The 57671-nt window shown below is 57.6% G+C and carries 45 protein-coding genes (2 of these 45 running past the window's edge); 16 read left to right on the plus strand and 29 right to left on the minus strand.

Annotated elements, in window-relative coordinates:
* On the minus strand, positions 1-168 hold the 5' end (the start) of the coding sequence (locus FHG12_RS14135; RefSeq protein WP_139516344.1) for a metal-dependent hydrolase. 513 nt of this gene lie to the left of the window's left edge; 168 of the gene's 681 nt are visible here — the first part of the coding sequence; it begins with the start codon at positions 166-168; the stop codon falls past the left edge of the window.
* Positions 169-305: 137 nt separating this feature from the next.
* Between FHG12_RS14135 and FHG12_RS14140 the strand changes: the two genes are divergently transcribed.
* Positions 306-1973: an ABC transporter substrate-binding protein gene (locus FHG12_RS14140; protein ID WP_139516345.1), complete on the plus strand. Its 1668-nt coding sequence runs from the start codon at positions 306-308 to the stop codon at positions 1971-1973.
* Between the two features lie 116 nt (positions 1974-2089).
* Here the strand turns inward: FHG12_RS14140 and yidC are convergent, their stop codons facing one another.
* Both yidC and FHG12_RS14150 read right to left on the minus strand, forming a co-directional pair.
* Positions 2090-3940, minus strand: coding sequence for a membrane protein insertase YidC (gene yidC / locus FHG12_RS14145; protein ID WP_139516346.1), 1851 nt, complete (start codon positions 3938-3940; stop codon positions 2090-2092).
* Between the two features lie 208 nt (positions 3941-4148).
* On the minus strand, positions 4149-5771 hold the full coding sequence (locus FHG12_RS14150) for a CTP synthase (RefSeq protein ID WP_139517824.1): 1623 nt from the start codon (positions 5769-5771) through the stop codon (positions 4149-4151).
* A gap of 312 nt (positions 5772-6083) precedes the next feature.
* Between FHG12_RS14150 and FHG12_RS14155 the strand changes: the two genes are divergently transcribed.
* Positions 6084-7433 carry a D-alanyl-D-alanine carboxypeptidase/D-alanyl-D-alanine-endopeptidase gene (locus FHG12_RS14155; protein WP_139516347.1) on the plus strand — a complete coding sequence of 450 codons (1350 nt, stop codon included), beginning with the start codon at positions 6084-6086 and terminating at the stop codon, positions 7431-7433.
* A gap of 15 nt (positions 7434-7448) precedes the next feature.
* Here FHG12_RS14155 and FHG12_RS14160 read toward each other — a convergent pair whose 3' ends face one another.
* The 6 genes from FHG12_RS14160 to serA all read right to left on the minus strand — a co-directional run bounded on the left by FHG12_RS14160 (position 7449) and on the right by serA (position 15011).
* Positions 7449-8360 (minus strand): hypothetical protein, encoded by a 912-nt coding sequence (locus tag FHG12_RS14160; RefSeq protein WP_139516348.1) that lies wholly within the window; start codon positions 8358-8360, stop codon positions 7449-7451.
* Between the two features lie 166 nt (positions 8361-8526).
* Positions 8527-8850, minus strand: a complete 324-nt coding sequence (locus FHG12_RS14165) for a hypothetical protein (RefSeq protein WP_139516349.1) — start codon at positions 8848-8850, stop codon at positions 8527-8529.
* Positions 8813-9772, minus strand: a complete 960-nt coding sequence (locus FHG12_RS14170; protein ID WP_165699405.1) for an ATP-grasp domain-containing protein — start codon at positions 9770-9772, stop codon at positions 8813-8815. The genes FHG12_RS14165 and FHG12_RS14170 overlap by 38 nt, the downstream gene beginning before the upstream one ends.
* A complete protein-coding gene (locus FHG12_RS14175) occupies positions 9769-10590 on the minus strand; it encodes a hypothetical protein (RefSeq protein WP_139516351.1) in 822 nt (273 codons plus the stop codon). Before FHG12_RS14175 ends, FHG12_RS14170 begins: the two co-directional genes overlap by 4 nt.
* A gap of 81 nt (positions 10591-10671) precedes the next feature.
* On the minus strand, positions 10672-12567 hold the full coding sequence (locus tag FHG12_RS14180) for a M6 family metalloprotease domain-containing protein (RefSeq protein ID WP_139516352.1): 1896 nt from the start codon (positions 12565-12567) through the stop codon (positions 10672-10674).
* Between the two features lie 548 nt (positions 12568-13115).
* On the minus strand, positions 13116-15011 hold the full coding sequence (serA, locus tag FHG12_RS14185; protein ID WP_139516353.1) for a phosphoglycerate dehydrogenase: 1896 nt from the start codon (positions 15009-15011) through the stop codon (positions 13116-13118).
* A 274-nt stretch (positions 15012-15285) separates the two neighbouring features.
* Between serA and FHG12_RS14190 the strand changes: the two genes are divergently transcribed.
* Positions 15286-15654, plus strand: a complete 369-nt coding sequence (locus FHG12_RS14190; RefSeq protein WP_139516354.1) for an SPW repeat domain-containing protein — start codon at positions 15286-15288, stop codon at positions 15652-15654.
* 262 nt (positions 15655-15916) lie between these two features.
* Here the strand turns inward: FHG12_RS14190 and FHG12_RS14195 are convergent, their stop codons facing one another.
* Together FHG12_RS14195 and FHG12_RS14200 are read right to left on the minus strand one after the other, a co-directional pair.
* Complete coding sequence (locus FHG12_RS14195; RefSeq protein WP_139516355.1) at positions 15917-16630, minus strand: DUF421 domain-containing protein; 714 nt, start codon at positions 16628-16630, stop codon at positions 15917-15919.
* Positions 16631-16919: 289 nt separating this feature from the next.
* Positions 16920-17870: an aldo/keto reductase gene (locus FHG12_RS14200; protein WP_139516356.1), complete on the minus strand. Its 951-nt coding sequence runs from the start codon at positions 17868-17870 to the stop codon at positions 16920-16922.
* Positions 17871-18112: 242 nt separating this feature from the next.
* On the opposite strand from FHG12_RS14200, the gene FHG12_RS21350 reads away from it, so the two are divergent.
* The gene (locus FHG12_RS21350) at positions 18113-18460 is read left to right on the plus strand and encodes a Sec-independent protein translocase subunit TatA/TatB (RefSeq protein ID WP_139516357.1); all 348 of its coding nucleotides are present in this window, start codon (positions 18113-18115) and stop codon (positions 18458-18460) included.
* Positions 18461-18557: 97 nt separating this feature from the next.
* Here the strand turns inward: FHG12_RS21350 and FHG12_RS14210 are convergent, their stop codons facing one another.
* Both FHG12_RS14210 and FHG12_RS14215 read right to left on the minus strand, forming a co-directional pair.
* Positions 18558-19316, minus strand: coding sequence for a LytR/AlgR family response regulator transcription factor (locus FHG12_RS14210; protein ID WP_139516358.1), 759 nt, complete (start codon positions 19314-19316; stop codon positions 18558-18560).
* A complete protein-coding gene (locus tag FHG12_RS14215) occupies positions 19313-20389 on the minus strand; it encodes a sensor histidine kinase (RefSeq protein ID WP_139516359.1) in 1077 nt (358 codons plus the stop codon). Before FHG12_RS14215 ends, FHG12_RS14210 begins: the two co-directional genes overlap by 4 nt.
* A gap of 402 nt (positions 20390-20791) precedes the next feature.
* Here FHG12_RS14215 and FHG12_RS14220 point away from each other — a divergent pair, with 402 nt between their 5' ends.
* Positions 20792-23809: a TonB-dependent receptor domain-containing protein gene (locus FHG12_RS14220; RefSeq protein ID WP_230471129.1), complete on the plus strand. Its 3018-nt coding sequence runs from the start codon at positions 20792-20794 to the stop codon at positions 23807-23809.
* Positions 23810-23952: 143 nt separating this feature from the next.
* Here FHG12_RS14220 and FHG12_RS14225 read toward each other — a convergent pair whose 3' ends face one another.
* The 4 genes from FHG12_RS14225 to FHG12_RS14240 form a co-directional block, all read right to left on the minus strand.
* Complete coding sequence (locus FHG12_RS14225) at positions 23953-24363, minus strand: DUF983 domain-containing protein (RefSeq protein WP_230471130.1); 411 nt, start codon at positions 24361-24363, stop codon at positions 23953-23955.
* Between the two features lie 186 nt (positions 24364-24549).
* Positions 24550-25413, minus strand: a complete 864-nt coding sequence (locus tag FHG12_RS14230) for a helix-turn-helix transcriptional regulator (RefSeq protein ID WP_139516360.1) — start codon at positions 25411-25413, stop codon at positions 24550-24552.
* 50 nt (positions 25414-25463) lie between these two features.
* Positions 25464-26819, minus strand: a complete 1356-nt coding sequence (locus FHG12_RS14235) for an alpha-amylase family glycosyl hydrolase (protein WP_139516361.1) — start codon at positions 26817-26819, stop codon at positions 25464-25466.
* 247 nt (positions 26820-27066) lie between these two features.
* Positions 27067-28512, minus strand: coding sequence for an alpha-amylase family glycosyl hydrolase (locus tag FHG12_RS14240; RefSeq protein WP_139516362.1), 1446 nt, complete (start codon positions 28510-28512; stop codon positions 27067-27069).
* A gap of 156 nt (positions 28513-28668) precedes the next feature.
* On the opposite strand from FHG12_RS14240, the gene FHG12_RS14245 reads away from it, so the two are divergent.
* The gene (locus FHG12_RS14245) at positions 28669-30681 is read left to right on the plus strand and encodes a M1 family metallopeptidase (protein WP_139516363.1); all 2013 of its coding nucleotides are present in this window, start codon (positions 28669-28671) and stop codon (positions 30679-30681) included.
* An 86-nt stretch (positions 30682-30767) separates the two neighbouring features.
* Here the strand turns inward: FHG12_RS14245 and FHG12_RS14250 are convergent, their stop codons facing one another.
* On the minus strand, positions 30768-31223 hold the full coding sequence (locus FHG12_RS14250) for a hypothetical protein (protein WP_139516364.1): 456 nt from the start codon (positions 31221-31223) through the stop codon (positions 30768-30770).
* A gap of 147 nt (positions 31224-31370) precedes the next feature.
* Between FHG12_RS14250 and FHG12_RS14255 the strand changes: the two genes are divergently transcribed.
* Together FHG12_RS14255 and FHG12_RS14260 are read left to right on the plus strand one after the other, a co-directional pair.
* Positions 31371-31754, plus strand: coding sequence for a hypothetical protein (locus FHG12_RS14255; protein ID WP_139516365.1), 384 nt, complete (start codon positions 31371-31373; stop codon positions 31752-31754).
* A gap of 221 nt (positions 31755-31975) precedes the next feature.
* Positions 31976-32317, plus strand: coding sequence for a hypothetical protein (locus FHG12_RS14260; RefSeq protein ID WP_139516366.1), 342 nt, complete (start codon positions 31976-31978; stop codon positions 32315-32317).
* Positions 32318-32446: 129 nt separating this feature from the next.
* Here the strand turns inward: FHG12_RS14260 and FHG12_RS14265 are convergent, their stop codons facing one another.
* Together FHG12_RS14265 and ggt are read right to left on the minus strand one after the other, a co-directional pair.
* Entirely contained in the window at positions 32447-32746 is a 300-nt protein-coding gene (locus FHG12_RS14265) for a putative quinol monooxygenase (RefSeq protein WP_139516367.1), read from the minus strand.
* A gap of 199 nt (positions 32747-32945) precedes the next feature.
* On the minus strand, positions 32946-34697 hold the full coding sequence (gene ggt, locus FHG12_RS14270) for a gamma-glutamyltransferase (RefSeq protein WP_139516368.1): 1752 nt from the start codon (positions 34695-34697) through the stop codon (positions 32946-32948).
* A 130-nt stretch (positions 34698-34827) separates the two neighbouring features.
* On the opposite strand from ggt, the gene FHG12_RS14275 reads away from it, so the two are divergent.
* Entirely contained in the window at positions 34828-36864 is a 2037-nt protein-coding gene (locus FHG12_RS14275; RefSeq protein WP_139516369.1) for an alpha amylase C-terminal domain-containing protein, read from the plus strand.
* A gap of 101 nt (positions 36865-36965) precedes the next feature.
* On the opposite strand, the gene FHG12_RS14280 is transcribed toward FHG12_RS14275, so the two are convergent.
* Entirely contained in the window at positions 36966-37439 is a 474-nt protein-coding gene (locus tag FHG12_RS14280) for a YdeI/OmpD-associated family protein (protein ID WP_139516370.1), read from the minus strand.
* Positions 37440-37573: 134 nt separating this feature from the next.
* Positions 37574-38545 (minus strand): glycosyltransferase, encoded by a 972-nt coding sequence (locus tag FHG12_RS14285; protein ID WP_230471131.1) that lies wholly within the window; start codon positions 38543-38545, stop codon positions 37574-37576.
* Positions 38546-38748: 203 nt separating this feature from the next.
* On the opposite strand from FHG12_RS14285, the gene FHG12_RS14290 reads away from it, so the two are divergent.
* Positions 38749-41178: a glycoside hydrolase family 31 protein gene (locus FHG12_RS14290; RefSeq protein ID WP_230471132.1), complete on the plus strand. Its 2430-nt coding sequence runs from the start codon at positions 38749-38751 to the stop codon at positions 41176-41178.
* Between the two features lie 96 nt (positions 41179-41274).
* Here FHG12_RS14290 and FHG12_RS14295 read toward each other — a convergent pair whose 3' ends face one another.
* The 4 genes from FHG12_RS14295 to FHG12_RS14310 form a co-directional block, all read right to left on the minus strand.
* Positions 41275-42369, minus strand: a complete 1095-nt coding sequence (locus FHG12_RS14295; protein WP_139516372.1) for an esterase/lipase family protein — start codon at positions 42367-42369, stop codon at positions 41275-41277.
* Positions 42366-43340 (minus strand): T9SS type A sorting domain-containing protein, encoded by a 975-nt coding sequence (locus FHG12_RS14300; RefSeq protein ID WP_139516373.1) that lies wholly within the window; start codon positions 43338-43340, stop codon positions 42366-42368. The genes FHG12_RS14295 and FHG12_RS14300 overlap by 4 nt, the downstream gene beginning before the upstream one ends.
* 114 nt (positions 43341-43454) lie before the next feature.
* Complete coding sequence (locus FHG12_RS14305; protein WP_139516374.1) at positions 43455-44315, minus strand: rhomboid family intramembrane serine protease; 861 nt, start codon at positions 44313-44315, stop codon at positions 43455-43457.
* Positions 44316-44339: 24 nt separating this feature from the next.
* On the minus strand, positions 44340-45155 hold the full coding sequence (locus FHG12_RS14310; RefSeq protein ID WP_139516375.1) for a hypothetical protein: 816 nt from the start codon (positions 45153-45155) through the stop codon (positions 44340-44342).
* Positions 45156-45309: 154 nt separating this feature from the next.
* Between FHG12_RS14310 and FHG12_RS14315 the strand changes: the two genes are divergently transcribed.
* From FHG12_RS14315 to FHG12_RS14335, 5 genes are all read left to right on the plus strand, one after another.
* Positions 45310-45633, plus strand: a complete 324-nt coding sequence (locus tag FHG12_RS14315; protein WP_139516376.1) for a hypothetical protein — start codon at positions 45310-45312, stop codon at positions 45631-45633.
* Positions 45634-45703: 70 nt separating this feature from the next.
* The gene (locus FHG12_RS14320; protein WP_139516377.1) at positions 45704-45985 is read left to right on the plus strand and encodes a hypothetical protein; all 282 of its coding nucleotides are present in this window, start codon (positions 45704-45706) and stop codon (positions 45983-45985) included.
* A 66-nt stretch (positions 45986-46051) separates the two neighbouring features.
* Entirely contained in the window at positions 46052-47338 is a 1287-nt protein-coding gene (locus FHG12_RS14325; RefSeq protein ID WP_139516378.1) for a serine hydrolase, read from the plus strand.
* 40 nt (positions 47339-47378) lie between these two features.
* Positions 47379-48002, plus strand: a complete 624-nt coding sequence (locus tag FHG12_RS14330; RefSeq protein ID WP_165699406.1) for a M15 family metallopeptidase — start codon at positions 47379-47381, stop codon at positions 48000-48002.
* 110 nt (positions 48003-48112) lie between these two features.
* A complete protein-coding gene (locus FHG12_RS14335; protein ID WP_230471133.1) occupies positions 48113-49876 on the plus strand; it encodes a glycoside hydrolase family 10 protein in 1764 nt (587 codons plus the stop codon).
* Positions 49877-49959: 83 nt separating this feature from the next.
* On the opposite strand, the gene FHG12_RS14340 is transcribed toward FHG12_RS14335, so the two are convergent.
* The 3 genes from FHG12_RS14340 to FHG12_RS14350 form a co-directional block, all read right to left on the minus strand.
* The gene (locus FHG12_RS14340) at positions 49960-51219 is read right to left on the minus strand and encodes a hypothetical protein (RefSeq protein WP_139516380.1); all 1260 of its coding nucleotides are present in this window, start codon (positions 51217-51219) and stop codon (positions 49960-49962) included.
* A 40-nt stretch (positions 51220-51259) separates the two neighbouring features.
* Positions 51260-52810 carry a SusD/RagB family nutrient-binding outer membrane lipoprotein gene (locus FHG12_RS14345; RefSeq protein WP_165699407.1) on the minus strand — a complete coding sequence of 517 codons (1551 nt, stop codon included), beginning with the start codon at positions 52808-52810 and terminating at the stop codon, positions 51260-51262.
* Positions 52811-52936: 126 nt separating this feature from the next.
* Positions 52937-56092: a SusC/RagA family TonB-linked outer membrane protein gene (locus FHG12_RS14350; RefSeq protein WP_139516382.1), complete on the minus strand. Its 3156-nt coding sequence runs from the start codon at positions 56090-56092 to the stop codon at positions 52937-52939.
* Positions 56093-56523: 431 nt separating this feature from the next.
* Here FHG12_RS14350 and FHG12_RS14355 point away from each other — a divergent pair, with 431 nt between their 5' ends.
* Positions 56524-57671, plus strand: partial view of an acyltransferase family protein gene (locus FHG12_RS14355; protein ID WP_139516383.1) — the 5' portion only. The gene runs 34 nt beyond the window's last position; 1148 of the gene's 1182 nt are visible here — the first part of the coding sequence; the start codon lies at positions 56524-56526; its stop codon lies beyond the right edge, outside the window.

Here is a 57671-nt window from a genome sequence, read left to right on the forward strand (position 1 = left end):
GGCAACGTGGTCGCCGTGGCCGTGGCTGAGCAGGATGAAATCAGCCTCAATTTTGTCCACGTCCACGTCTTTGGCTAACGCATTGGGACGAATAAAAGGATCGAAAAGCACTTTAGCGCCTCCGATTTCCGCCAGGAAGCAGGAGTGCCCGTAGTAGGTCAGTTTCATGGGTGAGTTGTGCGCGGTGGCCGGCGGGCTGTTCGGTTCAGGAAAGCTAGGCTTGCAATGGCAAAGACAAAGCGGATAGCTAAAAGCTAATTGCGATTAGCTTATTTCGTACAAATATACACTGTTTCGTCTTTCTCATGTTTTCGTTTTCACGTCGTTTTGCAGGTTTGGTTGTGCCAATGCTCATAAGCTTGGCAAGTTGCAGCAGCCCTACCCAGTCGACCGACGACCGGCGGGTTTTTCGCTACAACCAGCCCGAATCCCTGACTTCCCTCGACCCGGCTTTTGCCCGCAATCAAGCCAATACCTGGGCGACCACGCAGCTATACAACGGGTTGGTCGAGCTCGACGATCAGCTTAAGCCCGGGCCGTCGATAGCACGTCGTTACGCTATTTCGCCTGATGGTTTGCGCTACACCTTCACGCTCCGGCCCAACGTTCGTTTCCACGACAGCGAAGTTTTTCCGGGCGGCAAAGGCCGGCCCGTGACGGCGCAGGATTTTGTGTACAGCTTCAAACGCCTGCTCGACCCTGCTACCGCCAGTACCGGCGGCTGGATTTTTCGGGGCAAAGTGCTGGAAAATGCTGCTGGTGAGCCAGTAGATACTTGTTTTAAAGCTCTGAACGACAGCACATTGCGCGTTTATCTAAAAGAGCCTTTTATTCCGTTTTTGGGCATCCTGACCATGCCGTACGCGTACGTGGTACCGCGCGAGGCAGTGCAGCGCTACGGCAAGGATTTTCGGGAGCACCCCGTAGGCACGGGGCCGTTTGTGTTTAAGCTCTGGGACGAGGGCAACGCCATCATTTATCACCGCAACCCGCACTACTGGAAAAAAGATGCGCAGGGCCGGCAGCTGCCGTACCTGGATGCCGTGCAGATCAGCTTCATTCAGGATCGCAAAACCGAATTTCTCACTTTTCAGCAGGGCAAGCTGGATTTTCTGTCGGGTATTCGGGCCGGTTCCCGCGATATGATTATGTATCCAGATGGTACTGTGCGTGAGGACTTTAAGGGCAAATTTCGATTGCAGAAGGTTCCGTATCTCAACACCGAATACCTTGGTATTCAGCAAGATCCCACCAACCTGCGCGGCGACAATAACAATCCGGCCTTGCGCGATAAGCGCGTGCGCCAAGCGCTCAATTATGCCCTAAACAAACCCGAACTTATCGCCTATTTCCTAAACAACGTAGGCCGTCCGGGCAATTCGGGTTTTGTGCCGGCGTCTCTGCCTTCGTTCAGCGAAAAGCTGGTGCCCGGCTACACCTATCAGCCCGATAAAGCGCGCCAGCTGCTGCGGGCGGCGGGTTATGGTCCGGGCCATCCGTTGCATTTGCGGTTGAACACCGTAGCCGAGACCAAGGAATACTGCGAGTATTACCAGAAAAAGTGGGCGGAAGTAGGCGTACAGGTCGATATCGATGTAAACCAGGGCGCGGCCCACGGCGAAATGATCGACAACGGCCGGGCTGGCTTTTTTACCCGTTCGTGGCTCGGCGATTATCCGGATGCGGAGAACTATCTGGCCCTGTTCTACAGCAAAAACTTTGCGCCCGCTGGCCCCAACAAAACGCACTTCAAAAACGCCGCCTACGATCGACTGTACGAGCAAGCCAAGCTAGAGCAGAACACCGAGAAGCGCTACGATCTCTACCGCCAGATGGACCGCATCATCGTGGAAGAATGCCCCGTTATTGCCGCCTACTACGATGAGGTTGTGCGTCTCACGCAAAACAACGTGCAAGGTCTCACGCCCAACCCGATGAATCAACTGGTACTGGAACGGGTACGAAAGGAGTAAAATGTTCTTTTGAATAAACCAAAAGCGAACGGCGCTCCAACGAAATGTTGAAGCGCCGTTCGCTTTTGATAAGGAAGGATAAATGATTAGATTTATTGTAATCGGCTGATAGTCAATTACTTGCCTTTTGCCTTCGAAGGGCCTTGCTTTTTGGCTTCGGCTTCACGTTCCTGAGCCGTTTTCATGGCTTCGGCGAGGCGGGCCTGGAAGCCGCCGGGCTTTTTGTCTTTGTTCTTTTCCTTGTTGGCTTCGAGTTGCGCGCGGATCTTGGTGTCGTCGACGAAGCGACGAGTGAGCGCCTGCTGCGCCAGCGTCACGATGTTCGACACGAAGTAATACCACGTCAGGCCGGCCGCAAAGCTGTTGAGCACGAACAGGAAGATGATCGGCATCAAGTAGCTATAGAACTTCATCGGGCCCTGCATGGCCGTGTTGAGCTGGTTGCTCTGCCACGTCATGAGCAGCGTCGAAGCGGTCATGAGCAGCGTGAACAGGCTGACGTGGTCGCCGTACCACTTCACGTAGAAGGGCAGTTTGATGAACACGTCGTACGTGCTTAAGTCTTTGGCCCACAGGAAGTGCTCTTGCCGCAACTCGATGGCGTTGGGGAAGAACTGGTACATCGCGAACAGAATCGGGATGGTGAGCAGCGTCGGCACGCAACCACTCAACGGACTTACGCCCATCGAGGAGTACAGCTTCATGGTCTCGCTCTGCACCTTGGTCTGGTCGTCGCCGTACTTTTCCTTGATCTGGTCAAGCTCCGGCTTTAGCACTTTCATGCGTGCCTGCGACACGTAGGTTTTGTAGGTCAAAGGCCACGTAACCAACTTGATAAGCACCACCAGCAGCGCGATGATCAGGCCGTAGGAGCTGATAAATTTCTCCAAAACGTGGAACACCGGAATCACCACAAACTGGTTGACCCAGCGGAACAGACCCCAGCCCAGGTACACGTTGCGGTCAAAGCCCGGCGCTACGCCTTGCAGAATATTGAGCGTGTTAGGGCCGAAATAGAAGCGGAATTTGGCACCGCCATTTTCCGCATCGGCCACCGGAATGCCCAGCGTCGTGCTCAGCGACTTGATGTAGGTCGAATCTTCCAGATCGACAGTGGAGTTGAACTTGCCGGTGCTGAACTGCTTGTCGGCAATGATGCCGGCCACGAAGAAATCGTGCTTGTGGGCAGCCCACTTCAGCGGCTCCGCGACTTTAACCTCTTCCGGCTTCTCCGAAGCCTCCGCCAGCGCGCCGTGGTCGTCGTTGGCGAGGTAGTGGTTGATGGTAGTGTGGTTGCGGTTTTGCTTCAGGTCCTGTTCCGTTTGGCGCACATTGTCCAGAAAGCTGAACGTGATGGGCTCCTGGGCAACAATGCTATTCAAGCCGGTAAAGCGCAGAGTATAAGCCAGTTCGTAGGAGTCGTTGAACAGCGTATAGTCTTGCTCGATGCGGCCGCCCGCAGCCTCGGCCGCAAACGTAAGGCGCTGGCCCTGGCGCTCGCCTTCCGTTACGGATTGTGGCGCGCCGGTAGGCTGGAAATACAAATCGGAGAAGCGAACGGTCTGGCCAGCAGTAGTGCGGAATTGCAAGTCAAGCTTGGCGCTTTTGGCGTCAAACAGGTCGAGCGGCTGGCCGAAAAATGTCTTGTAACCATTCAGGCGAACGGCTTCGATGCGGCCGCCCTTGCTGGAAAACGTAACCGAAATCTTGCCGTTCTGTAATTGTGCCTGCTCAGCCGTGCCTTGAGCCGCCGAAGCGAAGGAGCCCAGCGTGCGTGCAGCGGCTGCCGAATCCAGCGGAGCGGCGGAAGCTACCGCGGTATCGGTTCGGGCGGCGGTGCTGGCGGCAGTCGTAGGCTTCTTGGCAGCGTCTGGGTTTTCTTTGGGAGGTTTCGGCTGAAAGAAAAACAGGTAGACGAGAAGCAAGGCCGAAATGATAAAGAGGCCTGTTGCTGAGTTTTTGTCCATTTAAAGAACTGGCTGGAAAGTAGAGAGGCGCAGGGCGCCGCGGAAAACAAATGGGAAAGATCGCCCTTCAAAAATCCGGCGAACTTCAGTAAAGTTCGTTGGTGGCAGGCTTTTTCGTTGAGTACCAGATATTTTGTCAGGGGAAGAGCAGAGAACGTCGGCTGCGCGCACGTCAAAAGGCGCTGCCAGACGTGCAAGTGCGCTTCTTCTAAATCTCGTTTTTATGATGCTGGATGGCCGCCTTCACGAAGCGCACAAACAGCGGATGCGGGGTTTGCACGGTGCTCTTGAGCTCGGGGTGAAACTGGCCGGCTACGAACCACGGATGGCCTTGCAGCTCAATGACTTCCACCAAACCCGTTGCCGGGTTGATGCCCGAAGCCACCATGCCCGCCTCTTCGAACTGCTTGAGATAGTCGTTGTTGAACTCGTAGCGGTGGCGATGGCGCTCGCTGATGTGGTTGCGGCCGTAAGCTTTGGCGGCCTTCGAACCTTTGCGCAGCTCGCAGTCGTAGGCACCTAGGCGCATGGTGCCGCCCTTCTGTGTGATGTTTTTCTGCTCCTCCATCATCGCAATGACGGGGTCGGGTGTGAGCGCGTCCATCTCCGTGGAGCTGGCTTGGGGCAAGCCCAACACGTTGCGGGCAAACTCTACGGCGGCGCATTGCATGCCCAGACAAATGCCGAAGAACGGGATGCCGTTTTCGCGCACGTACCGGATGGCCGTCACTTTGCCCTCAAAGCCACGCTCGCCAAAACCGGGGGCCACCAACACGCCATCAACGCCGTGCAGCAGCTGGGTGATGTTTTCCGGCGTGATATGGTCCGATTGGATGCTGCGCACCGTCACCTTGCACTCGTTTTGAGCGCCAGCGTGCACAAACGACTCATTGATAGACTTATACGCGTCGGGTAGCTCTACGTACTTGCCTACCAGCGCGATGGTCACTTCCTCAGTTGGGTTCTTCAGCTTGCCCAGGAAGTCCTTCCACGCTTCAAGGTCGGGTATGGAGGCGCCGCCTACTAGCTTAAGCTTTTTGATAACCCGTTCGTCGAGGTGCTCTTTGAGCATCAGCAACGGCACCGAATAGATGCTGTCGGCATCCAGCGACTCGATAACGGAGTTGATTTTGACGTTGCAAAACAGCGCGATTTTCTTGCGCATCTCCAACGGGATCGGGTACTCGGAGCGGCACACCAGAATGTCGGGTTGCAGACCGGCACTGCGCAAATCGCGCACGGAGTGCTGCGTAGGCTTGGTTTTCAGCTCGCCAGCCGCTTTCAAATAAGGCAGCAGCGTGAGGTGAATTACCAGCGAGTCGTAAGGGGGCAATTCCCAACGCAGTTGGCGCACGGCCTCCACAAACGGCAGCGATTCGATGTCGCCGATGGAGCCGCCAATTTCGGTGATTACCACGTCGAACTCATCGCCTTGGCCGAGCAGCAACATGCGCCGCTTGATCTCGTCGGTGATGTGCGGCACGACCTGTACCGTCTTGCCGAGGTACGCGCCTTCGCGCTCCTTGCGGATGACGTGGTCGTAGATGCGGCCGGTCGTGACGTTGTTGGCCTGCGACGTGGGCGTGTTCAGAAAACGCTCATAATGACCCAGATCCAGATCGGTCTCGGCGCCGTCGTCGGTCACGAAGCACTCCCCGTGTTCGTACGGGTTCAGCGTACCGGGGTCAATGTTGATGTACGGGTCGAACTTTTGGATGGTGACGCGGAAGCCGCGGGCTTGCAGCAGCTTGGCCAGGGAAGCGGATATGATTCCTTTTCCCAGGGAGGAGGTCACCCCGCCCGTTACGAAGATGAACTTGGCGGTATTCACGGTTTGAGGAGCGCGGTCTGGCATAACAAATCGCGCGCAAAGGTAGAGGATTAAGTTGGAGAGGCCGCGGGTCGGCCGGTGATAAGCCGAAATGCCAGCCTTCGCCAGCACCCCCGTGGGCTGAAATGTAAAGGTACGACTTATAAACGTAACTACTTGATAATAAATATATTATAAATATTCGATTTCTCTTAACTCCGCGTTATCACCCGACAACTCACGGCTTTGAATTACCTGTCCGGTGTATGGTTTAGCTACTATTTTATTCTACGCTTCCGCTTGCGCATCTTGCAAAGCCAAGCGCTACCCTAGATGTCCCTTCGTTTTCTTGTTCTGTTCTTTCTGGCTCTGTTGCCTTTGATGGGCGCAGCTGCACATTCCGATGAAGAAGCGGCCATCGACCGGGGCCACCGCGGCAAAGGTCCCAACTGGCTGGAGCGCATGATGGACAAGTCGGAAGTGCTGGCCAAACACAACGTAGGCGTGTGCATCACCGACGTCGCGACGGGCGAACAACTATACGGGCTGAATGCCGAGCGCTACTTCACGCCGGCCAGCAACATGAAGCTGTTTAGTTTGTATGCCGGGTTGCATTTGTTGGGCGACTCGCTGCCGAGCCTGCGCTACGTGGTGCGCCACGATTCGCTGGTCTTCTGGGGTACCGGCGACCCTACGTTGCTGCACGGCGACGTACCCAGCCGGCGGCAATTCGATTTCCTGGAAAACCGGCCTGAAAAGCTGTTTTATTGTCAAATACCTTGTGTTGAACCCTTTGCGCCCGGCTGGACCTGGGACGACTACAACTATTATTACCAGCCCGAGCGCGGTCCGTTTCCCATTTATGGGCACACGGTGCGCTTTTACGCCAAAGCCGGGCAGGCCAAGCCGCGCATCGCGCCCCGCGACTTTGCCGCATCTGTGGAGCCGGCGCCGCCGGGCTACCGAAGCAGCGACCATGTGCGCCGGGCCGTGCTCGAAAATCGGTTTTTCGTGTTGCCGTTTACCAAAAACTGGATCGACGAAACGCCTTTTCGTACCAGCCCGGAGTTGCTCCTGAAGCTCCTGCAAGACACGCTGCATCGGTCGGTCGGCACGGCGCCGTGGCGCCTGCGTCCGCAGGATTCGGTGCGCACGCTGGCGGGCTTGCCAGTCGATTCGCTGTATCGCCGGATGCTGCAAGTGAGCGACAACTTCCTGGCCGAACAGCTGGTGCTGATGTGCTCCACGAAACTCGGCCGCGACTCGCTCGATACCAACCGCGTGATTCGGCTGGTAACGAAGCAGTATCTGCAAGACATGCCCGACGCCCCGCAGTGGGTCGATGGCTCCGGGCTTTCGCGCCTCAACCTCGTGACGCCGCGCACGCTGGTCGCCTTGCTGCTCAAGCTACACCGAGAAGTGCCCGAGCCGCGCCTGCTGAGCTTATTGGCAGCAGGCGGCGGCCACGGTACGCTGCGCCGCGTGTACCACGATGCCAGCGGCCCGTGGTTTTGGGGCAAAACCGGTACGCTCACCAACAACCACAATGTGTGCGGCTATCTGCGTACTAAAAAAGGTAATCTCTTGGCAGTCAGCTTCATGAACAATAACTTCTTGCAGGATACCGGCGACATCCGCAAAGAGATGGAGCGTATTCTAAAGGAAGTGCGCGAGCGAATGTAGTCGCTGGCGCGTGCGCTATTCCGCGCTGGCCGAAGTAGCCTTTTTCCTCTTAAACGTGGCCAGTAGCCACGTAATGAGGCCGCCCAACGCGCCGCCGGTCGTGATGATCCAGCCCTGATTTTCTTTCCAATACGAAAGCACTCGTTCCGGCTTGGGCACTACTACGGCCTTCACCGGCACCACGCCGTTGTACACCTCCAAATCAATCCATTCGGCCACGTCGCCGTCGTAAACCCGCGCGCTGGCCTTGATGATCAGGTTTTGATTGCCGGCTTTCAGCGGGACAACCGACCATTCCCATTTCGTTTCCGTTGTGTCCTGCAGGTCAACGTATTGCTGGGCGTGCGACAACGGCTCAATGCGGAAGGCTGTGCTGTCCATGGCGTACAGTTTGGCCACCATTTGCTTGGAAACCTTGATGCGGTCCAGCGTAATCCGCGAGGTGTCGGGCCGGGCCTCGTGCGCGATCGATGACTCCAGCGATCTTTTAAGCGCGGCAGCAGGCTTGTTTTTGGAAATCACCAGCGACACCCGGCTCGGCACGTTCACTTTCATCGAGTCGGGTACATAATACCCTAAATTTCCCTTTTTCAAATAGTTATCCACTAAGTCGTGGGGTGTCTGTGGAGGTGGCGGCCCATCGGCTGAAGTAGGGGGAGGTGGCGGTGGGGGCGGAACTGCGGCCGTATCCTCCGAGTCGCTGCCAGTAGGCGGAGTGGCCCCGACAACTTCCATGGTATCTCGGCTGCCAGTCCCATCCATCATCGCTGTGTCTTGCGAGGCGGTTGCGGGGTAGTCGGTAGCCGGATCTTCGGTTTTGGCAGAGTCGTTATTACAGCCGAACAGAGTCACAGCCAGCAAGACCAGCACAGCCAGCTTCTGAAACACCCCCAAAATGTTTTGCCCGCTATTCATCTCGATCAGCACGTTCGTAGCCTTCGTATGAATATATTAAATTATATTTATAATTAAAATAATTATAATGAGTTAGGTTCTTGCTGTGCGCACTTTGCAAAACCAGAGAACGTAGTAAACCGCGCTTAGTAAAGCTTATTTATTTATAATAAACTGATAGACAACTTTTTATAAATTACTAACGGGCCGGCGCATCTAGGAAGCGTATTGAGTCGTCCTGCAAAAACAGCTTAGCCATAGGGGCCATCCGAACTGTCATTTCGACTCGCTTACCCGACAGGCCAGCCGGTAAGCTGCTCCGACGGGCTAGCACTTCTGCGGTGGCAGGACTCTGTCTGGAAAGCAGATCAGCGAATCCGGTAACGGGTTGCACGGTGGCAACTTGCACGGTAAGCCGCACAAAATCAGGCAATTCGGTTTGCTCCTGAATGTCTTGCACAATGCCCGTCACACGGGAGCGGTTTTCAATTATTTGCACCATTTGGGGCTTGGGCGGTTCCATATTCCAAATAACGGACGATGGCATCGGAGATGGGCAGGCCGGCTTCGTTCTGGAAGTAGCTGTAACCGGGGCAGGGGTTGGCTTCGAAGCAGAAAAAATCGCCGCCTTCGGTTTCAAACAGGTCGATGCCACACAGCGGCAGCCGCAGCGCGCGGGCCAGCCGGGAGCACTTTTCGGCCACGTCCTGGGGTAAGTCTACGGGCTGCATGGTGGTGCGGTTGCCGTCGTGGCTGGCGTAGCGGTAGTCCACCGATTCACTGCTGATTCGGGCTGCAAACAGCGCATCGCCCACCACGTGCACCCGCACGTTATGCCCCTGCAAACACTCCTGAAACTGCGTAGGCAAGCTCCGCAAGTGGTGCAAACGACTTTTTTCGTCGATGGTCAGGGGCTTAACGATGGAGCGCACGCCGCTAATGGATTTGTAAATCAACGGACCGTGAACGTCCTCAAAATCCGCCACCGCTTCTGGCTCGTTGGTCAGCAGGGAAGCCGGAACTTCCAGGCCCGCTTCGCGAATGAACGCCAACTGATAAAGCTTGGAAAAGTTGGAGCCCATGTGGTGCGGGCGATTGAGCACGCGGCACGGCAGCACGTCGGCTAGTTGGGCAAACAGATCATTGACGAAGCGCAGCCGTTGCAGCTTGGGTGCCGGCAGCCCAAACGGAGCGACCGCGCGATTTTCAGGCAGCGAGGCCGAGTCCATCATGCGAAAATACACGCCCTGAAGCTGCATCAAATCGATGCGTTGGCCCCCTAGGCGCAGCTCAGCGCGAAGCTGCTGCCCCGAAAAATCGACTTGCAATTCGTAATGCAGGGCGTCGCGCTGGCTGAATACGACGTGCGCAATGCCCAGATTTTCAGCGCTTTCTATTACCCGCGCCACCGGCTCTTCCGACGGGATTCCAGCAATCAGGATCATGCTACAGGCTGTAAGTAAGAAGCCGAAACGGACTGGCGCAAGCGACTTTTGGCGAATTCCACAAAGGCAGCGCATTCTTCGTCGGTAGCCCAGTTGAGCAAGAAATGATAGCCCACGGCTCGCCACGCGCCACTCGTGTTGCGGGCAAACGGCACCGCTACAAAAGGTGCGTCCAACGACTCCTGTAGGCACTGCAATGGCGCAATCAACTCTGGGTCAGGAGCGTGAAAAATGGCCTTGTCCACTGCTACCGCCGTCGTGACGTCGGGCAAAAGCGGTTCTTGCAGCCAAGTGCCGGTGCGGTTGGGCCACTCCGGGTGCAGGGCCGAAAACGGAATGTCAGGCAGGCCGGCCCACTGCTGCGGGGCGGTGAGGCAGGCGGTAGCGGGCACCGGCAAGCCCGCGGCGGCCATTTGCTGGAGCCGCAGCCAGCCGTTGGTGGGCGGTTGCGCCAACTGTACCGGCGATACTGGCCCCAGCAACGGCACTTCCGCGTTACGTAGCCAGCCCGTTATCAAGGCTTGCAGCTCCGACGCGGCGTAATTGGTGTCCTCGGGGGCCGCGAAGGCGTAGGGGCTCCACACGCCCAGCAACCGACAGTATATGCCGGCCACCGTGAGCGGCGACAACACCGTGCCGTCGGCGAGGCCGATGCGCCACATGGTGCCCGCCGTGCCCGTTTGCACGTGCCAGGCAGGTGCGGCGGCCAACTCAACACCCGTTACGACAATAGTAGGTAAGTCGCGCCGACGGCAGAATTCCGCTAGGCGGAAAGCCGCTACGTCGTCGGGCTGACATAGGATAAGCAGAGATTTCATAGGACTGGACGGACGAAAAAGCCGGTGGAAGATGCACGCCGAAAACGGCGGGGCTGTCACTCAAGCAGCCCCGCCGCCGGGCTACTGCGGCATATCCGGCGCCTTCGTATCCATGCTGCGCTTGGCGTGCGGGCCCAGCTCAGGGTTTTGGGCCGCGGCATCATCTTCCTGTGAATAAGCGCCCGTGCTCAGGTCGGGGCGCAGGGAGCGGCCGATGAAGGGCTCCAGCGTGTTCAGGCGGTGCTCCAGCTGATTGAGCCGGCCTTCGACGCTGGGGTGGAGGCCCCCGCCGCCTTCGCCTAATTTATTGTCACCCAGCTTGTTATCGCCAAGCTTGTGCTCGACTAGCCCTTTCTCACCGGCAACACCCTTCTCATGCACGAGGGATTTGTCGGAAATGACGGTTTTATCGTTCGCCGTCGCTTTGTCGCTGATCAGGGTCTTGTCGGGATGGATGTCCTTGATCGTTTCCTTGACGTCCTTGTGCAAATCCTTGTTTTCCTTCGCGATTTCTTTGTCCTTAATATCCTTCTCCTTGATTTCCTTTCCGTCTTTAAACTCCTTGACAATCACTTTGCACTTCACCTGCAAGGCGGCCGTCATGGTGGCGCCGGGCGCGCTGATGCTCGTGACGCCCACGCAGGTACTCACGCCCGCATAGGAGTTGGAGTTGGGCGAAGAAGACCCGTTGAAGGTATGGTTGTTGGCCGAGCCGGGGTAAGGGTCGCCGCCGTCGCCGCGGTTGTGGTTGAGCTCCAGGTCCTTTTTGTTATCTGCCTGAATAAGAGCCACTTGATAATGCGCTTCGTTGGTGTTGCTGGTGACGGCATCGTCGATGTGCCAGATGAGCAGTCCGCCGGCCGGCAGGTTGTCGTCGAAGCCGGTTTTCTGGCGGTTTTCCACCAGGAAGTATTCGGTGCCGGCCGCGCCGTTTTTCCAGAGCCGGTACACTTTGTACCCCGATTTTACATCCTGAATACTGACCGTAGCGTTGGTGGTCTGGTTGACGACGCTTACCCAGCCCTGCTTGGCTTTGCACCAGGCCGAAGGGTGGGCCGGGCGGTTGCCGCCGCCGTTCCAGCTGCCGCCCGACATCAGGCACCAGTTGCCGATGCCTTCACTCGAATAATCGCTGTCGTACAGGTCAGGGAAGCCAAACAGCAAGTGGCCCAACTCGTGGGCGCACACGCCGGTGCGGCAGTCTTCGGGCACGGTCAGGTACGCATAAATCGTTTTGCCATCGGCGGCGTAGGGCGAGGGCAGCACCCATTTGTGCGACCAGATGTCGTTGACATTGCCCGTCACTTCGCCGCCCGAGCCGGCATGGATCACAATGTAGGCATCGACGTAGCCATCGCCATCGTTGTCGTACACACCGAAATTGGTGGTGGGATTGGCGAGCTGAGCCGCTTCCTGCGCCATGGTGCGGGCATTGGGCAGCGTGCCGCCCGTGCCGCTGGCACCGTGGGCGTAGTAGCTCATGGGGTGCGACAGCGTAACCGGCCCCACTACTTCGCCCTGAATATCAATGATGTTGTGGCTCACTTCGCGGTAATACTCGCGTACGCTGCCCGTACCTATGACGCCCAACGAGAAAAACAGGTCGCTGAAGTGCTTGGCTGGTTGGCCGATGGCTTTGTCAGTGAAGTTGACGAGCACCACAATCACGCGCACCACGCCGGTGAGCGGCGCGCGTTCGGCCCCGGCACCTCGCGCAACGCTGGCCGATGTGCCCAGCGGAAACAAGTTGCCGGGGTAAATCAGGCCGTCGTCGAGGCCCACGTGTTCTTCGCGCTTGAAGGTGATGGTGTTAGACATCACGATGTCGCGCTTGCGGAGCTTCTCGAGTTCCTTATTCATTTTTTCTTTGAGCTCCGGAGCAGGCGGAACGGGCATGCAGCCTGCAGCCTGCAGTTTGGCGCGGCCAGCGGGCGTAACCAGCTGAGCGGCCAGCAAATCTTGCTTTGCGGTTTTCATGGTGAATAAAGGGTTAGTGAATAAGGAGTTAGCACGCACGCAATAGGAAGCGGGAAAGCAGTTTTTAGTAGCGCAAGCCGGGGGGTATGCACGGGTTCGCTAGCCTTCCACGCGCCTTCCTGTCCTGGCTGCAAAAGCACAGGGTGTTCCGCCCAGGCGTAGGCCAGCAGACAAATACCCGGCAACCGGGCACGTCGGAGCGGAGCAATAAGGAGGTGTGTAGAGGCTAGCGCAGGTGCAAGCGGGGCGGTAGCAAAGACGCTGGCCCGGCCAAACGTCCGTCAATCGAAGCAGTCAGGAAAACAGCCAGCCCGGCATCGGCCAGCACACGAAGCTCAGCAACTCAGGTCGCAACAGCTCAAGCGGTTACGGCAGACAAATATGTATATTTTAATACTGTAATATAACACCCAGCGCTCACATAATCATGTGATAGCACCTGAAATATATTTGGCCCAAAACCGCCAAAATGCCGGTGCCTGCCAACAAAAAGCGGCCCTTCGAAACGGTGTTTCGAAGGGCCGCTTGAGGCATGGACGCGTCTAGGATTAATACAGCACCCGAAACTTAATGGTGTGCTCGACCTTGCGCAGCTCGCCAATCACTTCCTGCTCGTATTCCTTGTCGATATCCGTGATCACGTAGCCGATGTGCTCGTTGGTTTTCAGGTATTGCCCCAAAATATTGACGTGGCGGTTGGCCAGCACGTTGTTGATGCGCGCCAGCACGCCGGGTACGTTAGCGTGAATATGAATAAGCCTATGTGCTTGTTGCTGAGGTAGTTGTATATTAGGGAAATTGACGCTCTGCTGCGTGTTGCCCGTGTTGATGTAGCTCATAATCCGTTCGGGCACAAACTCGGCAATGTTGCGCTGGGCTTCGGCCGTACTGCCTCCGATGTGGGGCGTAATGAGCACGTTGGGCAGGCCACGCAACTCGCTTTCAAATACCTCCTGGTTGGTTTTGGGCTCGTGCGGAAATACATCGACGGCGGCGCCGCCCAAGTGGCCGGAGCGCAGAGCAGCCGCCAAAGCCGGCACATCCACCACGTGGCCGCGGGCATTGTTGAGGAAGAGTGCGCCGGGTTTCATCAGCGCAAATTCTTTGGCCCCAATAAGGTTGGTGTTGTCCTTGCGGCCATCGACGTGCAGCGTCACCACGTCCACCTGCTGGAGCAGCTCTTGCAGCGTGCGGCACTTCACGGCGTTGCCGAGCTGGAGCTTTTCGGCCACGTCATAATAGTAAACTTGCATGCCCACGGCTTCGGCCACCACCGAAAGCTGCGAGCCAATGTTGCCGTAGCCCACGATGCCAAGCTTCTTGCCGCGAATCTCAAACGAGCCCTTGGCCGACTTATCCCACTCGCCCTGGTGCATTTTGGGGTTCTTCTCCGGAATGCGGCGCGCCAACACAATGATCTCACCCAGAGCCAGTTCTACCACCGAGCGCGTGTTGGAAAACGGCGCATTAAATACCGGCACGCCCTTTTGCATGCAGCCCACCAGGTCGATCTGGTTGGTGCCGATGCAGAACGCACCCACCGCAATGAGGCGGTTGGCTGCTTCGAGCACGCGCGGCGTCACGTTGGTTTTGCTGCGAATGCCCAGGATGCTCACGCCTTCGATGCGCTCCACGAGCTCATCCTCGTCGAGGCCACCGGGCACACTTTCCACTTGGTAGCCTTCGGCGCGAAACAGTTCGGCCGCGCGGGCATCGGGGTTTTCGAGCAACAGTACGCGGATGCGGTTTTTGGGGTAAGAGAGCGTCATGGGAAGCTTGTTCTGGTACAAAAACTCGTCGAAAGTAGGCACAACTTCGTCGGCGCGGGCCACCACGGCGTCGCGGCTGACGTTTTCAGTGAAGGCGTAAAAGCGGTCGGCAAGGCCCGATTCGCGCATCTGGTAATCGGTGTAGCCATCGCCCATCACGTACACTTTGCCTTGCAGATCGAGGCGGCGGAGCTGCTCGATTTTGCCGCCGTCCTGGCTGAGCACGTTCTCGGGGTCGAAGCCCGTGATGCGGCCGTCGGCATCGTAGGTGAAGGTATTGGCCAGTACATGGTCGGCGTCGATGCCAAAATCGGCCACTACCGGCTCAATAAACTCCCGAAATCCGCTGCTGACGATGTACACGCGGCCCCGAAACTGCTCGAAAAAGCCCCGGTTGCGCACAATGCTGTCCGAAACCTTAGTTTTAAGTTGCTCCACGAGCAACGGCAAGTGCTCGCGGCGCGCGCTAAGCAGGCCCAGGCGGCGGCGCAGCGATTCGCTGAACGAGATCGAGCCGTTCATGCCGCTATCGGTGAGGGCGCGGATTTCGCCCACAATGCGTTCGCGATCGGGGTGGCCTTGCAGGGCAATGTCGGCCAGTTCGTCGAGACCTTCTACTTGCGTAAACGTGCTGTCGAAGTCGATGAGGAGGTAGGGGAGTTGCGGGTCGGCCATAGTGCGGGCAATATCGGACGGAATCGCCTGACCGCCGCATTAAAAATTACCGAACAGCCAACGCCTACCCGCAGCAGTAGACCGCTTTCGGTGCCGCGCAAGGCAGAATAGTTATAGAAAGTGCTTTTTCATAATTAATTGATTATCAGTATATTAATATTATAAACTGAACAATGACTCGTGAAAAAATCATGAAAACGAATTTCAAAAAACGGCCCGTTGCTGCCTTTGCTTCGTACAGACTAGCATCGATAACCTACTATCTCTACTTCTTATGAACAAGCCTATCACCCGCTTTCAGCACGGCTTTGCCGACTACGCGTACGCCCCATTGGCGGCCGCCGCTCCCCGATTATTTGGATTTGAAAAGGAAAAAACCGCCACGCTCCTGTGTCAAATTTTGGGCGGTGGTGTATTGCTTAACACGTTATTTACCCGCGCCGAATGGGGAGCCGTGAAGACGATTCCGTTCAAAGTGCATCTGGCTACCGACGTCATAGCCGGCGCCCTGACGATGGCGGCGCCGTGGCTGTTTGGGTTTGCCAAAAACAAGCCAGCGCGCAACACTTTCCTCGCGCTTGGCGGCACCAGCCTAGTAGCCGGTCTGATTACGCAACCGGAAGAAATGCCAGAAAATCAATAGATGCTTGTGTAACCATCAGACTATAAATGCTTTATAATCTAGTTGCCATTGTATTCCCCAATCACCTTGGCTGTTTGAGCAGCTAGGTGGTTGGGGCTTTTTGTGGGCGTTTGCTTTCGTCACGCAAGACATCATTCCGATCGAGTGTCTTTCCCCAGCACTTTGGCAGCTACGCCGTTCGCAACGAATTTCAGCTGAAATTTGACGTGGTTGGCGTTCAGGTCAGCATGAATAAGTAGTTGATTATCAATTATATAGTTTACTACGTTATGCGCTTGGTAGCGCACGTCAGCACCCAAGTGTCCTCTTCGCAATTGAGGCACGCGTGTTGCGAAGCCGGCTCCAGGCGTTCGACGTGGCCGCAGGTGCTGCACGCGTAGCTGCCGGTTTGCTCAATCGCTTGCCTGGCTTTGGCAATCACTTCGGGAAACACCGGCAGGCCGGGCCGCATTTGCTCATCCGGGAAGAAGAACACGCTGATGTCGCCGGTGGCTTCGAGGTAGATTTTGTGTACTTGCCCCAAGTGCTCCACCTGTTGCTGGCGAAGCTCCCCGAAAAGCTCCTTTTGGGTGAGATTCTGACCGTCAAGGGCCTTCTTGACAATAACGCCGTCAGCTAGCAAGCATACCGGCTTGCCTTCTAGCCAGTCGCTGAATTTCGGATATATTTCGGTCAGGCGATTGAACAGCAGATACAGCGCCACCACCACCACAAACACCACCAGAATGTGCAGCAGCGGCACGTCGGGGTAAAACATGGCGTCGCCGGCGGCCGAGCCCAGGGCCAGAATAATGCTTAACTCAAAGAGCGACAGCTGCTTAACCTGTCGCCGCCCTGTAATGCGCATCGTGGCAATGATGAGCAGATAGGTCACGATGCAGCGAAAAGCTACTTCCAGCAGAAAAAGCGGCGGCTCCGTTTCGGACCACCAGATGCGGTGCCAATCGAATGGGGTAGTAAGGTCGTCGGCTTGCATGAATTGCTTGTTGGGAAAAACGCACAAGGAATTTAACGCATAACGCGGTTTCGCTCGTTCCTGTTGAGCTCAAGGAAAAGCGAGTCTTTATTATTTGTTATAGTGCTGATAAAGAGAGCCTTATGAAAGCACGATGCTGATACAATTGAGTGTAGCGCTACTGCAAAGGAAGAAACGGAAGCCTTGCCAAACGCTTGCCGGCAGCTTTCGCCTGCGGCATTTGACAAAAGCCAAAAAGGCCCGCTGCACATGTGCAGCGGGCCTTTTTGGCATTAGGGTCATCACCGTTTTAGGCGCTGGCTTGATTGAGTTGCTCCATATATTCGGCGGTAAGCTGCAACTCCGTGGCTTTCAGCAACTCGGTCACTTGCTCGGGGCTGGTAGCGCTGGCGATGGGCGCCGTGAGGCCGGGGCGCGCCATGATCCAGGCGAGCGCTACCTGGGCCGGCGAAGCGTGCAGATGCTCGGCGACTTTGTCAAGCGCCGCCAGAATCTTTAATCCTTTGTCATTCAAATACTTCTGGCCCACGCCGCCACCGCGGGCGCTTTTTTTCAAATCTTCCTGCGAGCGGTATTTGCCGGTCAGGAAGCCGGAAGCGAGGCCGTAATACGGAATCACGCCGACGTTGAATTCCTGACACAGCGGCAACAGGTCTTTTTCAAACTCGGCACGGTCGTAGAGGTTGTAGAGCGGCTGCAACGATTCGTAGCGCGGAAACCCGTGCTGGTGGCTGGCTTCCAGCGACTCGCGCAGGCGTGCCGCCGAAAAATTGGACGCCCCGATCACGCGCACTTTGCCCTCCTGTACGAGCTGGGCGTAGGCTTCGAGGGTTTCTTCTACGGGCACCGTGGGGTCGTCTTTGTGCGACTGATACAGGTCGATGTAGTCGGTTTGGAGACGTTTGAGCGAGCCTTCCACGGCGCGCAGAATATAGTTCTTAGCCAATCCTTTGTTCTCGGCGTTCACTTCCCAGCCTACTTTGGTGGCTATTACGAGTTCGTCGCGGCGGCCGTGCTGCCGAAGCCATTTGCCGATGATAGTTTCCGACTCGCCGCCTTGGTGGCCAGGCACCCAGACCGAGTAGCCATCGGCCGTGTCGATGGCATTGCCGCCGCCGGCCACAAACGCGTCGAGGACGCGAAACGACGTGGCTTCGTCGGCCGTCCAGCCAAATACATTGCCGCCCAGCACGAGCGGGGCTATTGAGAGGGAGGAGTTTCCTAATTTACGCTGTTGCATAAGTGCTTCTGAAATGAATATTTGCGGGCCGCAAGGCGGTTGGTACCCTTTGTGGCGCAACCACCAGCCCAAATCCGGGTTATACTACTAGCAACCCGGCAAGTTGTTTTGGACGTGGAGAGCACGAAAACGGATGTTCACGTGTTCCTCATCTGCTAGGCGCTAGCTTTCAGTAAATTAGACCGCTGCCGCAGCGTACGTGCCGGGCAGGCATCTTCTCTCACCCACATTTTCATTTTCCTATGCACACGTCCCTTTTGCTTTTCCTCGGCGACATCGGTGGCAGCGAACTGATCCTGATTCTGGTCGTTTTTCTGATGTTTTTTGGCGCCAACAAAATTCCGGAACTCGCCCGCGGCTTGGGCAAAGGCATTCGCGAGTTCAAGGATGCTACCCAGGAAATTCGCAGCGAAATTGAAAATTCCGGCCAGTCGCAACCCACGCACTACCAAGCGCCTCCGGTGCCGCAGAGCTATCCGGTAACTCCGCCTGCTCCGGCCTACACGGCTCCCCAAACCGAACTGCCAACCGTTGAGCCCGTGCTCTCGCCCGCACAAGAGCACAATAAGGATTTTAACCCAACAGTTTGATTATCAAACATATATAGTTTAATGCTAAAAGCCCTCTGAGCATGCTCAGAGGGCTTTTGCTTGTAGTACGGCCTCGTGCCCGGCGCGACTGAGTGATTTACGTCCAGCGGCTGAGGAATTGCGTGAAGACTTCCTTGTACTGGTCGCTGACGGGAATTGTGACTTCGCCAATCTGCACGGAATTGCGCGTCACGGCGTGGATCTGGTCGAGGGCCACGATAAATGAGCGGTGAATGCGCATGAAGCGCCGGGGTGGTAGTTTTTCTTCCAGTGCTTTGAGGCTGGTAAGCGACAGAATAGGCTTCGGGGCGCTTTGCAGATGCACTTTCACGTAGTCCTTGAGCCCTTCGACGTACAGGATATCGTTGAAAGCCACCCGCACCAGCTGGTATTCGACCTTTAAAAACAGGTATTCGTCTTCGGGCTCCGGAGCCGGAGCGGGGAGCGCCGCCGCTGGCGCAGCAGGCACTTGCAGCAGCCCGGCGTAAGCGTGGGCTTTGGTGGCCGCCCGCAGAAACTCCTCATAATTAAAGGGTTTCACGAGGTAATCGAGCGCATCGACGCGGTAGCCTTCCAGAGCAAACTGGTTGAATGCCGTCGTGAAAATGATGCGCGGGCCCGTGCCCGGCCGGCCGCGGTCGAGCACGCGTGCCAGCTCGATGCCGTTGAGGTCGGGCATTTGGATGTCCAGGAAAATCAGGTCGATGGCGCCCAGCTCGTGCAAACCCCGGAGCGCTTCTACGGCGCTGGCGTAGCGGCCTACCAGCTCCAGAAACGGCGTTTGTTCGATGAAAGCACATACCAGTCCGAGGGCCAGCGGCTCGTCGTCGACGGCAATGCAACGGAGCTTGTTCATAGGGTTTGCAGGGTTAAATGCACCAGATACTCTTGTTCGGGCGTCTGTTCGGTGACGGCGAGCTGGTACTGACCGGAGTACAACAAATCGAGGCGGCGGCGCGTGTTGGTCAGCCCGATGCCATTGCTTTCGTCCAGCGACAGCCGCTTATCGGAGAATATGGTATTACGCACTTCCAACTCCAATGTCGGTCCGAATTGGCGCACCGCCACGTAAATGCGGCTGGGCAACGTGGCGCTCACGCCGTGCTTAAACGCATTTTCTACGAACGGCAGCAGCAACATGGGCGCGATGGGCACGTCGTGCATGGGTTCGGGGCGCTCAAAGGAAACGGTTACTTTGTCGGTCAGGCGCAACTGCATCAGGGCGATGTAGTCCTGCAAAAACAGCAGCTCCTGGCTGAGCAGCGTGGTGCCCGTTTGGGTTTCGTAGAGCACGTAGCGCATCATGCGCGAGAGCGTGTGCAAGGCCTGCCGGGCCAGCTCCACATTCACCACCGTCAGGGCGTAGATGTTGTTGAGCGTATTGAAAAAGAAGTGCGGATTGATCTGGGCTTTCAGAAACGAGAGCTCGGAGCTAACCTTTTGCTGCTCAAGGTCTTGCCTAATCTGGGCGTCTTTTTGCCACTTCTGCACCGCCGTCACGCTGGTGCTGATGCCCAGCACCAGCAGCGTGATGAGCAAAGCCCCCATGTCGAACCACGGTCCGCCCCGGCGCATGCCGCGGGGCCGGCCTCCTTCGGGGTGAAAAGCCCGATACATGAGGTCGGGGAGGTGCAACCACGACTCGACCAGGTTGTTGAGGCCCAAAACGATAACGATCGAAACGCTGATGGCCACGATAAACCATGCCGTATGGCCCCGAAACAGCAGCCGCGGCACCCACACAAACGCATTGACATAAAACAGCCCTACCCACAGGCAAAACAGCACGCCCTGCTTCACCCAGAACTGATCAGGGAGCGTCACGCGCCACGACAGGGGCTGAAACAAGAGCAGCATCAGGCCGAGCACACCCCACGCCAGCACCTGAATGAGCGGGGAAATGTAGCGTCGGATGGAGAAAGAAGCCATTAGCGAGAATATAGGAACCGTAGCAAAACCAGTTGCTAAACTTACGCCAACCTGCGGATAAGCAGTTCCCTGACCGTTCGCCGGGCCGAATGTGCCGACCGAATGCCGGGTTTTATCTGCCAAATGGCCTGCCGCCGCCGGGCTCCGCTACCGATTCAATTTGATCGGTTGATGCGCCCAAACCATCGGCGTTTGCGGGGTTGCTGTCTATTAGGCTTCATTCTTGGGAACGCGAGCAGTTGCTTTGAGGTGTCAATCCCGTATTCCTCAAGTACGAAGCGAATGCAAAGCGCTCTTACTCTGCGGAGTGTAAAAAAACCGATGCTGCAAGCTGTTGTTGATATGCAGATGGCGCAACCTGAACCGGGCAATGCCGTCCCTTGGCGCGTGAATACCAAATCCATGAAGAAGCTTTTATTCCTTTTGACGCTGGCTGGTAGTAGCCAAATCGCGTTTGCCCAAATGCCGCAAGTCGGTAGTCCTGCCGGGCCAGCCCGACCCCAGATGCCCGCCGGCGCCATGCCGGCCGCCGAGGGCAGCGGCCGCATCACCGGCACGGTAGTAGACGCCGGTACGCAAAAGCCGGTGCCTTTTGCCACGGTAGCCCTCATCAATGCGGCCACAGGCAAACCCATCGACGGCACGGCTGCTGATGACGACGGCAAGTTTACCCTCACCAAGGTGCCCGCCGGTACTTATAAGCTCCAGTACAGTTTCATTGGCTACAAAACCATTGAAAAAGAAGGCATTGTCGTAACCGAAAAAGGCGGTGCCTTTCCGCAGGGTACCATTCAGCTGGCTTCCACGAGCCAGCAGCTCAAAGAAGTAGTGGTGCAAGGTCAGCGCGCGCTGATCACGGAGAAAGTGGACCGCACGGTGTACAACGCCGAAAACGACCAGACCACCCGCGGCGGCGACGCCACCGACGTGCTCAAGCGCGTGCCTGCGCTCTCCGTCGACCTCGACGGTAATGTGAGCCTGCGCGGCAACCAAAACGTGCGGGTGCTCATCAACAACAAGCCTTCGTCCATTGCGGCCAGCAGCATTGCCGACGCCCTGAAGCAGATTCCGGCCGACCAGATCAAGTCAGTGGAGGTAATTACTTCACCATCAGCCAAATATGATGCAGAGGGCTCGGGCGGCATTATCAACATCATCACCAAGAAAGACAACCTACAGGGCAAAAGCCTGGGCGTAGACGTCAGCGGTGGTACCCGCGGTGCCAACCTGGGCCTCAACGGCAGCTACCGAGTGGGCAAAATGGCCTTTTCGCTGGGCGGCTTCGGCCGGGCCGGCTACAACACGCCCGGCAGCTTTTCCAACGATCAGCGCACTTACAGCATCCTGAACAACGACCTGAGCACGCGCACGCTGCGAACGCGCACCACGCAAGAGGCCGATACGCGTCAGAATCAGGTATTTGGCCGCTACAACTTCGGCTGGGACTACGACATCAACAAGTACAACTCCATTTCGGCCTCGGTGCAGTACGGACTGCGCAACTCGGTTAACTACCAGGATAACCTGTTGTCTAACACGTACTTGCAAAACGAAACGCAGGCTGCCAGTGGCAGCAATCGTAATGTGCGGACCAACGACAAGTCGAACAACGTTGACCTGAGCCTGGGCTACACGCACACTTCCGAAACGCCGCAGAAGGAATTTAGCTTGCTGGGCGTATACAGCCGCAACAACCGCAACAACGACTTCACGAGCAACATCCTCAGCGAGTTCGGCAACGCCAACATCAGCACGCTGGCGGCACCCTATCGGCTCCGAAACCTGAACGATAGCTACAACCAGGAACTAACCCTGCAAGCTGACTATCAGACGCCTATCGGGACCAATCAGCTGCTGGAATTTGGGGGCAAAGACATCATGCGGAAGGTGAACAGCACCTACACCTATCTGCAATCGCCGGGTCTGGATGGAGAATTTGAGCCATTGGCCACCGGCGGCACGCGCGGGATTAACCTGAACAACGAGTTCAACTACAACCAAAACGTGGCCGCGGCCTATGCGGCGTATACGCTTAGCTTCCTGAAGAGCTACACGCTGAAGGCCGGCGCTCGTTACGAATACACGACGATCGACGCGAACTTCCGGACCAACGATACGACCTCTATTCCGTCGTATGGCGTGCTGGTACCCAGCCTGAACCTGTCGCGCAAGCTGGCCAACGGCAACGTGCTAAAGGCCTCGTTCAACCGGCGTATTCAGCGGCCTTCCATTCAGTTCCTGAATCCTAACCTGCAGGCCTCTAACCCAAAGAGTGCTACCAAAGGCGAGCCGCAGCTCCGCCCCGAGTACACCAACAACTACGAGCTCGGCTACAACACCTTCCTGAAGAGCGTTTCGCTTAACATGTCGGCATTTGTGCGCAACACCACGGGTTCGATTCAACCGGTGCGCCGGCCCGTTACGGCCAATGAAATTCTTGCCTATTCCCTGTCTCCAGACGCTATCCTGACGAGCTATGCGAACATCGGCCAGGAGAACGCCTATGGTGTGAGCCTGTTTGCCAACGTGAACGTGGGCAACAAATTTACCCTCAGCGGTGGCCCCGACATGTATTACGCCACCCTGCGCAACAATGTAAGCGACGTAACTCTGAACGCCCGCAACGAGGGCTGGGTCGTGAGCGGCCGCGCATTTGGTAACTACAACTTCAGCAAGGGCTGGGGCGTGCAGGCCTTCGGGTTTATGCGCGGTCGGCAGGTGCAGCTGCAAGGCTACCAAGGGGCATTCGGCATCTATAGCCTGAGCCTGAAGAAAGATTTTGCCGAGAAAAAAGGCAGCATCGGTTTTGGGGCTGAGAACTTCTTTACGCCCAATACCCGCATTCGCAACGAGGTAAACTCGGCGTTGGTGTCGCAAAACAGCACCAATGTGCTGAACCGCATGAACTTCAAAATCAACATCAACTACCGCATTGGTAAGTTGAGTGTGGCCGATCAACGTCCGCGCCGTAAGAAGTCCGTCAACAACGACGACCTGAAAGAAGGCGGTGACGACGCTTCGGGCGGTGGTCTGCAAGGTGGTGGTGTGCAAGGCGGCGGTGCTCCGGCAGGCGGCGCTCGCCCAAGCGGTGCCCCGAGCGGCGCCGGTGGGCAGCGTACTGGTAGCTATCCGGGCACGGGCGCTCCGAGCGGAGTACGACCCAATGCAGCTCCGGCTTCCGGTACGGTACCCGCTTCCGGTACTGCCCCGGCTTCTAACGTAGCTCCCGCCTCTGATAGCACTGCCGCGCCCGTAGCGGCCCCTGCTACTGATAGCACAGCCACGCCCACTACTACGCCGGCTATGCCCGCTCAGCCAGTGGTAACGCCTACCCAAACCGGTGTACCCGTACCGACTTCGGCACCTGCTACCACACCGGCTCCAGTTAGCACTCCAGTTCCAACGAAGCCCCAGCCCTAAAACGGCTGATTAGCTAAAAAACAAAAAGGAGCCATCTCATAGCGAGATGGCTCCTTTTTTTTGTAAATATCTTATAATCAAATATTTACATAGGAGGCTCGTGCCAGCGCCTGTATTGGGAGAGAGGTAAGCGAAAGCGCTTTCTAGTTTCCTGTTTGCGTCAGCATCACCTGATCGTTCCAGTGCGGGTCGTAGTCAACGCCGCCGAACCAATACAGCATGAGGGCGCGGGAATAACGAAATGCCAGCGGCATCGTCACGACGGAGGCTACTGCTACCGTTAGTACATACACCCACACGGCAGGGTCGCCAGCTAGGTAGTAAAGCAGCACGCCGCTGATGGCAAAGATGGCCACCGAGAAGGCGAAGCTTACGTACATCGCACCCCAATAAAAGCCGGGCTCGGGCTCGTAGCGCTGGCCGCAAACGGGGCAGGCTTCGGGCATTTCGGCAAAACCGGTACTGAACGCCGGCCGCGAAAACAGCGGCCCTTCGTGGCAGCGCGGGCAGCGCAACGCCAACAAAGCCAACGTGGAAGAATCTATTCTAGCCATGAGTTCCAGGTGAGTTAAATCGCGGTCGGTAACGTACTATCCTACGCACCCCGCCGAAAAAGGGCGTGTTGCGTTGCCCATTTTTGCGGTAGCGGGCGCCGTAGTGCTAAGCCGCTGATCACCTTACAAAATTACGCATGCCCTCCCTGCCCAGCACGGACGACATCCGGGTTTGTACAGGACAAATCACGGATGCAGGCGAAAAGCTTCGGGCGTAAGGCCGGTATGCTTCCGAAAATAGCGGCTGAAGTACGACGTATCCTCAAACCCGAGCGCGTATGCCACCTCTGCCACCGTTTGCGACGAGTGCTGAAGCAGGCGCTGCGCCTCCACAATCACGCGCTCCTGAATGAGCGCACTGGCAGTTTTGTTGAGCAGGCGCCGACATACTGCATTCAGGTGGTTGGCCGTAATATGCAGCATATCAGCGTATTCGCTTACCGTGCGCTGGGTGCGAAAATGCTGGTTGAGCAAGCTGCTGAACGCCCTGATTTGCTCCTGTCCGTGCGTGGGCGCGTGGCGCGGCTGGCCTTGGTAGTGTCGGGCCGCTAACTCCAAACTCAGGTACAGATAAGAACGGAAAACCTCTGCTTGGTTGTCGTAGGCGCTGGCGTTTTCGGCAAACATCCGCTCGAACAGCAGCCGAAAATCCGGTTCGTCGGGCGGCAGGTACAGCACCGGCGCGTGCGCATTGTCGAAAAACGGGTACTCGTACAGACGGCTGCCCGGATAGCGGAACAGGTAAAAATCGGCGTCGAAAAATACGATAAAGCCCCGTGCCGCTTCCGACAGCGACCAGTTGTGCACCTGCCCCGGCGTCATGAAGAAAAAGCTGCCCGCGCGCAGCTCGTACGGCACCAAGTCGATGGTGTGCTGCCCGTGCCCAGCCGTAACGTACAGCAGTAGGTAAAAGTCGTGGGCATGCGGCACGCTCACGCCCGGAAACTTCGCCACGTGCGTTTCCAGCCGTTCGATGTAGTAGGGTTTGCGCGGCTTCGGCTGCTGCGGAAACGATTCGAGCGCAAAAATCGGGAGGGCCGGAGCTTTCATCGGGTGGAGTCTGCTGCGAAGGTAGTAGTTGCCAAAAACCCACTCGTCGGTTACTCCAAAAGCCGCTCAAATACGCGATAACTGTGGGCCGGCACCTCAACCGACGTGCCCGGAGTCAGTGAAACCACTTCACCCGTAAAAATATCGCGATAAGAACCACTTGGTAAATCGTTGATAATAAGATGATTATCAGCATCACCCAAATTGACGGCTGTTACCACAGCTGCTTCTGCTTTCTCGCGCACAAACGCATACAAGCCCGCATCAGATGGCGTAGCAAGCCTCTGAAACCGGCTGGCCCGATCGCCGTTGAGCAGCGCCGGATGACGCTTTTTCATTTGCAGCAGCGTAGTGTAAAAGGCCTCCAGCGGATAGCCCTTCCAGTCGATGGTGTCCTTGTCGAAAAAGGCTAGCCGCTTTTGCAGCGCCGCTTCCTGGCCACTGTAGACGAGCGGCATGCCCGGCAGCAGCACCGTGAGCACAGCCATCGGCAGCACGTTCGGGCCCAGGCGCTCGTACTCGGTACCGTCCCAGCTGTTCACGTCGTGGTTGCTGGTGAAGTGCATCAAATACACGCTCGGTGGGTAAGCCGCGCGCTCGGCGGCCAGGTACGTATCGATCTCATCAACAGACTGTTTGCCTTCCGCGATATGATCGAGCAGGTAATGCAGGCGCAGGCCAAACGTCATGTCGAAGGCTTGCTCCAATAGGCGCGTATTGGGGTCGAAGTTCTCGAAAGTAAGTCCGCCCGACGGGTACAGCTCGTCCCATTCGGCCAGCATAAACACGGGCTTAATCTGCTCCAGCTCCGGGCGCACAGCATTCCAGAAATCTGTAGGCACCAGGCCGGCCACGTCGCACCGATACCCGTCGATGCCCACTTCGCGCACCCAGTAGCACAGGGCGTGGGTCATGTAGCGACGCAGGGCCGGCTGGCGGTAGTCGAGCGCAATAACATCCTGCCAGTCCGGTACGGGCGGCACAAACTGGCCCGTTGCGTCCCGCACGTACCACTCGGGGTGCGCTTGGGCCAGCGGGTTATCCCAACTGGTGTGGTTGGCCACCCAATCGAGCAGCACATACAGGCCCAGCGCGTGCGCCGTTTGCACCAAATGCCGCAGATCGTCGAGCGTCCCAAACTCCGGATTAACGCCGTAGTAATCCTGCACCGCGTATTGACTGCCCAGCGTACCCTTGCGGTGCACCTGCCCAATGGGATGAACTGGCATCAGCCAAACGATAGTAATGCCCATCTTTTGCAGGCGGGGCAAGTGGGCTTCAAAGGCCCGAAAGGTGCCTTCGGGCGTGTACTGGCGCACGTTTACCTCGTAAATGCTGGCGTTTTGCGCCCAGCTCGGGTGCTTGACCTGAAAAAAAGAATCGTCGGAACGGATGAAATCGGGCACGGTAGGGAAGGCTGAGCAGTGAGGAAACCGAAGCCTGCATACGTGAAAAACCGCCCGATAGCTTATGTGCGCCGGCTGGCTTCTTTTTCAATCGGGTGTAATTTGAAAACAGTTGTCATCCTGAGCAGAGCGAAGGACCTTATCGTGCAGCAACGACTTGTTCTGCTGTGATAGGGTCCTTCGCTCTGCTCAGGATGACAACTGTATATTAGGGTAACAGTGAGGTAATATTATGATAATCAAGTATTTACCAAAATAGCCCTTGTTTCTTCGGATCCGGGAGACGCTCGTACACGCGATAGCCGTGCGCTGGCAGCAGCACCTTCGAGCCTGAGCCCATGCGGTTTACCTGCTCGCTGAACACCTCGCGGTAGGTGCCCGGCCCCAGCGTGCGCAGCGCAACCTCGTGGGGCTGATTGCCCAGATTCACGGCTACCAGCACCGCCGCCAATTCTTTGCGCCACACAAAGGCATACACTTCCGGGCTGGAACTGGCCGGCAAGCGCACAAATTCGCTGCACGGATCGCCGTTGAGCAGGGCGGGGTTGCGTTTTTTGAGCGTGAGCAGCCGGGTGTAAAAATCCTGCAACGGGTAGCCGTTCCAGTCAATCGTATCCTTATCGAAGAAGCGCAGCCGCTTTTTCATAGCCGCTTCTTGGCCGCTGTACACCATTGGCATGCCCGGCAGCGTGGCGGTGAGTACAGCCATCGGCAACGCGTTGGTTTTCAGACGTTCATATTCGCTGCCGTCCCAGCTGTTGATGTCGTGGCTGGTCGTGAACGTCATCAGGTACACGCTGGGCGGATACAGCTTGCGCTCGGCCGCGAGGTATTTGTCGATGGCGTTGGTGGGCTGCTTACCTTGGGCTACGCTGTCGAGCAAGCCGTGCAGGCGCAGGGCGTATGTCATGTCGAAGGCCCGCTCCAGCAGGCGCGTGTTGGCGTCGAACTCGCTGCGTTTGAGGAAAGTAGGCGGGTACAGCTCGTCCCATTCGGCCAGCATAAACACCGGCTTGGTTTTCTCCAGTTCCTGGCGGGCTTTGTTCCAGAACGCCGTGGGCACAAGGCCCGCCACGTCGCACCGGAAGCCATCGACGTCGGCCTCGCGCACCCAGTATTGCAGCGACCCAATCATGTACTGCTGCAACTCCGGCTTGCTGTAGTCGAGGTCGATAACATCCTGCCAATCAGCCACCGGCGGGCGAAAACGGCCTGCTTTGTCTTTGGTAAACCACTCGGGGTGCTCGCGCGAAAGCTTGCTGTCCCAACTGGTGTGATTGGCCACCCAGTCCAGAATCACGTGCATGCCGCGCCGGTGGGCTTCCTGCACCAAATGCCGCAGATCGTCGAGCGTACCCAACTCCGGGTTCACTGCCCGGTAGTCCTGCACCGAATACTGGCTGCCGAGCGTGCCTTTGCGTTTTTCCTGGCCCACGGGGTTAACGGGCATCAGCCACAAAATGCCCACCCCCATCTTTTGCAAACGCGGCAAGTGGGCTTCAAAGGCCCGGAACGTGCCTTCGGGCGTGTATTGGCGCACGTTTACCTCGTAAATGCTGGCGTTTTGCGCCCAGCTCGGGTGCTTGACCTGGAACTGCGGCGGAATGTCGGCGCAATGCTGGGTAGTGAGCTGGCAGGCCCCAAGCACAATCAGCGACGCGAAGAGTAGGGCAGAAGCAAGGCGGTGAAGCATGCGGAAAAATACAGGTTTCTGGTAGCAGGCACCCAACCGGAGCGCTGTGCGCCATAAGAAAGCTTCGGGTGTTCATCAAATACTTACGTCGGAACGCGTCTTTTTGTGGGCGCTTTTCGTCTATCTGTTTCTTTGCCCTCCTCGTCTTCTGTCTGCATGAACAAAGCCTCTTTGCTCGGCCTCTTCCTGAGTGCCGCGGCGCCGTTGTTGCCTAATCTGGCAACGGCCCAAATCACCCCAGCTGCCGCCTCCAATTACGACGCGCACACGTTGTTTTCGCCACTGTTTCTGAACGAGCCCGGCACAGCCACCCGCACTGCCGGGGGCCAACCGGGCGCGGCGTACTGGCAAAACTCGGCCGATTACAAAATCAACGCGACGCTGGATGAAAAGCAGAAGTCCGTGCGCGCCGACGTGGACATTACCTACACCAACCGCAGCCCTGATCGGCTGCCGTTTGTGTGGCTCCAACTCGATCAGAATCTGTTTAAAGCCAACTCCCGGGGCTCCGCCGCAACGCCCGTGCAAGGCGCTCGCAACGGCTCGCGCTTTGGCAGCTCGGCGGCCGGTTTTCAGGGCGGCGACAGCATTCGGACGGTGAATATTGAACTGCACGGCAAAAAGACGAAGGCCGATTACCGCATCACCGACACGCGCATGCAGATTCGGTTGCCCGAAGCCCTGAAGCCCAACGGCGATCAGCTGCACATTCGCATCGCGTATTCCTTCAACATTCCGGAGTACGGCTCCGACCGCCTGGGCCGCAAAATGACCCAGAACGGCGAGATCTTCGAAGTGGCGCAGTGGTATCCGCGTATGGCCGTCTACGACGACATAGAAGGCTGGAATACACTGCCTTACCTCGGTGCCGGCGAGTTTTACCTCGAGTACGGCAACTTCGATTACACCCTCAACGTGCCCGCCAACTTCTTGGTGGGCGGCTCCGGCGAATTAGTAAACCCGGCTGAAGTGCTCACCAGCGAGCAGCAGCGCCGCCTGGCCAAAGCCGCCACCAGCAACCAGACTGTGCTCATTCGCACGCCCGCCGAAGTAACGCAGCGCGGGTCGCGGCCGACGGGCAAAAACGGGCGCCTGACTTGGCATTTTCGCTGCAAACAGGCCCGCGACGTGGCCTGGGGCGCATCGGCAGCTTTTGTGTGGGACGCGGCCAAAATGAATCTGCCCAGCGGCCGTAAGGCGTTGGCCATGTCGATGTACCCCACGGAAGTAGCCCGCGATACGGCCTGGAATCGCTCGACGGAATACGTCAAGAACAGCATCGAATACAACTCGCGCCAGTGGTACGAATACACCTACCCGGTGGCCACCAACATTGCCGGCATCGTGGGCGGCATGGAGTATCCGGGCATCGTGTTTTGCGGGCAGGACGCCTCGAAAGGCTCGTTGTGGAGCGTAACCGACCACGAGTTTGGGCACAACTGGTTTCCGATGATTGTGGGCTCCAACGAGCGCAAGTACCCGTGGATGGATGAAGGCTTCAATACCTTTATTAACATTCTGTCTACCAAGAACTTCCACCAGGGCGAGTACAAGCCTACCGATGACAAGCCGGCCTACGTGCTCGGCAGCATCCTGAGCCCGACCACCGACGTGCCCTTCACCGTGCCCGACGTGACGCAGGCGCGCAACCTGGGGTTTGCGGCGTATTCCAAGACGGGTTTTGGCCTGTATCTGCTGCGCGAAACCATCCTGGGACCCGACCGCTTCGACTACGCGTTCCGCACCTACATCAAGCGCTGGGCGTTTAAGCACCCGCAGCCGCACGACTTTTTCCGGACGATGAACGAGGCCTTGGGCGAAGACCTGACGTGGTTTTGGCGCGAGTGGTTCTACGAAAACTGGAAGCTCGACCAAGCCGTCCAGACCGTGGAATACGTGAACCAGGACCCCACGAAAGGCGCCCTCATTACCATCGAAAACCGCGAGAAAGCCGCCATGCCCGTGATTGTGGAAGTGCGCGAAACCAACGGCAAAACCAGCCGCACGACCCTGCCCGTGGAAATATGGCAGCGCGGCGACACCTGGACGTTCCGCTACAATTCCACCTCGCCGCTGGCTTTCGTCATCCTCAATCCCGACAACGCCATGCCCGACGTCAACCTCTACAATAACATCTGGCGTCCGCTCCAACTGCCCGATGGTAAATAGCTTTTGCAAGTAGCTTATAATCAATTATTTGCAAAACAGCCTCGGCGCCATAAGCGTCGGGGCTGTTTCGTGTTTAGGCGGGTGATTTAGTGAAATTTCCGCAGTCGATTTTTGCTCAATTCGTAGCTGATAATGGCGGGCACATAGAACGTTACGTCCGCCAGCGCTTTCGCCAGCAGAATGCCCCCCGAAAAACTGCCGAGCCAAAGCGGTAAGTAATACATCAGGGCCGGGCGAATGATGAAACTGTCGGCCAGCTCGGCCACGCCAAACTCGACGGCCAGCGCGCGTACGTTCTTCAACAGCGTGTTTGTAGTGTACGGCTTGCCCAAGGCAAATCCTTGTTGGTGAGTACGATACACGTCACTTGCCAAAATGTAGCCGAAGTACGCCACGTTGCCGCTCCAGGTGCCCGCCAGCGCCGCCGTTACGCGGCTGCCGGTGCCGTGCCACGCCAGCCACGCGGCCACCAGCGTCGCTAGCAGCGAGAGCGCTTCGGCCGGCAGATAGCGTTTGAGCCATTCCTTGATTTTGGGCTTCATCTAAATCGGGGGAGTAGCAAGTGGTTGTTATATGTAAGTATTTGATAATAAGCTATTTATATAAAATAGATTTTTGTGCGCTGTTCCCTCAACAACGCAGAGCTTTTTTACGGCGTACAGAGAACCTCAACCAAACTTCCTACCTCCATGGCCGACCACTCCGAGAATCTCAACGACCACCTGTACGCAACCAACTTAGGCTTGGGCAGCATTCTCAGCAACGATACCTTCGCCCACGATCCAACTACGTTTATTGCTACCATCGACGGCTGGCTGCCCATGCTTCAGAACGCCGACAATGCTAAGTTGAAGGCCGCCGCTGCTGATTTACAGCAGCTTAAAGAGTACATGCGCAACGGCGACAAAACCCAGACGGGTGAAATGCTTCAGCGCCTGGGCGAACAGGCTTCGCGCGAGGCAAGCCACATTCATACGTGGGCCGGCGATCATCTGCACAACGGCATCGGCGACCAGCTGCGCCACTTGGGCCAGATCCTGATCATGGCTTCCGGTAATCTGAAGGTTTCGTAGGGCGAGCTTATCACCACCGAGCGCCGATAAGATTTTGGCCTTTCGGGCCGAGCCATTCTAACCTGTAACGGACGACTTTCACGCTTGTCAGCATACGTCTGGCTGCGCGGTGGCTATGCCCGAAGTTTTTTTGCTGGGGATAATGTCGTTTCGCATCAACAAATAAGCGGGTAGGGGGTATAGAAGGAAGTACTTGCTTTCCACCCAAGCCCCTTGCTCTCATGAATTCTTCAACTCCCACCGGCAGCGACCAGCTCAAGGCTACCCTAAGTGCGCTCAGTGGCGGCCTCGACGGCGCCGCTGCCGTGGCAGGCAGCAACCTCGACGGCTGGATCCAGATTCTGCAAGACTCTGATAACGTTGCGCTTACCGATATCGCCCACGAGCTGGAAAACCTGCAAGGCTACCTCCGCGGCGGCGATCGCGCCCAGATCAGCAGCTCCCTCCACACCTTAGGTCAGCACACGGCCAACGCCGCCAGTGCTGCCGAGGGTGATACCGTAGAGAAGCTCCACCAGCTAGGGCAAGCCCTTACCTCAGCGGCTAATCAACTGCGCTTCTAACGACAAAGGGCCGGTGCTGCAAAGCATCGGCCCTTTGTCGTTAGAAGGCTCATTACAAAGTGCTTATGTAGGAGAACTGCATTCACTTTTCCAAGCGTCTTGTAAGCGCTGACACGTTTTCAGGTGGTCTTAAGCACCTTTAGACGCCAGAATATCTACCATTTCAATGGTCGGCGGAGACGAAAATAAGTCGTCGGCGCTGGCCATGAGCGCTGCCGCGACTTTGCCTCCGAGGTGGGCTTTACGGCCTGCTTCATCGGGAAAGGTATCGAAGATGCCGAAAGTGCTGGGTCCGAGCTGGATGCCGTACCACGTAAGCGTAGCGGGCTCATCTTCTACCAACGGCAAGCCGCCGCGCAGAAACTCGGCAACGGCTTGTTCTTTTCCGGGCTTGGCTTCCAGCCGTACTAGCAATCCTACTTTGACCATGATGGTGGGGTTGAGGGTAAATGGTGTAACAAGTAAGCCCGGCAGCTACTGAATTGTTTGTGCAGAGCTAGGCTCCAGCAGCAGGCTACGATAAGCCGCTTGTCGGCTAGTACTACCCAACCCGATGCACCCATTCAAGCAAAAACGGCACTCCTGCTGAGGAGTGCCGTTTTTGCTTTGCAAGTGCTCGATTACCCGATTAATAACCTCTTGTGGTGTCGTCGCCGCGTGGATCGGCACCGCCTTCCAAGCGGCCGTCGGGCAGCACTCGGATTTCTTCCATGCGTCCCCACTTACCGCCCGGATTGATGGTATAGCCGCGACGGCGAAGCGTATCGGCGGCGGCGGGGAGCAGCGCCTTTTCCTCCGCGTCAATCTGATCGGGGAGCCACTGATGGTGCAAGCGCGGCGCGGCCACGGCCTGTTGGGCGTTCATGCCGTAGTCCAGGGTATTGATGATGCCTTGCAACACGCTGGTAATGATGGTACTACCGCCCGGCGTGCCAATGGCCATCTGAAGCTTGCCGTTTTTGGTCAGGAGCGCGGGCGTCATCGAAGACAGCATGCGCTTGCCCGGCGTAATGGCGTTGGCAACCCCACCTACCAAGCCGTAGGAGTTAGGGGTGCCGGGCTTGGAAGAAAAGTCATCCATCTCATTGTTAAGCAAAAAGCCTGCGCCGGCTACCACTACTTTGCTGCCGTATGCGCCGTTGAGCGTAGTCGTGCACGACACGGCATTACCCTGGGCATCCACCACGTTGTAGTGGGTAGTCTGGTCGCTCTCGTAGCCCGGAAGGCCGCTGCCGGCCGTTACCTCTTTGCTGGGCGTGGCACGGCCATTGGCATGTATAGTGCTCATCCTCTGGCGGTTGTATTTCGGGTTGAGGAGTTGGGCTACCGGCACCCGGCCAAAGTCGGGATCGCCGAGGTAGGTGGCGCGGTCGGCGTACACGCGGCGTTCGGCCTCGGTCAGCCAATGCACCGCCTGCGGCGAATGCCAGCCTGCTTTGCCCAAATCGTAAGGCTCCAGCATTTGCAGCATTTGCAGCAGGGCCACGCCGCCACTGCTGGGCGGCGGAAACGTGAGCACGTCGTAGCCACGGTACTGGCCGTGCAGCGGCGTGCGCCATTTGGCCTGATAACCCTGGAGATCCTGCTTGGTAATCAACCCGTTGCCGCGCTTCATCTCGGCCACGATCAGCGTAGCGGTTTCGCCTTCGTAAAAGCCCGCCCGGCCTTTGTCGCGGATGCGCTGCAAGGTGCGGGCGAGGTCGGGGTATTGTACCACATCACCTTCCTGCCACGGCCGGGTTTCGCCATCGGCCCGCACGTAAGCCGGGGCTACGCTGGCATTGTACTTGACGAACTCGGGACGAACGCGGTTGAAGCCGGCGGCTTCTTTGGCGGTGAGGCGCACGCCCCGAGCGGCCAGGTCGAGGGCGGGCTGCACGAGGTCGGCCCAGGGGAGTTTGCCCAGTTTTTTATGCACGACTTCCATGCCCGCCACAGTGCCGGGGATGCCCACCGCCAAATGACCGGCGGTGCTCCGTCCTGCAATCACATTACCCTGCGCATCGAGATACATGTCGCGAGTAGCTGCGGCGGGCGCTGTTTCGCGGAAATCAAGCGCGCCCTCGGTGCCGTCGGCGCCGCGGTAGAGCAAGAAACCGCCGCCGCCGATGTTGCCGGCCACGGGGAAGCACACGGCCAGCGCAAACTGCACGGCCACGGCCGCGTCGTAGGCGTTGCCGCCTTTCTGCAAAATTTCCAGCCCAATTCGCGAAGCCTCGGGATGTGCCGAGATGACCATGGCCTTGGTGGCCGTAACAGGAGCCGCCGCAGTGGGTGGCGTAGCCGCCAGAACGGCCGCGGCCTCGGGCACAGCCGTACGCGTAGCCGTAGTACAAGAGAGCAGCGCAGCGAGCGCTACGGGGTAAAAACGAACCTTCATAGGGGTGAAGATAGCCGACAAAGCGGCAATTGCGTTGGAAGAGGTCTTACTGATTTCGGTTATACTTTTGATTTGGTTCGTGCAATTTCGCTAACTACGTAGCTTTACCTTCGCTTCAACCTTCAACGCAATGGAACCTACTGTATCTCCTTTCACGCCGGCGCTGCCCCTCGTCGAACAAGACCCGTGGCTGGCGCCTTACGAACCGGTGCTGCTGGCCCGGCAACAGCGCCTCAAGCAGCGCCTCGAAGCCATTGCTCAGGAACATGGTTCACTGGCCAAATTTGCCACCGCCCACCAACGCCTAGGCCTGAACTACGATTCGCGCCGCAAAGGGTATTGGTACCGCGAGTGGGCACCGGCCGCGCAGGCCCTGTCGCTGGTCGGGGACTTCAACGGCTGGGACCGCCAAGCGACGCCGCTCCAAAAAGGCGCTGATGGCGTGTGGGAGGTGTTTTTGCCCGACAAACAGTACCGCGACGTGCTCACCCACGGCAGCCACTACAAAGTACACGTCGTGACGGCGAAAGGAGCCAAAGACCGCTTGCCGGCCACGTTGCGCCGCGCCGTGCAAAACGACCAAACCAAAGATTTTTCGGGCCAGGTCTGGCGCCCCGAAACGCCGTTCATATGGACGGATCAGAAGTTTCGGGTGCAGAACTACGTGCGGGAACCCTTCATCTACGAATGCCACGTCGGCATGGCTACCGAAGAAGCGCGGATCGGCACGTACGTAGAATTCGCCGAAAACGTGCTCCCGCGGGTGCAGGCGCTGGGCTACAACTGCATCCAGCTGATGGCCGTGATGGAGCATCCGTATTACGGGTCGTTTGGGTACCACGTAGCCAACTTTTTTGGGGTGTCGTCGCGATTCGGTACACCCGAAGAGCTCAAGCATCTGGTAAATGAGGCACACAGCCGCGGCATTGCGGTGCTTCTGGATGTAGTTCATTCTCACGCCGTTAAGAACGAAGCCGAAGGCTTAGCCGACTTCGATGGCTCGGGCGGGCAGTATTTTCACGAAGGCGGGCGGGGCAATCATCCTGGCTGGGATTCCAAGCTATTTGACTACGGCAAGCCCGAGGTGCAGCAGTTTTTGCTGTCCAACCTGCGCTACTGGCTCGAAGAGTTTCACTTCGACGGCTTCCGCTTCGACGGTGTCACGTCGATGCTGTACCACCACCACGGCGAGGGCACTGCTTTCTCAAATTACGACCAATACTTTGGCCCTGAGGTAGATGACGATGCCATTCTGTATCTGCAACTGGCTACTACGCTGGTGCACGAGCTGCGCCGCGGGGCGTTGCTCATCGCCGAAGACATGAGCGGTATGCCCGGCTTGTGCCGCCCGGTGGCCGAAGGCGGCGTCGGGTTTGACTACCGATTGGGCATGGGCATTCCGGATTTCTGGATCAAGCTGCTCAAGCACACCCGCGACGAAAACTGGAACTTGGGCGAACTCTGGTACACGCTCACCAACCGCCGAACCGGTGAAAAAACCGTCGCCTACGCCGAATCGCACGACCAGGCGTTGGTCGGTGATAAAACCTTGTCGCACTGGTTGATAGATGCCGACATCTACACCCACATGCAGCGCAACGACCCCAGCCCGGTGGTGGCGCGGGGCATTGCGCTGCACAAAATGATTCGGTTGGTGACGCTGGCCCTGGGCGGCGAGGCATACCTGAACTTTATCGGCAACGAGTTTGGCCACCCCGAATGGGTCGATTTCCCGCGGGAGGGCAACAACTGGAGCCACCACTATGCCCGGAGGCAGTGGTCATTGGCCGACAACCCCGACTTGAAATACCAATGCTTGCTCGCCTTCGACAAAGCCATGGTGCTGATGGCGCGGCAGCGGCGCCTGCTCGCGGCCCCTCATGCGCACCAGTTGAACATGGACACCAACAACCAAGTGCTCATTTTCGAGCGCGCTGGCCTGATTTTCATCTTCAACTTCCATGTCGATCGGAGCATTCCGGACTACCGCTTCTTTGTGCCCCACCCCGGCCGCTACCGCATCATCCTCAACTCCGACGACTCGGCCTTCGATGGCTTCAACCGCGTCGACTCCACCCTGACCTACGATACCTTCGTCGAAGACGAAGTCAACAAGCTGAGCCTCTACATTACCAGCCGTACGGCATTGGTGCTCTCCTTGGGATAACTAATTGTTAATAAAGTACTTACAAAACAAAGGTGGGCGGCTTCCCTTGATTCTAGGGAAGCCGCCCACCTTTGTTTTGTAAACTATTTGTAAACCAGAACTTAGCTCAGTTTGCGTCCTTCAGCAACGAGGTTGATCGCCTCTTGGATGCGTTTGAAACGGGCTTCTGGCTTTTTGGCGCGGCTAATCCAGAGGGCGAATTTCTGCCGCTGGTTGTAGGCCAATTGGTCAAACTTGGTGCGCAGACCGGCTTTGTCGAGGGCGCGGGCCAGATCTTCGGGCACTTCGATGGCGCTTTCCTCGGTGTCGGGAGCCAGCACGACGTGCACCGTTTCACCCCAGGTTTTGCCAATCGTGTTGCGGATTTGCTTGCGGATGGTCAGGATGTGCTCGCCGTCGGCGGCAGGAGTGAGGGGCAAACGAAAAGGAAAGCCATCGATGGTGCCGCGTACGTGCAGCAAGCCGCGCTGTCCATACACGTCAGGCACGCTAAACGGCACCGTTAAAAACACACCTCCATCCGCGTTGTGCAGTTCGAGGGGCGCGTCAAACGCTTGTTCTTGGGAATCAGACATAAAAGCGAAAAGCAGAAATCAGCTGGCAAGGCAATAAGGCACTTGAGCGCCGAAGGTAACGCCTTTCCGCGGCGTTCGCTGCGCCGTGGGGTGCGCCTAAAAGCCGATCTAGGGGGTAAGTGCTTGATCTATAATTAGATACCGTTATGCGCTGATGCTCTTTGCAAGATGCCCTGCACTACGCCGCCCAGGTTTTCAGCCGAAATATTGGCGGGTTGCACGCTGATGCGCTGTGCCGGCACTGCGTAGCTGTTTTGGAGGCGCTGCGAGATCTCCTCGGTAGCCGCCAGCACGACGTCGGCACGGCGCAACGCAAGGCGCTCGAGAGCCAGCACCCAGCCGCGGTCGTCGTGCGAGTCGCGGTCGAGGGCCAGCGATTGCACGTGCAGCACCAGCGGCCGCCCCGTCAGCTGACGGATTTCCAGCGCCGCCAGCCACGACTGCCAGTCTGCCGCGTAAATCACGCCGAAGCTCTGGTTGGTAGCCAAGCGCGTAGCAAACCGGGCGTACTGAATGACTTTGAAATTGAGCCCGTCTCCCTCCGAGAGGTCGGAGCGCAGAATGGCCACGGCTTCTTCTGCCGACGCATGCTCAGCCACCGTCAGAATAGACGTTAGCGGCGATGCTACGGTGTCGGTAGCCGGCGGTATGTCGGTTTCGTTCGGAATAACATCCGGGGTGATGTTGTCCTCCGGTTGCGATAAGTCGTTGGCTTCGCCCGCGTCGGGCTCGGCTGGCTGAGCAAATTCATCGCTGTTTTGAAGATCGAGCAGGGCGACGGAGCTAGCTTCGCTGGCTTGAGCAAGGTCTTCGGAGCCTGAAGCACTGCTGCCCACATAAGGGGCCGAGGGACTTTGCCAGGCGCCTGCCGTATCGCGAACGGGAAAAAGCTGCAAGGCTTCCAGTTCTGCCATCGACAAGTCGCCGAGGCCAATGACGCGGCCATTCGGCAGCGAGTAACCCGACGCAGGCAGGTGAGGTAATACGAGCGACAGATCGGTTTGGGCGGCCAGGGCTTGCGCCAGGGGGAGAGTAGCCAGATGGGACCGATCTTGGGTCTTCGGCGTATCATCCCAGCCCAACAACAGCACCTTCAGACTTGGCATTTCCATGAGCAGGCGAAACAGAGATAGGGGGATAGGGACAAGGTAGATAAAAAAATGTGTTGCAATGACGCCACAAGGTCTTTTATATCAAGCTCAGCAGCAGGATAAATATTTTCGTCCCAATCGTTTTTACCTTGCGGTCTTAACTGGGCAGTACGAACCGATTTACACCCTTTTAGCCCACCCTTCTCGATAGCATACCCATGGCGGATACAGTCCAGGAACACAATTACATGATCAACGACCTGGCCACCCGGGGGAAGCAGGAGCACTTCCCCGGTCAGGTTTTAACTTGTCAGCAGGATGGCAACACGTTCATTTTCATATGCAATAACGGGGTAAAGCTGAGCTTATCCGTCGTGACGGACAAAATTCTGCGGTTTCGCTACGCTACCGACGGCCGTTTTGCTCCCGACTTTAGCTACGCGGTGCCCGCCGACCTGCCGCGGCCCAAAGTAGAATTTCTGGAGTTTCGCGAAAAGCCTGATCACTACCGCATTACCACCGACCGCCTCATCTGCACCATTGCCAAGCAGGATACGCACACCCGCGTGCTCGACCGCTCGGGTAATGTGCTGTGCGAAGACGAAAAAGGCTTTCACTGGGAGCACAACGACGACACCGGCAATGACATCGTGAAGATGAGCAAGCAGGTACAAAGCGGTGTGCATTACTACGGCCTCGGCGACAAGCCCGACAACATGAACCTGCGCGGCAAGCGCTTCACCAACTGGGGCTCCGATACTTACGGCTACGTCAAAGGCTCCGACCCGCTGTACAAGAACATTCCGTTCTATCTGGTTCTGCATCAGAAGATTGCGCACGGCATCTTCTTCGATAATACGTTCAAGTCGTTCTTCGACTTTGCCGCCGAGCGCGCCGATGTGACCAGCTTCTGGGCTCAGGGCGGCGAGATGAACTACTACTTCATCTACGGCCCTGCACTCACCGAAGTCACCCAGGAATATACGCGCCTGACGTGCCCACCCGAGCTGCCCCCGCTGTGGGCGCTGGGCTACCACCAGTGCAAATGGAGTTACTTCCCGGAAAGCACGGTCAAGCAGATTGCGAATGGGTTTCGGGAACGCAGTATCCCCTGCGACGCCATCTACCTCGACATCGACTACATGGACGGCTACCGCTGCTTTACGTGGTCGCCGGCACATTTTCCGGAGCCGAAGCGCATGGTGCAGGAGCTGGCGAAGGATGGCTTCAAAACCATCGTCATCATCGATCCGGGCATCAAAATCGACCCGAACTATTCGGTGTACACCGAGGGCTTGGAGAAAGATTATTTCTGCCGCCGCGCCGACGGACCGCTGATGAAAGGTTCGGTGTGGCCCGGCTTGTGCAACTTCCCCGATTTCACCCGCCCCGATGTACGCGAATGGTGGGCTGGCCTGTTCAAAGGCCTGATTGCCGAAGACGGCGTGAAAGGCGTGTGGAATGACATGAATGAGCCGGCGGTGTTCGAGCGCGGCACCTTCCCCGACGACGTGCGTTTCGACTACGACGGCCACCCCAGCTCGCACGCCAAAGCGCACAACATCTACGGCATGCAGATGGCCCGCGCCACGGCCGATGGCGTCAAGCGGTTTAGCTATCCTAACCGGCCGTTTACCATCACGCGCAGTACCTATTCTGGCGGGCAGCGGTATTCGTCGGCCTGGACTGGCGACAACCTGGCTTCTTGGGAGCATTTGTGGCTGGCCAACATTCAGTGTCAGCGCTTGAGTATCAGCGGGTTCTCGTTTGTGGGTTCCGACGTGGGCGGCTTTATCGACACGCCCGACGCGGAACTGTACGTTCGCTGGATAGCGCTGGCGGCGTTTCATCCGTTCTTCCGCACGCACAGCTCCGGCGACCACGGCGACCAAGAACCTTGGTCGTTTGGCGAGCAGGCCACTGAGCTAGCGAAGCGCTTCATTGAGCTGCGCTACCAGCTGCTGCCCTACATCTACACGGCTTTTTGGCAGTACGTGCAGGAAGGCACGCCCATGCTGCGCCCGCTCACGTTCATCGACCAGGCCGATACCGAAACGTACCTGCGCATGGCTGAATTCTCCCTTGGCGATCATCTGTTGGTGTGCCCCATCACGCAAGCCGGCGCCGACGGCCGCTGGATGTACCTGCCCCGCGGCGACTGGTACTACTACTGGACCGACGAGCCCAAATCGGGCGGCGCCGAAGTGTGGGCCAGCGCGCCCGTAGATCGTATTCCGCTGTTTATCAAGGCTGGAGCCGTGATTCCGTTTTATCCGGTGATGCAATTTGTGGGCGAAAAAGTAGTGGAAGAAGTGACTCTGCACGTCTACTACAAAAACGGCGCGGAAAGCAGCGTCCTCTACGACGACGGCGGCGAAGGTTACGGCTACCAGGAGGGCAACAGTACCACCCGGCGCTTCACCGTAACGGGTAATGATAATCAATTGACTGTCAATCAAATATCAGAGGGTGGATATCAGCCCACATACAAAACCTACAAGCTGATTGTGCACGGACTGCCTTTCGCGCCGGCCACCATCACAGCGGACGGAACGGAAGTGGAAATCACTGAGTTTGCTTCGGAAAGTGGCTTTACGCTACCTCAGGCCGTACTGACAGTGGATTTTAAAGAAGTTATCCTAAACTAATATTTTGATAATCAGTGTATTAACAAAAGCCCCGATTCCATTGGAATCGGGGCTTTTGTTTTGCTGCTAGCAGCAGTAAGCAATAAGGGGGCGGCGTTATTGCTTTATGTGTTCCTGCAAATACTGATATACCTCGGGGTTCGAGAGCAGCGTGCCGTGATTGAGCTTGGGGAAAACCTTGGTAGCTACTTGGTTATCAGCGGGTAAAGCTGGGTTTCCGAAGATGCGACCAATGGCGCTGCCACCGCCCACAAGGCCGTCGCCGAAGTAGTGATCGAGTGCCGAGCTGGCCGTTTTGAGCAGCGAGCCCACCAATACGTGGTAATGCACGCCGGGCAGCGGTGGTACCGTTGTGCGCGGCGGAAACAAGTCGTCGGCATGCGGATTTTGCCAGTCTTCGTCCACCAGAAAAGCGTGGCGCAAGTCCTTGATGCCGCTGCTGCGCTGGTCCATGGCTTTGCTTAGCAGGCGCGTGGGCGCAATGTCGATTTTGCGCAGCACTACGGAAGTCAGGTGGCTGTTTTGCTCCAGGAAAGAGCCTTCGTTGGGCACGCCCAGCAAAAATACCGACCGCAGCCGTGCTATCCAGGGCGCGGGTTGTTTTGGCTCGCGGGTGCCGTAGTAACCCGCGCTGCGAATTACCAAGCCTCCCATTGAGTGCCCGATCAGCACTAGCTCGCTAATCAGTTCGGGATAAGTGGTAACTAAATCGGTCAGCAACTCATTGAATAACTGGCCGTTATGCGATATGTGTAAGCCGCTGTTATAGCGCACATACAGACACCGAACTCCAGCTTCGCGTTGTAGCAAAGGGCCGTAGCGGGGCGCGTTGGGGGCTCCTGCTTGCCAGATCTGTTCATCGCCCATTAGGCCGTGCAGAAACACCACCGTTTTTTGCCGTTCACGGCCCAACTGCAACCGGGCCACCGGCACATCGGCGTTGTGCTGGCGGAAGCTCATCTGGATGGCGCGCCGATCGTGGCGCGCCGCCAACTGGTCGCCGATGGCACCATTGAGGATAGGGAGGGTGAAGTGCTGGTAAGTTTGCCCGGTGCGGTACAAATAATCGAGCCCGTTGAATGGCAAGCTCACGGCGCGCCGGGCGGCAGCCGTAGCGCGGCGCCACCGGGAAGGTTTTCCGGCTCCTTCTGAATCGGGAGCAGAATCGGCGGCGGAATCTTCTTCGGTCACTGAATCAGGAGTTTGCGCGTCAGCGGACCAGCGGGTGTGCTAAGGTGCAGCAGGTACAGACCGGCTGGCTGGCCCCGCAAATCGATGGTGCGGCCACCGGAGGTGTTAAGTGCGCGCTCTTCTTGCCGCACCACGCGTCCCATGGGATCCGTAACGGTAAAAGGCGCAGTCGCTACGCCCAAAGCCGTGGGAGAGGTCAGCCGAAACTCACCGGCGGCGCTGGGATTGGGGTACACACTCAGGGCGGCTTCCAGTTGCGAGTTTTTTGCGGCCGTAACGGTGCCCGTCAGCGTGATGTCGTCTACGAAAAGAGCGGTACCGGCAGTGCGTTTGACTGCAACACCCGACGCAAACGCAATGCGCAGGGTATCAGGGGTATCGGTACGGCGATAGCGAATGGGTAGATCGGTCAGGGAATACGTAGCTGTGGGTTTGAGCAATAAAATAGTGTCGCCCACGATCAGCGGCACGCGGTTTACGGTGCGGGTAAGTACGATGAGCACAAATGCCGAATCGGTGGCGGCCGTGGTACCGGTCAGCTTGTACGAAAATTGAAGCCGAGTCGGGCGAGAGGTGTAAGGCAAGCCCCCAAAACCGTTGATGCTGGCGGCGGCGCTGGCAAGGTCGGTGAACGTGACAGGCTTAAGCTTGGAGCCCAACAGCAAAATACCCGGCACCGGCCCCAGCAACGCACTTAGGATGGTGGTTTTGGTTTCCAGCTTAGCCGCAAAGCTGCCACCCTGATGATCCGTTGATTTAGAAACGGTACCGGTATTTAGCAGCGACGGAATTCCTGCGGCGGCAAGCACGTCGTCGGTCGTAAGCCAGCTCTGCGGGACGTCGCCGCCGTTGCGCGTTTGCCAGGTTTCCATGGTGCCGTTGGGTACGGCCTGCTGCGCCTGGGCGCTAGGTGCAGCCGCTAATAATATGGTAGTCAGAGAAATACAAACGTGTAGAAATGCTTTCATCATCGAACGTGAAATAATGACAGAGAACCGACGGCTAAATAAGGCAGGTTACCAAATGTACCTTATCACATGATAAATAGCATTCTTCAGGCAAAAAGAAATCGTTGAGCCCTTCTGCTACGCAGAAATGCCCTGCTTAGGGGGTTTGGGGAGGCCCAATAGACTCAACAAGGCGCCTGCGAATAATCCTGTTATCAGTCCCCCTACGTGCGCGGCGTTGTCTGTGTTGGCTTCGAGGCCCGCAACCAGGCTGTTGAGCACCATATACAGCATAAACCACAGCAAGCTCAGCCGCTCCGCGCGGCTCATGGGCACTGCGCGTAGGGCCGCCAGCGCCAGCAGCAGGCCGTATAGCCCAAAAATGGCGCCCGAGGCTCCAACCGAATTGACGCCCTGCGTATGCCACGCCAAGCTGAATAAGCTGCCGCCCACGCCGCTACACACATACACCAGCAATAGGCGCCCGCGTCCAACCAAGGGTTCGCTGAGCAGCCCCAGAAACAGTAACGCGCTCAGGTTCAACAGCAAATGCGCGGGTCCGCCGTGCAGAAAGCAGCTGGTAAGCAGCCGCCAGGGCTGCCCAGGCAGCGTGAGCGGAGAAAAATTGGAGCCCCAAGCCACCAAATCCACGCCAGCAGGGGTAAAGACGTTTACACCGCTCAAGGCCATCAGGGCGAAAACCAGCAGGTTAGCGTCGATCAGCAGCGGCGTGACGAAATATGTTTTGGTGGGCCAAAACACGGTTTGCAGCAACTTGCGCGCAAGCTGACCGGTGCTCTCATCGGGTGGGGCAACGGGGGCCGACGCTGGCTTTTCTGCGTCCGGAAGCTCCCGCGGAATCAGCTCGCGGCGCTGGAGCTCCTGCACGGCGGCCTGCACCAGCCCTTGCGGATACCGCTGGGGGTTCTGCACCAAATACAGGAGTTCTGCATCCGATTTTTGCGCAAAATGCTCGTTGGGAGCCGCCGGTTCAGCCATGGTAAATAGTTGGCTGGTAATTAGTTATAAATCGACGTGTTTCATGATGAGCGCCGTGGTTGTGGTGTCGCGCAGGGCCCGCAGCATGTCGTCGACGGGGGCTACGGCGTCGGCTACTTGCTTGTCCAGCACGGGTTGGCCGTTGAGGTAGTTGGTACGCATGTAGCTTAACGCCGACATGCGGCGGTTGGCAACGTCGTGCATTACATCGACGCGGTCTTTCATCACCGGGCCCAGCTTGTGGCTGTAGAGCAGGGCTTTGGTGAGGTAGTGCCACTTTTCGTACACCAGCGCGGCCTGGCCGGGGAAAGCCGAATCGAGCTTGGCGGCGGTAATTTGCTTGAGCAGGTAATCTGACTGATGCTCCGCTGACCAGAAGCGCCGGCTCAGTTCCAGATAGTTTTTCTTAAACGACGGGTTGGCGCGCTCTGCTTTGGGTACATGACGCAAATCACGCTGAACTTGCTTTTCAGTAAGCGCCTCGAAACCAGGCATTTGGTGTGATTCCACGGTTTCCAGCACAATGGGCTTGCTGCTGTGCACGACCGGTGGCGGAGAGCGGTGAAGGTGAAAGAGAAAATAGGCCGCCACAGCCACCACCAGAATGCCAATGCCCAATGCCGGCCCTAGCCACGTCCGGTCGGGCGTTTCTTCCTCCGCGTACTGTGGCACCGGAATCTCGGCTTGCGGCGGGCCCAGCGTCAGAATATTTACGCCGCGGCGCTGGAGCTCGCGGCGGGCGGCGGCAATGATATCGGCGTGGTAATAATCAGGATTGCGCGCCAGAAAAATCAGCTCGTCGGTGGTTTTTTGGCTAAGAGAATCGGACTCGGATTGCATGCTGAAATAAGGAGGAAAAGCGTAATTCTTCGGCTTAAACGAAGTTCCAAGTTGGGCAAAAGAAGCGGCAAAACCGCATCTCCAAATCCGAACCGACACGGCGGGGGCGCGTATAGGAGAAGGACTCGTGCGTATTCACCTTACCACCCCGATCATGCAAGACGACGAACCAGTACAAGACGCCCGCGACCAAGAGCAGCCCACGGCTTCTCAATCCAACCAAGCCGGCCTGGCCGACAAGCGCCAGCCCGAAGGACGACAGTTTGCCGGCAGTTCCGAAGCCCTCCGCGGCAACAACGCCGACGACAGCTCCGGTAGCGGCGGCACCGAAGGCGGCAAAGAAATCAAAGGCCGCAACGTTGCTCACGGCACCCACTACGAAGCGCCCGGCAACGCCGACGAAGGCGACGTAGGCGGCAGCACTACCAGCAGCGGCACCGGCGTGTCGGGTGGCGAAACGGGGAAAGTCAACCTGTAGGCTTAGTTTTTAATCACTTATTGATAATTCATAAATAGTTGATTGTCAATAAATTATATAAATGAAAATCATGGCAGATAATTCGCAGAACAACAGCCAGAGCACGCCCAATGAAGAGGACGAGCAAGCCGTAACCCGCGGTCAGAACGTGGATAGCCAAAACGCCATCAGCAACCAGCGCGGCACGCCCAACCACCCGATCGACACCGAAAGCACCCAGCAACACATGGGCAGCGGAGCCGGCATTCGGGGGGATTACGGCAACAGCAGCGAGACCAATGCCCTGAATTCCAGCGCCGATAAGGACGAGGAAAGCTTAGAGGATGGCGTTAATGACCAACCCAACAGCTAACAGCGTATCGGCCCTCGCTGAGATTTCAGCCTTTTACATCGTGCCGGGAGTGTATCTTCCGGCGCGATGATTTTTTATATCCCTTCCCGACTTGCCGGACTGCTCGCCGCCGCGAGCGTGCTGCTAACCGTGCCCGCACAAGCACAAGTGGGCAGCCCGTTGCGGCGCGTGCTGCGCACCGATACGTCGGCGGTGGTGCGCAAAGTGCTGGCCCACCCCGATGCGTATCGGCTACAGATTTTGTACACCCAAATCGACCGCGACGCGCAGAACCAGCCGCATTTTCGCACCTATAAATACCGTGTGCACCCGCGGCGCTATTTTTATCCGGCCAGCACCGTGAAGTTGCCCGCGGCCGTTCTGGCGCTGGAAAAGCTGCGCGCCCTACGGAGCCAGATTCCAGAGTTCACCCCCGAGTCGCCGCTACGCATCGATTCGGCCTATGAAGGCCAAACGCGAGTGGTGCGCGATACGTCGGCGGCAACGGGGCGCGCCAGCATTGCGCAATACGTGCGCAAAGTGTTGCTGGTCAGCGACAACGATGCGTTTAATAGGCTATATGAGTTTGTAGGACGAAGCCAGTTGCGGTACGGCCTGCGCCGGCGTGGCTACCACAATACCCGATTGTTGCATCGGTTGTCAGTCGGCGATAAGGGGTTTAGCGCCTTGCATACCAACCCGTTCGCATTTTACGCCGACACGGCTCTGGAGCGGCCTATTTATGTGCAGCCTGCGGCCGCCGCCAAGGCAGAGGTGATGCAGGAATTGCCGCGCCGGGGCGAGAAAATCGGAAAAGCTTACATGGATGGCGATAAGCTCATTAACGAGCCCATGGACTTCAGCCAAAAGAATTTTGTTTCGCTGGCCGATCAGCAAAATATCCTCAAATCGGTGTTATTTCCCGGCGCGGTACCGGCCAAAAACCGCTTCGCACTGGCTCCCGACGATTATCAGTTTCTGCGGCGCTACCTGTCGATGTTGCCGCGCGAGAGCGATCACCCGCGCTACGACGCGGCCCATTACCCCGACAACTACGCCAAATTCTTGCTGGCAGGCGGCGCTCCCGCGCCGTTGCTGCCCAATGTGCGCATCTTCAACAAGATAGGGCAGGCCTACGGCTTTTTGATTGATAATGCGTACATAGTTGATTATGAGCATAATATAGAATTTATGCTCAGTGCCGTTATCTACGTCAACTCCGATGAAGTACTCAACGACGACCACTACGATTACGACGCCGTTGGCTTTCCGTTTTTGCACGATCTGGGCCACGCCGTGTATCGGCGGGAGCTAGCTCGTACCCGCAAGCACCGGCCCGACTTGCGCGAGTTTCAACTGAAGTATTCGCAGTAGAATTCCGCTTATGCTTGCGCCAAATGCTCATAGGCTGTACGTGCTAAGTTCCACAGCTCATTATCAACAGGAAATTGATGAAAACCCTGATAATGAGTTAGTTGAACTAGTTACTTATGTGCCCGATTTGGTGCTGGATATCCGTTATGCCACCGCTAATAACGTATTGGCGGAAGCCATATACGATCGGCCGGCTGCTTACCTGCGGCGGCCGGTGGCCGCCGCTTTGCGGGAAGTGCAGGAGGAGCTTCGCAAGCTGGGCATCGGGCTCCAACTCTTCGATGCGTACCGACCCTACAGCGCTACCGTGCGGTTTTATGAGAAAATCGGGGACGAAACGTATGCGGCCCCACCGTGGCGTGGGTCGCGGCACAACCGTGGCTGCTCCGTCGATGTGGCGCTGGTGGAGTTGGCTACCGGCCGCACCCTGCCGATGCCCACTGATTTTGATGATCTGACGCCAGCGGCGCACACCATATATGAGCCGGTCACGGAGGAAGTTCGACGCAACCGGGCCACGCTGCTGGGTGCCATGACGCAGCATGGGTTTGTCAATTACTCGGGTGAATGGTGGCATTTTGACCATCAGCAGTGGGCCGATTTTACCCTGCTCGACCTGTCGTTTGCGCAGCTGGCCGCCTGCCAATCCGGCCGTTTGGAATAGACGAACGGTACCTCAATGGTGTGGGTATCCGAGGCTAGCCCGCAGATTTCGTAGGACTACAGCGCTGGTAGTGCGTAATTTGCGGCGGTTTCCCCTCTGTTTGTGTGCTGATGCTTCGATTTTCTTCCGCTGGTTACGCTGTCCTATTTTGTCTTCTGTGTTCGCTGTTGTGGGGGTTGCCCCGCACAAGCAATGCGCAGGACGCGCCGCCTAAGCGCGAGATGCGGGGCGTCTGGATTGCAACCGTGGAAAACATCGACTGGCCCAGTAGCCGCTCCCTGACGCCCGACCAGCAGCGGCGCGAGTACCGGCGTATGCTCGACATACAGAAACGCAACGGCATCAACGCGGTGTTTGTGCAAATTCGGCCCGCGGCGGATGCCTTTTACCAGAGCGATCTGGAGCCGTGGTCAAAGTGGCTGACGGGCCAGCAGGGCAAAGGCCCGAATCCGCCCTACGACCCGTTGCCATTTCTGATTGACGAGGCCCACGCCCGCGGCATGGAATTTCACGCGTGGTTCAACCCGTACCGCGCTACCATGGATTCGGTGACGCGCCGCTTGGCGCCCAACCACCCGTATCGGCAGCATCCCGAGTGGTTTTTCCGCTACGGCGGGCAACTGCTGTTCAACCCCGGCCTGCCCGAAGTGCGCCAATACATCACGCAGGTGATTCTGGATGTAGTCGAGCGATACGACATCGACGGCGTGCACTTCGACGACTACTTTTACCCCTATCCGGAGGCTGGCCGCGTCATTCACGACGAACAAGCCTTTCAGCAGTATAATCCTGGTAATCTGAAACTTGCCGATTGGCGCCGCCAAAACGTAAACCTGCTCGTGGAGGGGCTGCATAACTCGATCCGCAAGACGAAGCGTTGGGTGAAGTTTGGCATTTCGCCGTTTGGCGTCTGGATGAACCAATCGGAACACGCCGAAGGCTCGGCAACCAAAGCCTTCCAAGGGTATTCGGGGCTGTATGCCGATGCGCGCGAATGGATGAAGCAGGGCTGGGTTGACTACATTTTGCCCCAGCTTTACTGGAGTTCCAACTTTAAGGCCGCCCCTTATCCCACTTTGGTGGAGTGGTGGTCGCGTAACCACTACGGCCGGCACCTGTACATCGGGCAAGGCACTTACCGAATGCTCGAAAGCACGAAGGCGGATACGACGTGGCGCAACCCGCGCGAACTGCCCCGGCAGGTTCGCGTGAATCGCTCGTACCCGACGGAAGTGGCTGGTAGTGTGTTCTTTAGCTCTAGGTCGGTGATGGCCAACCCCTTGCACACTTCCGATTCGTTGCGCCAAAACCTGTTTCGCTACCCGGCCCTGATCCCAACAATGCCGTGGATGGACGCCGTACCGCCCATGCCGGCCCAAAATCTGGTACTGACGCGGGCCGGCTCGGTGGTAACGCTTAACTGGCAGCCCGGCTCAGTGGCCAAAGACGGGGACTTAGCTCGCTACTTTGTGGTGTATCGTTTTGCCGAAGGCGAAACGCCTTCGCCCGACGATCCCCGCCATATCTTGGCCTTGGTGCCCAAAATGGCGAACCAAGCTTCGGTACTGGTGGATACTTCCGCCCGCGCCGGCACCGAGTACGCCTATTACGTCACGGCCGTCGACCGCCTGCACAACGAAAGCACGCCGATTCGGGTGACGACGCTGGGCCGCCAGGCGGAAGTGATTGTGGCGCAAGCGCCTGAGCCTGAGGTGCCGCCTACGCGCGTGCCTACGGCACCCATGGCTCCGCGCACTTCTTCTCCCATACCGCCCCGACCAAGCGTGCACCGCCCCGAAACAACGACTACCAAGACCAAAATCAAAACCAAAAAGCGCCGCCGCGGTGGTTTCTTCCAGCGGATATTTGGCTGATTCTATTGGCCTGAGGCTGTCTTACTGCAACAAAAAGCCCCGCCCTAAACAGGGCGGGGCTTTTTAATAAACTCAGTGGCTGCTTACAGTGCCTTCACGTCCATCGTCAGCGACACGCCCGAAGTAGTACGGGTGATGCCCGTGACGGTGAAAATTGCATATTGATCGGCATTGCGCAGGCGTGCGATGTACACATCGCCTACCAGCACGCCATCCACGGTGGCCACCTGGGCCGTAGTGGCGGCATTGAGGTAGGTCTGGCGGATACTATTCAAGGTAGCGGCGTTGTAGATCGCGGCGGTGGTCTTCACAAATTTCGTTGTGTTCAACGCCTTGATCTGCACGGCGTTGCTGGCAATGCTCGTAATGGCTACGTCCTTCGTATCGGCAGGGCTCGCGGCCGCGACTGCGGTGAAGCTAGTCAGGTCGAAAGCCGCTTGGTCGCCGCCGGTAGTGCCGGTAAAGGCAAGCGTAGCCGCGCGCACAGCCGCCAGACTCGTGGTAGTGCCGGGCGTAACCACGGCGCTGGTCGCAGAACTGGCTCGGAAGTTTGGCGTGCCGGCAAAGCGGCTTTTTACCTCAAACCGGAACAAAACGGCCTGGCCGCTGGTGCTTGACGGAATGGTTACGGGGACGTCCAGCGTAGTAGCGGCGCCCGTTTGCGTACCGGCGGTAGGCACCCGTTGCCGCAAGTAGCGGCGCTCGGCTTGCGTGCCTACGGTCACGTAGGTGATCAGACTGTCGATGTCTTTATACAGCGTGCCAGCGGTGGTGAGGCTGGTGGCGCTTGTAATGCCGCCGTTGTTCAGCGTCAGGTTGTAGCGCACCACATCGCCCGGGACCGGGGTGCTGGTACCGGGCGCCGTAACGTTGGTGGCCGAGTTGATGCGCACGGTAGGCGTAGGCTCGGCCAACCGATACGTGAAAGCCCGGACTTTGCTTTGCCCATTCTCCGCCGTTGCAATCGCCGATACGCGTACGTTGGCTTTGTTCACGCCTTGCGGCACCACGTAGGTTACCACCAGCGTGTCGGCATTTTTAGTACGCGAAAAAGTGGAGCGGTACGGCACCGTCTGCACCAGCGTGGAATCGGTGCTCGGTTCGATGCGTTGATAGATGCGCACGTCTTTGAGCATGGATGTCTGCTGGGCGTATTGCAACTCGAACGTCACGGTTTCGCCAGTGGCGTACTTGGTGGTAGTGCCCAGAGCGTTGGCCAGAAATGTCGGAATCTGTCCGCCTACCTCGGTGTAGTAAGTGTCGATTTCTTTCTCGCAGCCGGCTAGCCCTGCCCCAGCAAGGAGCAGAAGCAGCGAACCGCGAAGTGTTTTATAATAAGTCATTGAATGTCAAGTATTTATGTGAAGACAGCTTTCCAGGCACTTACTGCTGGTCGAACCACAGCGGGCGCGTGATGTAATCGGGGTCGTTGCCACCGATGCGCGCGATCTCGTTGGGGTTGTAAAGTACCTCCGTTGCACCCGGCAACATGCGCCGTGGGAAGCGGTCTTTGTAATTAGGCTTGGTGGCCAGCACCGGGTTTACGTTGTTGGTGGGGTACACCAGGTTCACGTAAATAGCCGGGTCAAAGTCCAGACGGCGCATATCCGACCACGTGTCGGGGTTCAAGAACATGGCGATGTACTTCTGCTCCATGATGCGACGCAGGTCGAGCTCATCTTCGCTCTGGGCCACGGCGGCGCTGTTCAAATAAGCCGTAATCTGGGCCTCCGTAATCGTGGGGAACGTAACGGCCGGGGGCGAGAAAGTGCCGCCCACACCGATCTTGCGCATGTGCGCCCGAATGCCTTCCCGATAGGCGGCCAAAGCCTGCGCTTTTTTGCCGGCCCGGAAGGCGGCTTCCGCCTCGATAAACTTCTGCTCGTGGTAGGTAATCACCTCGAAGTAGCCTAGGTCGCGGGCATACCAGCTGGCATAAAAGTCAGTAACCGTGGTAGAGCCCGGCGTCAGGTTGACGGTTGCCGTCGTGCCCGCACCCGGCTCGATGCCGGTGCTGGTAGTGGGCGCAATGATGCCGAACCGCGGATCAATCACGCCGGGATAGGTTGTGCCGTTGAGGTACTTGATGATGTTGGTCGAGTACGTAGCTGCACCGAAGTTGGCGCGCGTCGGCCCGAAGATGTTGGTCGTATTGCTCAGAGGCGCCACCGCCGTCTGAAACTGGATCTGGGCGTCGTCAGCCGTGCCGGTGAAGCCTTTGGCACACAATGCCAATACCGCATTGGGGTCGTAGGAGGACTTCTTGGTCAGATGCTGAAGCTGACGGGCCTTCAAGGCATTCGCCATTTTCACCCAGCGCGATGCGTTGCCTTTGTACAGGATGTCGCCACTTTCGCTGGGCGAGGTGCTGTACAGGGCACGGAAGTTTTCGGAAGCCGGCCGGCTCATCTCCACAATGCCTTCGTCGAGCAATTGGTTGATGGTCGCGTAAATCGACTCCTGCGTGTCGTACTTAGGCGTGTAGTTGGCACCGCCCTGGTACGCTTCGGTGTACGGGATGTCGCCGAGCATGTCGGTAGCGTGCGCCAAGATCATGGCTTGCATGATTTTGCCCGCGCCCACGTAGTACGGCGACCCTTCGTCCTGCGCCGCTTTAATCATGGGCGGAATGTTGCCGCCCGACTGAAAGTAGGAGTAGTTGAACGTGTTGGTACTCTGCGCGTTGGTGAAGTAGTACTGGTCGTTGCCGCCGCTGTTGCGGGTGCGGCTCACCACGTACTGCGTGATGTAAGGCACGCGCAACGACGTGAACATCTGCGTCTGGATGCCGTTGCTGATGATGCCCGGCAGCAGGAAGTTCGGGGTGGAAGTGACAGGGTTGTTAGGGTTGTCGTTTACGTTGAGGTAGTCCTCACACGACGTAAGCGCACCACCGCCCAGCAGCAGTCCTAACACCAGAAGATATCTTTTCATTGGAAGAAGCATTGCTATTTATCGAGATGCCAACGCCTTGATTAGCAAGCGGTTATGGAGAGAGCTGATCGAAAATTAAATTCCTGATAATCAGCAGCTTAACCAGCCAGTGCGTCAGCTATTCAGTTAGAAGTTAACCCGCAGGCCCATGTCGACGCCGCGCGTGGCGGGCACGTTGCCGTAGTCGAAGCCGTTGGAGCCGCCGCCGCGCACACCGGCACCCGCCGCTGCGGTTTCGGGGTCAGCCCCCGAGTATTTGGTCAGCAGCACCAGGTTGCGACCCGTCACGCTCAGCTCCACGCCTTTGATGAATTTGCTGTTGCCCAGCATCGTCGCCGGCAGGGCGTAGCTCAGCGTAACGTAGCGCAGACGGGCCCAGGAAGCATCTTCCACGAAAGCCGTACCCACGTTCGACAACGTCGAGACGAAGTACGATTGGGTGAGCTCCACAGGGCGCGTGTTGGGGGCATAAGTAACGGTGCCGTCGGGGTTGGTGGTGGCCACCACGCCGTCAAACACCACTTGCTTGTAACGGTCGAGGGTACGTTCGGCAGTACCCACGCTCGTTTGGTACAAATCGTTACCGTTCACTACTACGCCGCCCTTGCGGAAGTCGAGCAAGGAAGTCAGGGATAAGCCCTTGTACGTGAAGGTGTTGGTGAGCTGCACCGTGTAGCGTGGTGCCCGGTTGCCGGCGTACACAAACGTCGGGTTGGCCGAGGGATAACCGTTGGCACCAATAATGATCTTGCCAAAATCCGGGCTGTTGCGGTCCGTTACGCGGTTGAAGTCGGTAGCGGCTACACCCGTGATCGGCCGGCCAGGAAATGCGCCGCCTTGGTGCACGTTCGTGATAAAGGCGTCGGACTGATACACCACCGTGAGCGGGAAGGGCAGCGACTCGGTGCGGTTGGTGTTGTGGTAGAAGTTGAGCAACACGTCCCAAGTAAAGCCGCTTGGCGTCTTAACCGGCGTACCGTTGATAGCCAGTTCTTGGCCTTGGTTGGTCACCACGCCGCCGTTGATGTACTGCAGAATGAAGCCCGTAGCCTGGCTCACGCGGGGCGCGATCAACTGGTCGCGGGTGCGCGTGTAGTAGTAGTTGAAGTCGAGGCCCAGGCGATTCTTGAGGAATTGCAGGTTGATGCCGCCTTCGTACGAACGGGTATGCTCGGGCTTCAAAATGGGGTTCGAGCCGAAGAAGTCGTTGCGGAAACCACCGCCGATGTAGGTGTTGGTCGTCAGCGGCGACTCTACCCGGTAAGGACCCGTATCCCGACCTACTTCCGCGATCGAGGCCCGCAGCTTGCCGTAGTTCAGGATGGGGTTCTGGTCGAGGCCCAGGGTTTTGGTAAACTCATAGCCCAAGCCGAGTGAGCCGTAAGCGAAGCCTTTACCGAAGTTCTTGCCTTCGCTGGGGCGGGGCAGCGTCGACGACTGGTCGTAACGGCCCTGCAATTCCACGAACACCTGGTCGAACAGCGTCACGTTGGCGCGGGCAAAATTACCGATCAGCCGCCGGATCGAGTTGCGCTCTAGGGCACTGCGGTTGGCGGTGTTGTTGAGCCCAATGAAGTCCTGGTTCTGGAATACCAAACCGATGTAGTCGACAACGTCGCTGCGGTTTTGCTCAATCGTGTTGCCGATTACCAGCGAACCGTTGAAGTTTTCGTTGAACCGGTGCGTGAAAGTAGCCAGCGTAGTAGCTGTCAGCAGGCGCGTTTGGTCCACGGTATAAGCCAGGCCGCCGTTTTGGTTGCTGACCTGCGACGTGCCCACGGCCCGCACCGATTGCGAACGCGACGTGTAAAAGTCCGTGCCGATGTTATGGCTCAGGGTCAGCCACTTAAAAGGCGTGAAGCTCAGCTGCGTATTGCCGATGAAGCGGTTGATGCGCTCGGTTTGTGGGTTTTTCTCCACCGACCAGTACGCGTTGTCGGCGTCGGCGTCGGTGCCGCTGCCCAAGGGCAGGAGGCGGCGGCGCGAGCCATCCGGGTTGAGGTAGTTGCGGGCGTCGTCGTTGCGGGGCCAGTTGAGCAAGCTCAGCATAAAGCCACCCGACGACGTGCCGGCCGTGGTGAGCAGGCCGGGGCCTTGCAGCGGGCGTTCGGCGCCGGAGTTGATGTACTGCGCCGAGCCAGTTACGGCGACTTTGGGCGAAATCTGGGCGGTGCCGGAGGCGCGCACCGTGGTTTTGTCGAAGTGGCTTTGGGGCGTTACGCCCGATTGCTCTAGGTTGGAAGCCGAAACGAAGAAGCTTGCCTTATCCGAGCCGCCCGACATATTCAGGAAGTTCTGGTATGTGTAGCCCTTCTGGAAGAAGTCTTCGAGGTTATTATAAATCGCTTGGCCCGGCGCAAAGCGTGGGCCCCACGAGTTACGCGTGGTCAGGTCGGTAATGCCGCCCGAGCCGCGCTGGTACTGGTCCTGCATTTTGGGCAGGCGATTCACTTCGTCTACCGAAAACTGCGTGCGGAAGTTCAGCGTGGTAGCGCCGCTTTTGCCTTTTTTGGTCGTGATAATCACGGCGCCATTGGCTGCGTTCAGGCCGTAAAGGGCGGCGGCGGCCGGGCCTTTCAGCACCGTGATGCTGGCAATGTCTTCGGGGTTGATGTCACCGGCCCGGTTGGAAGCGCCCACCGAGCGGCCCAGCAAACCATTAAACTGCGAACCACCACCCGGCGCCGTGCTTTCCTGAAACGACGAGTTATCCATGATCATACCGTCGATCACGAACAGGGGCTGGTTGTTGCCGTCGAGCGAAGTGCCGCCGCGAATCACTATGGCCGCGCCTTCACCGGCTCCACCACCCGAACTGGTGATGTTTACCCCCGCAACTTTGCCCTGCAAGGCATTTACCACGTTGGTTTGGCGCGAATCGATAATGTCTTTCGCGGCTACAGTCTGCACGCTGGTCACGATTTCGCGCCGGTCCTGGGCAATGTTGTAGCCCGTTACGACTACTTCACTCAGGCTGCGGGTGTCGGTGGCCAAGCTTACGTTGTAGGTGGAGCCATCGTCCACGGCGCGCTCTTGGGGCGTGTAGCCTACAAAGCTGAATACCACTACGTTACCTGTAGAAACGTTTGTAAGCGTAAAGCGACCTTCAGCGTTGGTCTGGGTGCCGTTGGTAGTGCCTTTCACCACCACGTTCACCCCCGGAATGGGCGACTTATCAGCAGCACCCGTCACAACCCCCGTAATGGTGCGGGCTGTTTGGGCGTAGCTTCGGGGCGCCAGCAGCACGCCGAGAGCTAAGAAAAACCATAAAAGTTTTTTCATAGGGAAAGAATGGAAATGAAGAAAAGGAAGAAGTTTAGAAATGCGAAAGGCCGAAATTCACTGGATGTGCGCAGTTGAATTCCGGCCAGAAGATGTCCGAAGGAAAAGATAGCCCAAACAACACAAGCTGTTGATTCTCACAAATAACCAGGCTTACGACTTGCCGAAGAAGAAGGGATTCTGACGCTTAAACAAGGATTTTGGGGCCTTGCAATCTCAAAGGAAAGGTTTTAAAGCTAATACGCTGCAAAAGTCCAGTCAACTATATATGTAATTTAATTCAGGAATACTTAGCTTTTGAATACCGGCTGCTGACAGCCGACCTTTCTTTTAAACTATTTCTTGATAAGCAGAATCTTACATTCGGCGCGGCAAAGCGGCCGCACTCCGGCAAGCTGGCGCAGACTTCCTCTTAACGTTCTAAACTCCTCATGCAAACTACCACCCAGGCCGCCGTCGAAACGACGGGTGCAGTGCCGCTGGCCGAAGCCTCCCAGCCCGGCCGGCTGATCTCCTTGGATGTGTTTCGAGGCCTCACCGTGATGGCCATGATTCTGGTGAACAACCCCGGCGATTGGGGCCACATCTACGCGCCTCTGGAGCACGCCGTCTGGAACGGCTGCACGCCCACCGACCTAATTTTCCCGTTCTTCCTGTTCATCGTCGGGGTGTCGTTGGTGTACGCCCTCGATACGGCCCGTCGTAATCGTGATCAGCATAATAAATTGATAATCAAAATCTTACGAAGGTCGGCGATTTTGTATGGGTTGGGCTTATTTTCGGCCCTGTTTCCGGCTTTTGACTTCACCACCGTCCGCATTCCGGGGGTGCTGGCGCGCATTGCGCTGGTATTTCTGATCTGCGGCATACTCTTTCTCAAAACCACCTGGCGCCAGCAGGCCTGGCTGCTGATTGGCATTTTGGTAGGCTACAACCTGCTGATGCAAGTGGTGCCAGTGCCCGGCGTTGGGCCGGCCAACCTAGAGCCAGCCACCAACTTGGGCGCTTGGCTCGACCGCCTGCTCCTCGGCGAAGCCCACCTCTGGAAGCAAAGCAAAACCTGGGACCCCGAGGGAATTCTGGGAACGCTGCCAGCCGTTGGCACGGGCTTATTGGGCATGCTCACGGCGCAGTGGCTGCGGCGGCGCACCGTGGACGCGGCCACGAAAGTAGCGTGGCTTTTTGTAGCCGCCGGGGCGGCCATCGTGCTGGGCATGATCTGGAATGGGTGGTTTCCCATCAACAAAGCCCTCTGGACGAGTTCTTACGTGCTCTACGTCGGCGGTATTGCGGCGGCTGGCTTAGCCGCGCTGTATTGGCTGTGCGACGTGCAAGGCTACCGTGGCGCCTGGACCAAGCCGTTTTTGGTGTACGGCGTCAATGCCATTACTGTGTTCTTCCTGTCGGGGCTGGTGCCACGTTTACTCAATATGATTAAGCTGCGGGAGGCCAACGGCCAAGAGGTGGGCCTGCGCACCTGGCTGTATGACACGTTATTCGTCCCGAATTTCAGCCCGATCAATGCCTCCTTGGCCGGTGCTATTGTCTGCGTTCTGATCTGGTTGGGTATTCTGTGGGT

This window comes from Hymenobacter jejuensis, assembly GCF_006337165.1.
Classification (GTDB): Bacteria; Bacteroidota; Bacteroidia; order Cytophagales; family Hymenobacteraceae; genus Hymenobacter; species Hymenobacter jejuensis.

Excerpts from the sequence above, each read along its gene's own strand:
- FHG12_RS14210 (WP_139516358.1), bottom strand. The coding sequence starts at position 19,316 with ATGAACAAGCTCCGTTGCATTGCCGTCGACGACGAGCCGCTGGCCCTC.
- FHG12_RS14190 (WP_139516354.1), top strand. The coding sequence starts at position 15,286 with ATGAACAAGCCTATCACCCGCTTTCAGCACGGCTTTGCCGACTACGCG.
- FHG12_RS14335 (WP_230471133.1), top strand. The coding sequence starts at position 48,113 with ATGCTTCGATTTTCTTCCGCTGGTTACGCTGTCCTATTTTGTCTTCTG.
- FHG12_RS14140 (WP_139516345.1), top strand. The coding sequence starts at position 306 with ATGTTTTCGTTTTCACGTCGTTTTGCAGGTTTGGTTGTGCCAATGCTC.
- FHG12_RS14265 (WP_139516367.1), bottom strand. The coding sequence starts at position 32,746 with ATGGTCAAAGTAGGATTGCTAGTACGGCTGGAAGCCAAGCCCGGAAAA.
- FHG12_RS14175 (WP_139516351.1), bottom strand. The coding sequence starts at position 10,590 with ATGAAATCTCTGCTTATCCTATGTCAGCCCGACGACGTAGCGGCTTTC.
- FHG12_RS14165 (WP_139516349.1), bottom strand. The coding sequence starts at position 8,850 with ATGGAACCGCCCAAGCCCCAAATGGTGCAAATAATTGAAAACCGCTCC.
- FHG12_RS14280 (WP_139516370.1), bottom strand. The coding sequence starts at position 37,439 with ATGTCTGATTCCCAAGAACAAGCGTTTGACGCGCCCCTCGAACTGCAC.
- FHG12_RS14315 (WP_139516376.1), top strand. The coding sequence starts at position 45,310 with ATGCAAGACGACGAACCAGTACAAGACGCCCGCGACCAAGAGCAGCCC.
- FHG12_RS14255 (WP_139516365.1), top strand. The coding sequence starts at position 31,371 with ATGGCCGACCACTCCGAGAATCTCAACGACCACCTGTACGCAACCAAC.
- FHG12_RS14320 (WP_139516377.1), top strand. The coding sequence starts at position 45,704 with ATGGCAGATAATTCGCAGAACAACAGCCAGAGCACGCCCAATGAAGAG.
- FHG12_RS14240 (WP_139516362.1), bottom strand. The coding sequence starts at position 28,512 with ATGCTTCACCGCCTTGCTTCTGCCCTACTCTTCGCGTCGCTGATTGTG.
- FHG12_RS14350 (WP_139516382.1), bottom strand. The coding sequence starts at position 56,092 with ATGAAAAAACTTTTATGGTTTTTCTTAGCTCTCGGCGTGCTGCTGGCG.
- serA (WP_139516353.1), bottom strand. The coding sequence starts at position 15,011 with ATGGCCGACCCGCAACTCCCCTACCTCCTCATCGACTTCGACAGCACG.
- FHG12_RS14275 (WP_139516369.1), top strand. The coding sequence starts at position 34,828 with ATGGAACCTACTGTATCTCCTTTCACGCCGGCGCTGCCCCTCGTCGAA.
- FHG12_RS14215 (WP_139516359.1), bottom strand. The coding sequence starts at position 20,389 with ATGGCTTCTTTCTCCATCCGACGCTACATTTCCCCGCTCATTCAGGTG.
- FHG12_RS14310 (WP_139516375.1), bottom strand. The coding sequence starts at position 45,155 with ATGCAATCCGAGTCCGATTCTCTTAGCCAAAAAACCACCGACGAGCTG.
- FHG12_RS14170 (WP_165699405.1), bottom strand. The coding sequence starts at position 9,772 with ATGATCCTGATTGCTGGAATCCCGTCGGAAGAGCCGGTGGCGCGGGTA.
- FHG12_RS14345 (WP_165699407.1), bottom strand. The coding sequence starts at position 52,810 with ATGAAAAGATATCTTCTGGTGTTAGGACTGCTGCTGGGCGGTGGTGCG.
- ggt (WP_139516368.1), bottom strand. The coding sequence starts at position 34,697 with ATGAAGGTTCGTTTTTACCCCGTAGCGCTCGCTGCGCTGCTCTCTTGT.
- FHG12_RS14325 (WP_139516378.1), top strand. The coding sequence starts at position 46,052 with ATGATTTTTTATATCCCTTCCCGACTTGCCGGACTGCTCGCCGCCGCG.
- FHG12_RS14220 (WP_230471129.1), top strand. The coding sequence starts at position 20,792 with ATGAAGAAGCTTTTATTCCTTTTGACGCTGGCTGGTAGTAGCCAAATC.
- FHG12_RS14225 (WP_230471130.1), bottom strand. The coding sequence starts at position 24,363 with ATGGCTAGAATAGATTCTTCCACGTTGGCTTTGTTGGCGTTGCGCTGC.
- FHG12_RS14300 (WP_139516373.1), bottom strand. The coding sequence starts at position 43,340 with ATGATGAAAGCATTTCTACACGTTTGTATTTCTCTGACTACCATATTA.
- yidC (WP_139516346.1), bottom strand. The coding sequence starts at position 3,940 with ATGGACAAAAACTCAGCAACAGGCCTCTTTATCATTTCGGCCTTGCTT.
- FHG12_RS14230 (WP_139516360.1), bottom strand. The coding sequence starts at position 25,413 with ATGAAAGCTCCGGCCCTCCCGATTTTTGCGCTCGAATCGTTTCCGCAG.
- FHG12_RS21350 (WP_139516357.1), top strand. The coding sequence starts at position 18,113 with ATGCACACGTCCCTTTTGCTTTTCCTCGGCGACATCGGTGGCAGCGAA.
- FHG12_RS14340 (WP_139516380.1), bottom strand. The coding sequence starts at position 51,219 with ATGACTTATTATAAAACACTTCGCGGTTCGCTGCTTCTGCTCCTTGCT.
- FHG12_RS14305 (WP_139516374.1), bottom strand. The coding sequence starts at position 44,315 with ATGGCTGAACCGGCGGCTCCCAACGAGCATTTTGCGCAAAAATCGGAT.
- FHG12_RS14155 (WP_139516347.1), top strand. The coding sequence starts at position 6,084 with ATGTCCCTTCGTTTTCTTGTTCTGTTCTTTCTGGCTCTGTTGCCTTTG.
- FHG12_RS14250 (WP_139516364.1), bottom strand. The coding sequence starts at position 31,223 with ATGAAGCCCAAAATCAAGGAATGGCTCAAACGCTATCTGCCGGCCGAA.
- FHG12_RS14180 (WP_139516352.1), bottom strand. The coding sequence starts at position 12,567 with ATGAAAACCGCAAAGCAAGATTTGCTGGCCGCTCAGCTGGTTACGCCC.
- FHG12_RS14260 (WP_139516366.1), top strand. The coding sequence starts at position 31,976 with ATGAATTCTTCAACTCCCACCGGCAGCGACCAGCTCAAGGCTACCCTA.
- FHG12_RS14195 (WP_139516355.1), bottom strand. The coding sequence starts at position 16,630 with ATGCAAGCCGACGACCTTACTACCCCATTCGATTGGCACCGCATCTGG.
- FHG12_RS14285 (WP_230471131.1), bottom strand. The coding sequence starts at position 38,545 with ATGCCAAGTCTGAAGGTGCTGTTGTTGGGCTGGGATGATACGCCGAAG.
- FHG12_RS14245 (WP_139516363.1), top strand. The coding sequence starts at position 28,669 with ATGAACAAAGCCTCTTTGCTCGGCCTCTTCCTGAGTGCCGCGGCGCCG.
- FHG12_RS14290 (WP_230471132.1), top strand. The coding sequence starts at position 38,749 with ATGGCGGATACAGTCCAGGAACACAATTACATGATCAACGACCTGGCC.
- FHG12_RS14200 (WP_139516356.1), bottom strand. The coding sequence starts at position 17,870 with ATGCAACAGCGTAAATTAGGAAACTCCTCCCTCTCAATAGCCCCGCTC.